Source organism: Bacillus ectoiniformans (genome assembly GCF_016908875.1).
Lineage (GTDB): Bacteria > Bacillota > Bacilli > Bacillales > Domibacillaceae > Bacillus_BX > Bacillus_BX ectoiniformans.
This window is the reverse complement of the sequence record NZ_JAFBES010000020.1, coordinates 1-45,944: the sequence shown is the minus strand read 5'-3', so window position 1 is coordinate 45,944 and position 45,944 is coordinate 1. Positions and strand designations below refer to the sequence as shown.

Annotated in this window: 39 protein-coding genes, 1 rRNA gene and 2 riboswitches; of the genes, 6 read left to right on the top strand and 34 right to left on the bottom strand. The window is 39.2% G+C overall.

All coding sequences use genetic code 11. The features are described from left to right. The 6 genes from JOC78_RS16655 to guaA all read right to left on the bottom strand — a co-directional run. Nucleotides 1-78: ribosomal RNA gene (locus JOC78_RS16655) — 16S ribosomal RNA — on the bottom strand; the annotation flags it as partial. A 453-nt stretch (nt 79-531) separates the two neighbouring features. Then, complete coding sequence (locus tag JOC78_RS17685) at nt 532-2,634, bottom strand: ABC transporter transmembrane domain-containing protein (RefSeq protein ID WP_204558327.1); 2,103 nt, start codon at nt 2,632-2,634, stop codon at nt 532-534. After that, nucleotides 2,631-3,839: a glycosyltransferase gene (locus tag JOC78_RS16645; RefSeq protein WP_204558325.1), complete on the bottom strand. Its 1,209-nt coding sequence runs from the start codon at nt 3,837-3,839 to the stop codon at nt 2,631-2,633. The genes JOC78_RS17685 and JOC78_RS16645 overlap by 4 nt, the downstream gene beginning before the upstream one ends. Nucleotides 3,840-3,940: 101 nt before the next feature. After that, entirely contained in the window at nt 3,941-4,171 is a 231-nt protein-coding gene (locus tag JOC78_RS16640) for a hypothetical protein (protein ID WP_204558323.1), read from the bottom strand. A 345-nt stretch (nt 4,172-4,516) separates the two neighbouring features. Further along, nucleotides 4,517-5,851, bottom strand: coding sequence for an NCS2 family permease (locus tag JOC78_RS16635; RefSeq protein ID WP_204558321.1), 1,335 nt, complete (start codon nt 5,849-5,851; stop codon nt 4,517-4,519). Nucleotides 5,852-5,957: 106 nt separating this feature from the next. Then, nucleotides 5,958-6,059, bottom strand: a riboswitch (purine riboswitch). A gap of 88 nt (nt 6,060-6,147) precedes the next feature. Beyond that, on the bottom strand, nt 6,148-7,668 hold the full coding sequence (gene guaA, locus JOC78_RS16630; protein ID WP_204558345.1) for a glutamine-hydrolyzing GMP synthase: 1,521 nt from the start codon (nt 7,666-7,668) through the stop codon (nt 6,148-6,150). Nucleotides 7,669-7,800: 132 nt separating this feature from the next. Then, nucleotides 7,801-7,902: riboswitch (purine riboswitch) on the bottom strand. A gap of 448 nt (nt 7,903-8,350) precedes the next feature. Here guaA and JOC78_RS16625 point away from each other — a divergent pair. Next, complete coding sequence (locus tag JOC78_RS16625) at nt 8,351-8,782, top strand: PH domain-containing protein (RefSeq protein WP_239587246.1); 432 nt, start codon at nt 8,351-8,353, stop codon at nt 8,780-8,782. 80 nt (nt 8,783-8,862) lie between these two features. Here the strand turns inward: JOC78_RS16625 and JOC78_RS16620 are convergent, their stop codons facing one another. The 4 genes from JOC78_RS16620 to JOC78_RS16605 all read right to left on the bottom strand — a co-directional run bounded on the left by JOC78_RS16620 (nt 8,863) and on the right by JOC78_RS16605 (nt 14,645). After that, the gene (locus JOC78_RS16620) at nt 8,863-10,545 is read right to left on the bottom strand and encodes a M20/M25/M40 family metallo-hydrolase (protein ID WP_204558304.1); all 1,683 of its coding nucleotides are present in this window, start codon (nt 10,543-10,545) and stop codon (nt 8,863-8,865) included. A 109-nt stretch (nt 10,546-10,654) separates the two neighbouring features. Next, nucleotides 10,655-12,043: an alanine/glycine:cation symporter family protein gene (locus JOC78_RS16615; RefSeq protein WP_204558300.1), complete on the bottom strand. Its 1,389-nt coding sequence runs from the start codon at nt 12,041-12,043 to the stop codon at nt 10,655-10,657. A 292-nt stretch (nt 12,044-12,335) separates the two neighbouring features. Beyond that, nucleotides 12,336-13,163 carry an ammonia-dependent NAD(+) synthetase gene (gene nadE, locus JOC78_RS16610; RefSeq protein ID WP_204558339.1) on the bottom strand — a complete coding sequence of 276 codons (828 nt, stop codon included), beginning with the start codon at nt 13,161-13,163 and terminating at the stop codon, nt 12,336-12,338. A gap of 3 nt (nt 13,164-13,166) precedes the next feature. Further along, the gene (locus tag JOC78_RS16605) at nt 13,167-14,645 is read right to left on the bottom strand and encodes a nicotinate phosphoribosyltransferase (protein ID WP_204558296.1); all 1,479 of its coding nucleotides are present in this window, start codon (nt 14,643-14,645) and stop codon (nt 13,167-13,169) included. Between the two features lie 184 nt (nt 14,646-14,829). Between JOC78_RS16605 and JOC78_RS16600 the strand changes: the two genes are divergently transcribed. Next, nucleotides 14,830-15,258, top strand: a complete 429-nt coding sequence (locus tag JOC78_RS16600) for a hypothetical protein (RefSeq protein ID WP_204558292.1) — start codon at nt 14,830-14,832, stop codon at nt 15,256-15,258. A gap of 44 nt (nt 15,259-15,302) precedes the next feature. On the opposite strand, the gene JOC78_RS16595 is transcribed toward JOC78_RS16600, so the two are convergent. From JOC78_RS16595 to JOC78_RS16530, 14 genes are all read right to left on the bottom strand, one after another. Continuing rightward, on the bottom strand, nt 15,303-15,566 hold the full coding sequence (locus tag JOC78_RS16595) for a hypothetical protein (RefSeq protein ID WP_204558289.1): 264 nt from the start codon (nt 15,564-15,566) through the stop codon (nt 15,303-15,305). A gap of 167 nt (nt 15,567-15,733) precedes the next feature. Continuing rightward, nucleotides 15,734-16,609, bottom strand: a complete 876-nt coding sequence (locus JOC78_RS16590; protein ID WP_204558286.1) for an ROK family protein — start codon at nt 16,607-16,609, stop codon at nt 15,734-15,736. 105 nt (nt 16,610-16,714) lie between these two features. Further along, nucleotides 16,715-18,043, bottom strand: a complete 1,329-nt coding sequence (locus tag JOC78_RS16585; protein WP_204558283.1) for a PTS sugar transporter subunit IIC — start codon at nt 18,041-18,043, stop codon at nt 16,715-16,717. A 12-nt stretch (nt 18,044-18,055) separates the two neighbouring features. After that, nucleotides 18,056-19,462, bottom strand: coding sequence for a glycoside hydrolase family 1 protein (locus JOC78_RS16580; protein ID WP_204558279.1), 1,407 nt, complete (start codon nt 19,460-19,462; stop codon nt 18,056-18,058). 14 nt (nt 19,463-19,476) lie between these two features. After that, a complete protein-coding gene (locus JOC78_RS16575; protein WP_204558275.1) occupies nt 19,477-19,782 on the bottom strand; it encodes a PTS sugar transporter subunit IIB in 306 nt (101 codons plus the stop codon). 1 nt (nt 19,783) lies between these two features. Then, nucleotides 19,784-20,128 carry a PTS lactose/cellobiose transporter subunit IIA gene (locus JOC78_RS16570; RefSeq protein WP_204558272.1) on the bottom strand — a complete coding sequence of 115 codons (345 nt, stop codon included), beginning with the start codon at nt 20,126-20,128 and terminating at the stop codon, nt 19,784-19,786. Nucleotides 20,129-20,270: 142 nt separating this feature from the next. After that, the gene (locus JOC78_RS16565; protein WP_204558262.1) at nt 20,271-20,984 is read right to left on the bottom strand and encodes a GntR family transcriptional regulator; all 714 of its coding nucleotides are present in this window, start codon (nt 20,982-20,984) and stop codon (nt 20,271-20,273) included. Nucleotides 20,985-21,111: 127 nt separating this feature from the next. After that, entirely contained in the window at nt 21,112-21,513 is a 402-nt protein-coding gene (locus tag JOC78_RS16560; RefSeq protein WP_204558260.1) for a hypothetical protein, read from the bottom strand. 333 nt (nt 21,514-21,846) lie between these two features. Then, nucleotides 21,847-22,632, bottom strand: a complete 786-nt coding sequence (locus JOC78_RS16555) for a DUF7225 domain-containing protein (RefSeq protein ID WP_204558258.1) — start codon at nt 22,630-22,632, stop codon at nt 21,847-21,849. 305 nt (nt 22,633-22,937) lie between these two features. Beyond that, a complete protein-coding gene (locus JOC78_RS16550; protein WP_204558256.1) occupies nt 22,938-23,144 on the bottom strand; it encodes a twin-arginine translocase TatA/TatE family subunit in 207 nt (68 codons plus the stop codon). A 19-nt stretch (nt 23,145-23,163) separates the two neighbouring features. Next, nucleotides 23,164-25,047 carry an alkaline phosphatase D family protein gene (locus JOC78_RS16545; RefSeq protein ID WP_204558253.1) on the bottom strand — a complete coding sequence of 628 codons (1,884 nt, stop codon included), beginning with the start codon at nt 25,045-25,047 and terminating at the stop codon, nt 23,164-23,166. A 236-nt stretch (nt 25,048-25,283) separates the two neighbouring features. Continuing rightward, entirely contained in the window at nt 25,284-25,598 is a 315-nt protein-coding gene (locus tag JOC78_RS16540) for a DMT family transporter (protein WP_204558251.1), read from the bottom strand. Then, the gene (locus JOC78_RS16535) at nt 25,599-25,940 is read right to left on the bottom strand and encodes a DMT family transporter (protein WP_204558250.1); all 342 of its coding nucleotides are present in this window, start codon (nt 25,938-25,940) and stop codon (nt 25,599-25,601) included. Nucleotides 25,941-25,960: 20 nt separating this feature from the next. After that, entirely contained in the window at nt 25,961-26,542 is a 582-nt protein-coding gene (locus tag JOC78_RS16530) for a TetR/AcrR family transcriptional regulator (RefSeq protein ID WP_204558249.1), read from the bottom strand. A gap of 386 nt (nt 26,543-26,928) precedes the next feature. Here JOC78_RS16530 and JOC78_RS16525 point away from each other — a divergent pair, with 386 nt between their 5' ends. Beyond that, nucleotides 26,929-27,789: a pentapeptide repeat-containing protein gene (locus tag JOC78_RS16525; protein WP_204558248.1), complete on the top strand. Its 861-nt coding sequence runs from the start codon at nt 26,929-26,931 to the stop codon at nt 27,787-27,789. A gap of 75 nt (nt 27,790-27,864) precedes the next feature. On the opposite strand, the gene JOC78_RS16520 is transcribed toward JOC78_RS16525, so the two are convergent. Then, the gene (locus JOC78_RS16520) at nt 27,865-28,362 is read right to left on the bottom strand and encodes a hypothetical protein (protein WP_239587245.1); all 498 of its coding nucleotides are present in this window, start codon (nt 28,360-28,362) and stop codon (nt 27,865-27,867) included. Between the two features lie 473 nt (nt 28,363-28,835). Here JOC78_RS16520 and JOC78_RS16515 point away from each other — a divergent pair, with 473 nt between their 5' ends. Next, entirely contained in the window at nt 28,836-30,593 is a 1,758-nt protein-coding gene (locus JOC78_RS16515; RefSeq protein WP_338023224.1) for a sensor domain-containing diguanylate cyclase, read from the top strand. Between the two features lie 71 nt (nt 30,594-30,664). Here the strand turns inward: JOC78_RS16515 and JOC78_RS16510 are convergent, their stop codons facing one another. The 3 genes from JOC78_RS16510 to JOC78_RS16500 form a co-directional block, all read right to left on the bottom strand. Continuing rightward, complete coding sequence (locus JOC78_RS16510) at nt 30,665-31,393, bottom strand: VCBS repeat-containing protein (protein ID WP_239587244.1); 729 nt, start codon at nt 31,391-31,393, stop codon at nt 30,665-30,667. Nucleotides 31,394-31,541: 148 nt separating this feature from the next. After that, nucleotides 31,542-33,893, bottom strand: a complete 2,352-nt coding sequence (locus JOC78_RS16505) for a TOTE conflict system archaeo-eukaryotic primase domain-containing protein (RefSeq protein ID WP_204558247.1) — start codon at nt 33,891-33,893, stop codon at nt 31,542-31,544. A 273-nt stretch (nt 33,894-34,166) separates the two neighbouring features. After that, the gene (locus JOC78_RS16500; RefSeq protein WP_204558246.1) at nt 34,167-35,138 is read right to left on the bottom strand and encodes a DUF3800 domain-containing protein; all 972 of its coding nucleotides are present in this window, start codon (nt 35,136-35,138) and stop codon (nt 34,167-34,169) included. 266 nt (nt 35,139-35,404) lie between these two features. On the opposite strand from JOC78_RS16500, the gene JOC78_RS16495 reads away from it, so the two are divergent. After that, nucleotides 35,405-35,629: a hypothetical protein gene (locus JOC78_RS16495; protein WP_204558244.1), complete on the top strand. Its 225-nt coding sequence runs from the start codon at nt 35,405-35,407 to the stop codon at nt 35,627-35,629. Between the two features lie 494 nt (nt 35,630-36,123). On the opposite strand, the gene JOC78_RS16490 is transcribed toward JOC78_RS16495, so the two are convergent. The 4 genes from JOC78_RS16490 to JOC78_RS16475 are packed head-to-tail and all read right to left on the bottom strand — an operon-like array spanning nt 36,124 to nt 43,748. Then, complete coding sequence (locus tag JOC78_RS16490; protein ID WP_204558242.1) at nt 36,124-40,515, bottom strand: coiled-coil domain-containing protein; 4,392 nt, start codon at nt 40,513-40,515, stop codon at nt 36,124-36,126. Further along, the gene (locus tag JOC78_RS16485; RefSeq protein WP_204558239.1) at nt 40,502-41,242 is read right to left on the bottom strand and encodes a DUF6063 family protein; all 741 of its coding nucleotides are present in this window, start codon (nt 41,240-41,242) and stop codon (nt 40,502-40,504) included. The genes JOC78_RS16490 and JOC78_RS16485 overlap by 14 nt, the downstream gene beginning before the upstream one ends. Next, nucleotides 41,242-42,741, bottom strand: coding sequence for a replicative DNA helicase (locus JOC78_RS16480; protein WP_204558236.1), 1,500 nt, complete (start codon nt 42,739-42,741; stop codon nt 41,242-41,244). Before JOC78_RS16480 ends, JOC78_RS16485 begins: the two co-directional genes overlap by 1 nt. Continuing rightward, complete coding sequence (locus JOC78_RS16475; protein ID WP_204558233.1) at nt 42,714-43,748, bottom strand: Wadjet anti-phage system protein JetD domain-containing protein; 1,035 nt, start codon at nt 43,746-43,748, stop codon at nt 42,714-42,716. The genes JOC78_RS16480 and JOC78_RS16475 overlap by 28 nt, the downstream gene beginning before the upstream one ends. A 378-nt stretch (nt 43,749-44,126) precedes the next feature. On the opposite strand from JOC78_RS16475, the gene JOC78_RS16470 reads away from it, so the two are divergent. Beyond that, entirely contained in the window at nt 44,127-44,432 is a 306-nt protein-coding gene (locus JOC78_RS16470; RefSeq protein ID WP_239587243.1) for an LSm family protein, read from the top strand. Between the two features lie 439 nt (nt 44,433-44,871). Here JOC78_RS16470 and JOC78_RS16465 read toward each other — a convergent pair whose 3' ends face one another. Then, nucleotides 44,872-45,051, bottom strand: coding sequence for a hypothetical protein (locus JOC78_RS16465; protein ID WP_204558231.1), 180 nt, complete (start codon nt 45,049-45,051; stop codon nt 44,872-44,874). A 105-nt stretch (nt 45,052-45,156) separates the two neighbouring features. Further along, nucleotides 45,157-45,849 (bottom strand): hypothetical protein, encoded by a 693-nt coding sequence (locus JOC78_RS16460; protein WP_204558228.1) that lies wholly within the window; start codon nt 45,847-45,849, stop codon nt 45,157-45,159. Nucleotides 45,850-45,944 lie beyond the last annotated feature (95 nt).

Below are 45,944 nucleotides of genomic sequence, written 5' to 3'. Positions count from 1 at the left end.
CAGTCAAGTCCGCTCGACTTGCATGTATTAGGCACGCCGCCAGCGTTCGTCCTGAGCCAGGATCAAACTCTCCAAAAAGATGTTTGATTGCTCATGTTGACAATTTACATTGTCGGTTGTTTCATTTAAACGTTGACGTTTATTTTGTTCAGTTTTCAAAGATCAATGTCACTCGCTCTTTAACAGCGACTCAACCATCATATCATCTATAAGTCGTTTAAGTCAACTATTATTTTAAGAAAGTTTTTTTGTTCGTTTCAAACGAACTCTGCAACAACTTTTTTTCTTTCTGTTTGCTTAACTTCCGAAGCGACAAGAAATAATATAACATTTTTATTTAACATCCGTCAACCATTTAACAAAAGTTTTTTTAAAACTAAATAAAAACTTGTAACAATCCTTCCCACACACCCTATCAGTTAAGGCAAGCCAACACAAAAAGCGCACGAATATAAAATAAGCACGAAAAAAGCGGACTCAATAAAATTCAAAGTCCGCCTTTCCCATATACATTTTTCTTCTATATTATATTTAATTTTGTTTTAACCTGAAGGAAGTTCGTCCATCTTTCACTTCAGTAAACTCATAACACTTATGAAACAACCTCTCTCCTGCATGATCATGAGAAATATAAACGACTGTTTTATTCATCGCCAATAGCTGACGTAAGATTTCCTCTTTCCCTGCCTGATCGATATTGCTCATAGCTTCATCTAAAATAATGACTTGTTTATCCGTGAGCAGCACCCTTGCAAGATTCAACTTTTGTTTTTGCCCAGCTGAAAAGCGAGCATCCTTTTCATGAATCTTTTCTTGCACACCACCCGGAAGGCCACTAACAAAATCTTTCATCCCGCTAATCGTTAACGCCCAATCAAGACGTTCCACCTCAACTTCAGAGCCCATCAAGAGATTATCTAACAAACTGCCAGTAAAAAAGAAAGGTTCTCCATCCACATAAGCCACAGCAGATCGATAGGCTGTTAAATCCAGATTGGCCGCATCCTTGCCGTTATAAAACAAGCAGCCTTGCTCTACTTCCCAAAGGCCAGCCAGTACTTTAGAGAAAGAGGATTTACCAGAACCATTCCCTCCCTGCAGCCAAACCAACTCTCCTCTTTTCAATATAAAATGAGGACAATAAAATACTGGCTGATTTAAATTCGGCCTCCAAAGCAAGGAATGGACTTCCAGTTGCTTAAACTCTTCTATACTTTCATCTTGCGACTGGCTCTCTTCAGGGTATTCTAAAATATCACGAAACCTCTCTAAAGCTACTCCAGCTTCTTGTATGTCCACTTGCAAGTTGACAAGACTTGAAATCGACGCAACTAAAATCCCCAGAATAGAAAGGAAGAAAATCAAATCCCCTATCGTCATTTGCCCAAAAATGATTTCCCTCGCCCCCATCCAAACGATGAGGATCATAAATCCCGCCATAATAAACTGCTTGATTACCACGCTAATATTTTCTAACGTCCGAAGATGCACAAGAGACTTTTGCTGACTCTTCACTCTGCCCATGATCCTTTTCGCGGCATACTCCCTTTTGCCGAGAGATTTTAACGACCCTTCATTCGACAGGAATTGATAGAGGGATGTCTGTGTGTTCGCTTTTTCCTCCAGGTGCCGCTTGACTCTCTTTTTAATCGGCTGAATAAACATAACCGCTGCACATAAAAACACGAGACAGCCAATGATGGTAACAACGAAAAGAAGCGGACTGACGAAGTACAATACAACCCCTAAAACAAGGGCAACTGTTAAATCGAGCACCCCGCCCACAAAAGAACGGCTGAGCAATTCACGCAAATAGAGCGCATCATTATATCTCGAAATCAGTTCACCGCTGCTTCTATTATGAAAGAAACGAGAAGGCAGGCTCATCAGCTGCTGAAAATAAGAGGAGGCCAGATTGATCTCAACCTTATTAGAGAAGTGGATCACCGCCTGAGCCCGAACATATGAAAAAACCGCTAAAATAAGGCCAAGTCCCGCAAATAATAAAGCAAACGTGTTTAATTGCACGATTTCCCGTTCTGGTATAAAGTAGTCAACCACGGTTTTAAAAAAGAAAGAATTCAAGATGCCTAACGCAACAATTAAATACGAAATGACAAGCAAAAATACCAAAGAAGATCGATTATCTTTAATTATCCCTTTAATAAACTGTTTTGTTTTAAAAGACGATGGAGTCAAATTAGGTAACGGCTTATTCCCGGCAGGCACCGGATGAAGAAAGATCCTAGACATCATTTTTTCGAACTTCGAAAAAGACCATTTGACTGGCTGATCTTCCGCTGGATCACTAATTATTAGACCCTTCTTGTCCACTTTATGTATAACGACGTAGTGGCCTACCCCGTCTTTGTCAATTAAAGCGATTAGAGGACAATCGATATCCTGGTAGGAGGCTGACAAACTGACGGAAGAGTCATATTGATAAGCCTCCACCTCGAAATGAACGCTTTCTAATAAGCGCTTTAAATCGCCAAGTGTGTACTCCCCTTCCAGGTAATGAATATCTCTTAACGCGGCATAGCTATGTTCAACTCCGTAGTGCTGCATGATTGTTGACACACAAGCTACTCCGCAATCAAACTCCTGCTGTTGACGAACATGGGGATATTTCACTCCCTCCCCCTCTTTTCTTTAGGAAGGATATTAAATTGCAGAGGTAAATTTAATAGATCCGCGGTCCGCTGATATAGTTCTTCAATATGCCTCTTATCACTGCTGATCACACTTCGACCACTTTCAGGCCCTGTCGCTTGCGTCCATGTATCGCTCAAGTAACCATGCATTTTCGACCGGAAATCTTCCATAATCAGCATGGTGCGGTAATAGTGGATGTCAACTAACCCTGAGTATTCTTCCTCTATGATTCCTAGCGTCTGTTCAGCTAAAGCAACCTCACCTATCCGCATCAAAACATCCATTTGGAGCAAATAATTGGATAATTTATAGCGTGTATGTCCACTTTCTTCATATAATTGTATCCCTTTTTGCAATTGATCAAGTACCCATGCCATATCAGGGTTTTCATGATAAAGAAGATAATCTCTCGCCAAAAAATAGCGCCACTTCGGATCACTAGACTCGATCTCCGCCATCTTTTTCGTCAGCAGCCAGTTCCGGCGCCTTCTCTCGGATTGATCCTGATTAGCTTCATCGTAGCCGTCATGACTAATATGAACATCCATCTCAAAACCTAAAGGAATCTGCCCACCCGGCAACACCGGCTCTTCATGTACCATTCCTTTAAAACGAATCCCATCTGAACATTTAAAGAAACGACGGTTGTCTTGACTGATCGAACCATTGTGTTCATGGATGACCGGACTCATCACCGCCGTTATTCCCGCAAACTCCATCAACTTAGCGACCCGTTGAAGTTTCCTGCCGTTGCCTTCATTAAATACATTATCTGCATCGATAAAGTACACCCAATCATTCGTCACATGGTCAAGCAGATGATTTCTTTGCAAGGAAAAATCATTCTGCCACACTTTTTGAATCAGCTTCACTTCCGGAAACTCCGACTTAATGATTGGTACGGTACGATCCTTAGAATAAGCATCGAGGACAATAATTTCATCGAACTGATTGCTAATTCCCTTTAAACAACGTGCAATGCGCTCCTCTTCGTTAAGTATGATTAACCCACAAGTAACGGGCGGCAAATGGACAGCCTCATACCTGCTAACCATTTCACCCACATCTAATCTGCCATGCCGTTTCCAAATCGCATCCTGCACTAGCTCTTTTTCTTTAATTAAAAGTAAATCTTTCGTTAAATCTGACTCTATTGATAAAAGTTCTTCTATAAAATTATTCATTTATCCATCATCCTTTTGAATCTTCCGGTTTTTCTTACCTATATTCCTTTTTTATCCTAAATCAAAACAATGGCCAGGAGATTCATCTCCTGGCCAAGCTATTATTTTCGGCAATATTCATTCATGTATTCCGTATAGTGAGTGGCGCTCCCACAACCCCAGTTACCCCATGAGGAAGTACCAACTTGTCCAACCATCCCCCAAACACTGCCTACACATAATAAAGCATCGCCTCCGCTTGACGATCCGCCTCCGCCTGTATGATCCGCTTGATAACCGCCTGCATACTTTTCTAATGCATCAATATCTACTTTTTTAAATTGATTGTTCATATTTACCGCCTCCAAAAGAATGATTTTTAATTGTTTGAACACTTATAATTTACCACCAAAATCCAATTTTCAAAATTACATTAATTTAATAGAAAATGAGTAAAAAAGGTTCATATTTACTATTTTTTATCAACATTCAAATTTAACTAGATCCAGAGAACTAATTCTTTTTCATCACCTAACAAATTATCAAAAGTCCGACAATCTTCTTCATGCCAAGGCTCATTCAAATTTTCAGCATTATATGACAATATTTTACGTCTTATTAATAATTTGTAATATATGATGAAAAAACAATAAAAAAGTAGGAGGCTGTATGGCACAGTCTCCTACTTTCATGTTTATTTATTTTAAAAAGATAAAATAGAGTACAAATATGAAGAAAAGCCCGTACATGATCGGATGAATTTCTTTCCCTCTTCCTTTAATGATCATGGTGATCGGATAGAAAATGAATCCAATCGCGATTCCTGTTGCAATGCTGTAAGTCAAAGGCATAGCTACGATTGTTAAAAATGCTGGTACTGCAATTTCAAATTTTTCCCAGTCGATCTTGTCAAGGGAAGAAACCATCAAGACGCCGACTATGATCAAAGCAGGTGCAGTAACCGGGGCTGTGATGACTTCGAGCAAAGGGAAAAACAATAAGGCTAGCAAGAAAAATCCGGCTGTTACAACGGAAGCAAACCCTGATCTTGCGCCAGCGGCCACCCCTGCTGAAGACTCAATATAGGAAGTCGTCGTTGACGTACCTAATAATGCTCCCACAATTGTGGCACATGAATCTGCGAACAATGCTTTGCCTGCCCGCGGCAGTTTATTCTCTTTCATCAAACCCGCTTGATTCGCTACAGCTACTAATGTACCTGCCGTATCAAAGAAGTCAACGAACAAGAAAGTCAAGACAACAACAAGCATTTGAAGAGTGAAGACATGTTCAGGTGTTTGGAAAATGGATTCTAAAGCTACACCGAACGTCGGTTCCATACTCGGCACTGGGCCAATAATGCTTTTCGGAAACTCGATTAATCCTGCCATCATTCCAACAATCGCTGTAACAAGCATACCAATGAAGATTCCACCGTTTATGCCCTTTGTCATTAAAATCACTGTAATGAAAATCCCAAAGATCGCAAGCAGTGTATTGCCCGCTGTTAAATCTCCAAGTCCAACCAGAACCGCGTCATTATTTACAATTATTCCCGCATTCTGAAATCCGATAAATGTGATAAATAAACCAATACCCGCACCTACTGCAAATTTAAGTTCTGACGGAATAGAGTTAATAATTTTTTCTCGAATACCTGATAGCGTAAGAAGGATAAAAATTAGTCCTGAAAATAATACCCCCGTTAAAGCCGTTTGCCAAGGAACTCCATATGTCAAAATGACAGTATAAGCGAAGAACGCATTCAATCCCATCCCTGGTGCTAAAGCAATCGGATATTTAGCGAGCAAACCCATTAATAAGGAACCGATCGCCGCAGCTAATGCAGTTGCTACAAAGACCGCTCCGTAGTCCATTCTCATTGCATCCGGAAGATCCGGTACCGTTTGTAAGGATAGTGTGATCGGGTTAACGACCAAGATATAGGCCATTGATAAGAACGTGGTTAGACCTCCAATAAACTCCCGGCGATAATTCGTACCCAATTCTTCAAACTGGAAAAACTTCTTCATGATAGGCTCCTCTCCCTCTTTTGATGCCATACGCCTAATAAAAAAAACGCTCCGAATCCGAATTCGAAGCGTGACTATAGGTGAAAGGAAAGATAGAGAAAGATCCCATCTTATCCTGTTACCTCGTAGTCAAGCCATTTACGGTAGCTCGGTAGAAACTTTCGGGCCTTATCCCCGATATTATACGACGTAATATTCAAGATTTGTTTAATTCTCTATCATTGTACCTATCATCGTGTGATCCGTCAATAGAAAACACGAACATTATTTAATTTTATATAATTTTTATTCGTATTTTATTCCCACTCAATCGTTGCCGGCGGCTTAGATGTAATGTCATAAACGACGCGGTTCACGTGAGAGACTTCATTCACGATACGTGTTGAGATCTTCTCAAGAACGTCCCAAGGGATTCTCGCCCAGTCAGATGTCATTCCATCGATAGAGGTAACAGCACGGATACCAATTGTGTAATCGTATGTCCGCGCATCGCCCATTACACCGACGCTGCGGATATCAGGAAGCACCGTAAAGTACTGCCAGATCTCGCGCTCAAGGCCATTTTTGCTTACTTCGTCACGCAAAATCGCATCGGATTCTCTTACGATTTCTAATTTTTCCTCACTGATTTCGCCAAGTACACGAATACCAAGACCAGGACCTGGGAACGGCTGACGCCAAACGATGTGATCAGGAATACCAAGTTCAGAACCTAGCGCACGCACTTCATCTTTAAATAGCGTATTTAACGGTTCAATTAACTGGAATTGCATATCTTCAGGCAGACCACCAACGTTATGGTGAGACTTAATTGTTTGAGCTGTTGCTGTACCACTTTCAATAATATCTGTATAAAGCGTACCTTGCGCTAGATATTCAATGCCTTCAAGTTTCGTCGCCTCGTCATCAAAAACGTAAATGAACTCGTTACCGATAATTTTACGTTTTTGCTCCGGATCAGACACGCCTTTAAGTTTGTCTAAGAAACGGTCTTGTGCATCCACTTTAATGACATTCATGTTGAAGCCTTGTGCAAATGTTTCCATTACGCTGTCCGCTTCTCCTTTACGCAATAGACCATGATCAACAAAAATACATGTTAATTGATCGCCAATTGCTTTATGGATCAACACAGCGACAACAGAAGAATCGACACCGCCGCTAAGTGCACAAAGAACTTTTTTATCTCCAACTAATTGACGGATTTTCTCCATTTCGATTTCAATGAAGTTCTCCATAGACCATTCGCCCTCGCAGCCGCATGCTTCAAAGACAAAGTTCTTTAGCAGTTCATTTCCATACACAGAGTGTTTTACTTCTGGGTGGAATTGTACAGCATAAATATTTTTGTCTTCGTTACTCATTGCCGCGATTGGACATGAAGGGTTTGTTGCATCAGTTGTAAATCCTTCCGGTGCACCTACTACTAAATCTCCATGGCTCATCCAAACAACCTGCTCACTTGGCAGATCTTTAAATAAAGCCGTTTCGTTTTGAATATTGATCGTTGCTTTTCCATATTCACGGTGAGAAGCCTTTTCAACTTTCCCGCCAAAGTGTTTCGTAATCAGCTGCATGCCATAGCAAATACCGAAAATCGGAATGTCTAAATCAAATATGTTTTCATCGCAGTGGAAAGCTTCGTCTGAATACACACTGTTTGGTCCGCCAGAAAAAATAATTCCCTTTGGATTGATCTCTTTAATTTCTTCCGCTGTGATCGTGTGCGGGTGCAATTCACTATATACACCAAGCTCACGGATGCGGCGAGTAATTAATTGATTATACTGGCTCCCAAAATCAAGCACTAGAATCATTTCTTGATTATGTAATTCTGTTTTTCCTGTCACACTTTCCACTCCTCTTGATCGGCAATTTAGTCACGCTCGGTTTTAAATAAAACAAAAACTAGAACTCTTTCGTTGCTGAAAGCAGAATTCTAGTTAATAACAAAAAGAACCTGCCCCCATAGTCCAATCATTTACGGTGATTTGGTAGAAACTTTCGACCCATATTATCGAAAATATATGAAGGAGTTACTGATTATTCGAGCTAAGTTGACATCATTTTATATCTAGAAGCCAAAGCGGTCAACCCGTTGGTGATTTAATTAAATATTCAGAGAAAAGCAAAAAGCGCTGTTTAGGAGTGACGGGCAAATAGGCAGGATCCAAAAAGGCGTTCTTTGCCTTTATGGATTCTAATCTTTTGACCCGAACTCCTAGCGGGATTTGCTGGACACCAGAGAAAAGCAAAAGCCGTTTGTCCAGGTGTGAAGGGCAAATAGGCTTTTACCCTAAAGGCGCTTTTTGCCTTAAGTGTAAACGATCTTTTGACCTAAGCACCTAACGACTTTTGCTGGACACCAGAGAAAAGCAAATCACGCTGTTGAGGGTATTTGTTTTCAATTCATGAAACTTATGAATCGTTGAGAACGTATGAATGGTAATGAAAGGAAAGTGATATTAGGTGTATTTTCCGTCAAAGAAAGACTTATGGATGACAATAATCGTTTGGCTGTTCGCCTTTCTTTTTATTGTTCCACCAATTTTCTTCCCAGACTTTGGAGTGTGGATGATCCCTGATTACTTAGAGAAAAAATGGCTAAAAATTGTATTCTTATTTCCAATTGGTATTTGCTTAATCTGGATTTGGTTTAAAACTGGCTATATAATCAAAGACAATCAGCTCAAAATACAATATGGTCCTTTTAAAAAGAACATCAAGATTGATGAGATTCATAGCATCAGGAAGACAAAAAACCCATTTACAGCCCCTGCTTTGTCTATGGATAAAATAGAAATTAATTATTCAAGACATAGAACAATTGCCATTTCACCTAAAAACAAAACTGAGTTTGTTCATCAATTATTAAAGCAAAGCCCACATATAAAAACTGAATGCAATTTTATAGATAGTCCCAATAATTAACCTTACATGTTCTTATCAACACTGTTCATTAACATAGCCTAATCTAAAAAAGAAGCCCGCAATGGAGCTTCTTTCTGCTTTTAATAAGATCCGGACTTAACAGGAACTTGATTCAGCAAGCTGATCGTTGCTTCTCTGATCAAACCAGGCAATACACCGAATGAATAAGGCTTATATACTCGTTCTGTCCATTTGTGTCCATCTTTGCCGAACACCCCCATGTTAATGGATGGAATGTTCAGTTTGCGAATTTGATCCACTGGAAGGGTATATAAGCTCCCAAGGTTCGGAAGGTTGTTTAAAAGACTTTCCAGCTCCGCATTGGTTTCATGAATAGAAAGGTAGCTGCCGTCTGCCAAGTACGGAAAGAATTTTTTAACTGAATAGGCTTCTCCGCTGACTTTTTCGTCTTTAGCAAGCACTTGTTTAATCGTGTGTAAAATAGCCTGTTCTGCACGGTCATCTTCTCGCAAGAAATTATGCGGCAAGTATGGCGGCGAGAAGAATAGGATCACACGCGGTTTTTTATCCGGGTCAAGTTCATTTAATACTTCCACGATTTTGAATGAAATCATTCGCACATCAAGCATGGAATGTTCTTGTACAACCTCGGCACAAATACGCTCCACATCAAAGCCTTTATTTCGCAATTGCTTACTATATTCCTCTAATGAAATGACTTCAATGTCCCAGTTTAGCTGTTTTCGAGGAAGCCCTGTTCGCTTTATATATTCTTCGTACTGATTGGAAAAATACTGAGAAATTTCACCGCATGCATTCTCAGCTACCCCTTGCAGTTTATTCATGACATCCGACGCAGAATCCCTGTATAAAAAATAATTGAAATATAGATAACTGCTTGTGGCCGTTTGCACATTATACGTGTATTTATTGTCTCGCTGGAAAAGGCAAGTTGGCGGCAACACCATTTCATCTTGAATATTTTCACAAAGGTCTACGTTGTTATGAATTCTCTTCGTTAACTCAGCGGCAATAAAGTTAGGGTCTACTCCTTGCAGCGTATCGCCTACATGAGCCTCTCTGCCATAGATATAGAAACTCGGAAGGATTTTCCCGGCCGCTCCTGTATAGATATATCTCGTTTCATCGCCATCATATTGCGGTGTGATAAAATCATTATTGATCGCTGCTACATATTCTAAACCCCATTCTTGTTTCAAACGCTCAAGCTCAAATACTGCACTTTTAATGCCCGCATGCTGACTTTCTTCATCCGGGTTAAACGTCACTAACAGATTCCCCGGCAATTCTTCAGGATGATCGGAAAAATAAATCAGGTTGGCTAAATGGACAGCCGCCCCGCTTTGCATATCTACAGAACCTCGCCCAAACAGCCAGTCTCCAGACCTTGCATCACGCTGAACATCTTCATCTTGACTGTATTCACTAAAATAGCGCTGAAGATAATCCGGATCAAAAGCGTGTTTACGAAGAGCACCGAAATCTTCAATCCCTACAGTATCAATATGCGCATGATACAAAATTGTTTGCTTCGTCTTTACTCCGCCTTTTACAAAGGCAAAAACATTCTTTCGATTTAATGGATCATCCATCGCTGTCTGTTCCCAGACGAGCGCAGGGTTTTTTTGAAAATAAGGAAAGGAGCGAATGATAGTTGAAATCGCCTCAGCTACATTGTTTTCGCCTTCTTCAGAACCATTGATACTCGGGATAGACACAAGCTTTCTAGTAAGCGCTTCCACTTGTTCTGGCACGCTTAAATGTTTAAGTTGTTCATACATGATGATCTTCCTCTCTTGATGTGAGCATTTTCGTTCAATAAGCAAAGGCGCTTTCAGGACAGGTATTTCCGTCCTTCATGCGCCTCTTTCCTATCCAATCATCTATCTATTACATCGGATGCGTTTGGTCTTTATTAATAGGTGTATCTTTTTTAATATATTTACTGATGTAATCTTTGGTTAGCTCTCTTACTTCACCGCTTAAGAATAGTAAAGCAATAACGTTTGGCAAGATAATCATCGCAAGCATTAAGTCAAGGAATTGCCAGATAAATTGCAATCCTCCAATAGCCCCTACTAAAATAGCAGCTAAGTAAACAAAGCGCATAACCATCGCAAATTTAAGTCCAAATAGGTATTCCGCTTGCTTCTCACCATAAAATACGATCACGACTACAGTAGACAGTACAAAGAAGAATAAGGCGATTGAAATTAAAGTTCCCGCGATACCAGAACCCATTACATCTGACATGGCTGTTACAACCATTGATGATGCTTCATCAGCCGGGACATCTTTCCATGCACCAGAAGTTAACACGACAAGCGCCGTCATTGTACAAACAACCAGCGTATCCACAATGACTTCGAAAATTCCCCATAAACCTTGTTTCGCCGGGTGGTCCGTCTTAGCTGCTGCGTGAGCAATTGGCGCTGTTCCCATTCCCGCTTCATTGGAATAAATGCCTCGGGCTAGTCCCCAGCGAATAGCTGCCGCCACCCCTGCTCCCGCGAATCCTCCAGCTGCGGAAATCGGTGTGAAAGCATGGTAGAAAATAAGTCCAAATGCTGCAGGAATCTCTGCGACATTAACAATTAACACAATGATAGCGCTTACTAAATAGATCCCAACCATTAACGGAATGAACTTTTCAGTTACAGCTCCGATTCGTTTAATCCCGCCTAGTGTAACAAGTGCGACTAATATTAATACGATTACGCCTGTTGCCATCGGTGGAATATCAAATGCCGATTCTACAGTAGTCGACAATGAGTTTGACTGCACCATGGTGCTGGCAATAATCTCAATCATTAAGAAAAATGCGAAGAACGTAGCTACCGGCTTCCAGCCAAGCCCTTTTTCGATATAATGCATCGGGCCGCCTGTCCACTCGCCTGCTTCATTCTTTGTTCTATATTTCACACCAAGTACAACTTCAGCGTACTTAGATCCCATTCCAATCATGGCAACCAGCCACATCCAAAAAATAGCTCCTGGTCCTCCTAAAGCAATGGCTACTGGCACTCCAACGATGTTTGCTGCTCCGATAGTAGACGCAAGAGCGGCAGTCGTCGCCTGAAAGGGTGTAACCGATCCTGGTGCATCATCTTTCGTAAAGATCTTTCCGAAAGTTTCCTTCATGATATGCGGAAAATAACGAAATTGAAAAAATCCAATGCGTACCGTAAGAAATAATCCTCCTCCTAAAAGCAAAAGGATCATCGGCAATCCCCAAACCCAGCCAGTGATAGAACCGATCCATTGTTCAAACTTGTCCATCTGTGTTTCCCCCTTGTTGAATAGTCTGAGCTGCAAATAATATGCAAGAATATCTTTTACTACATATTCTCTCCACTCAATGAATTGGATAACATATCTAATTATTATAAAATTCTAACAAAATAGAGAAAAATCGTCTATATTTTTTTCACATGTTTGTTAGAATTATTTTTTTGCGCAAAATAAATTGGCAGCCTGAAAATCCAATACTATTCACCCATAGCTTTCTTACCTATAAAAAAAGCTTGAAACAGTCTCGTATTGACCATTTCAAGCTTTCTTTCCAGACAACTTATTTCCAAAAGTCATCAAAAACAGTAATTGGCATATGTCGTTTGTGGGCAGATTTTAAGTAATATGAAATAATTCGACTGCTGGCTTCTTCTGAAATTTCTTTTCCTTCTAAAAAGTCATCGATATCATCATAAGAAACACCTAGAGCAACTTCATCCGGTAGCTGCGGGCGGTCATCTTCTAAATCAGCTGTCGGCACTTTCGTGTACAAATGTTCCGGACAGTTCAATTCCTTTAACATTTCACGGCCTTGACGTTTATTTAAACGGAACAAAGGTACAAGATCCGCTCCGCCATCTCCGTATTTTGTGTAAAAACCAGTGACCGCTTCGGCTGCATGATCTGTTCCGAGCACTACACTATTGGTCATCGCCGCAATACTGTACTGAGCCTTCATTCGCTCGCGAGCTTTTTCATTTCCTTTCGCAAAATCAGTTAAGACAATGCCATTTTCTTTTAGTGCTGCTTCACTCGCATCGACAGCCGCTTTAATATTAATAACAAACACCTTATCCGGCTTGATAAATTGCAAGGCGTCCTGACAATCCTCTTCATCGGCCTGCACTCCATTCGGAAGTCTCACCGCATAAAACTTATACCGGTCCGATCCTGTTTCTTCTTTTAATTCATCCACAGCCATTTGAGCTAGTTTACCCGCGAGCGTGGAATCTTGTCCTCCTGAAATCCCAAGTACAAATCCTTCTAAGAAAGAATGTTTCTTTAAGTATTCCTTCATAAAATCAATGCTGACTCGAATCTCTTCTTTTGGGTCAATAGATGGCTTTGCCTTTAATTCTTCAATGATCTGTTTTTGCATATCTAACATCAATTATTCTCCTCCTTTATTTTGTATCATTTGTTCGGTTCTTACTTTCACTTGTTGAATATGTTCCATTTTATTATTCCAGCAAGCTTCGCTCAAGTCCACTGGATACGCTTCCGGGTTGAGCATGCGCTTATATTCATCCCAAAGCAGCTCTAAGCTGCTGGCCACATGGCTCTGAATTTCTGGCAGACTAGGCAGAGTATAGACTAACTTTCCTTCTTCAAATATATCTGCATGTAAGTCTCTTGCTTCGAAATTAGTGACGAATTTGCTGATATACGTATGAATGGGATGAAACATTTTAATTTTTTCTTCTTGTTCAGGCTGTTCCCCTTCAAGAACAATATAATCCCCTTCAGAATTGCCGTTTCCCTTATTAATAATCCGATACACTTTTTTCATCCCTGGCGTTGTCACTTTTTCAGGATTGCCTGATATCTTAATGGTATCTGCCATATTTCCTGCCTCGTCTTCAATAGAGACTAATTTATACACCGCTCCAAGCGCGGGCTGATCATAAGCTGTGATGACTTTCGTGCCGATGCCCCAACTGTCGATCTTTGCCCCTTGTGATTTTAAGTTCATGATCGTGTATTCATCCAAGTCATTAGAGGCAATAATTTTTGTATCAGGAAAACCTGCCTCATCTAGCATTTTTCTCGCTTCTTTAGACAAATAGGCTAAATCTCCGCTATCAAGGCGAATGCCTGCGAATTCTATTTGACCTTCCATTTCTTTAGCCACTCGAATGGCTGTCGGGACACCGGACTTTAGCGTATCGTAAGTATCAACTAGAAAAACGCATTTCTTATGTGCTTCGGCATACTTGCGAAAAGCCGTGTATTCATCTCGATACGCCTGAACCATAGAATGGGCGTGAGTGCCTGAAATGGGCATGCCAAATAACTTTCCTGCACGGACATTGCTTGTTGCATCGAATCCGGCAATATAAGTGGCGCGGGCTCCCCAAACAGCCGCATCCATTTCCTGTGCGCGCCTTGTTCCAAATTCCATTACAGTATCTTCTCCACATACCTGCTTCACTCTAGACGCTTTTGTCGCAATTAATGTTTGGAAGTTAATTATATTTAACAAGGCGGTCTCAAGCAGCTGAGCTTGAATTAATGGGGCCTTCACTCTCACAAGCGGCTCGTTAGCAAACACAATTTCCCCTTCCCGCATCGCTCGAACTTGCCCGCTGAATGTCAGGTTCTTTAAATATTCCAAGAAGTCTTCATCATATTCGCCAACCGATCGAAGATATTCAATATCATTTTCAGTAAACCTTAGATTTTTGATATAGTCGGCTGCTTTTTCCAGCCCTGCGAATACAGCAAAACCATTCTCAAAAGGCAGCTTTCTAAAATATAGATCAAATACAGAATTTTTCTCATGCACCCCATCTTTCCAGTACACATAGGCCATATTCACTTGATACAAATCGGTGTGCAGGGATAAACTATCATCTTCGTAAAGGTACATTAACATCGCTCCTTTATATGATATAATTCCACTATTCAAGTCAGTTCAATCCTTTATCATTAAAAAACATTCACCTATTTCTCAAAAGTATTTTTCACCCTCAAAAAATGCGATTGCCTTAGCTACTTTTTCAAGAAAAAGGGTATACGTATATGACTAACCAGAAAAAGGGAGATATGAAACGATGAATGAAAAACTAGTGATTTTCTGGGAAGGAACCACCCCGGACATAGATGCAGCTGAGGTCATCCAATATCAGAAATCATTTTTTCACGATAAAAAGATTAAACAGCTGATTAAATCAGCGAAAGGCCAATATAAAAATGATTGTGCAGAGCATATAACAAAATCTTGCGCCTTCTATGTGACTCATGTACTTGAAGAAACAGACGATCTTCAAGGAAATCGAGTGAAGGTCTATGAGGGCCAGGGCAATGATTATACCGAATTTATGATTGTCCTTAATACGCTATTGTCGCTAATCAATACCTCTTCCGAAAAATGCACTTTTATTATTAAACTCGCCGCCGAATTAAAATATGTAAACCGAGAAGTCGGCACCCGCTTTATTGATGATTTAGCTAATGAAGTGTACAAATATATGCGTTCATGATGAAGAGCCTTCCTATTGTTACGGGAAGGCTTTTCTTTATAGGCTTAAAGCGTTTTCGCAATATGCGGCTTGCTGTAGTGGCTTGTGCCCCCACCGCCTACAATGATTTCTCCGTTTTTCGGAAAAATCAATAGCTTCGATGTACCATCTGAGAGTAATACGATGACCTCCGCCCGGTCTGCAGTGGCCACATAGATCACATTGCCACTTGGAGAAAGCATCGTCCGCCAGTTTTTATCAAACTCAGACCGTAGCACCCTGCTTGAATACACTTGATTTTCCCGTCTCCCTGAATGAGAATCCTTCATGCCAGTTTGCCTCCTTGAAGTATAGTAAAGCCTCATATAAATGACGCTTTACTTTAACTTATTCGGCTGCTGGCGAATGGAGTGGACAAACAGCTGATAGTGTGAATAAAGGTGCCTGACCCCCGGTGCGTTAATGCGTTAACGCACCGGGGGTCAGGCACCAAGAATTACACTGATTCAAGATGGTGACAGACAGCGCCAATCATGCCGCTTTGGTTTCCAAAGCTAGTCACTTTCATCTCAGCAGAAAAGGCCGGTTCCATTTCTACGATTCTCTCTTTAATTTCGCTTAGAAACGTTTGTCTCGAAGTGATGCCTCCTCCGATATAAAACACAGGAGGAGCAAAAATATAATAGAGATTCAATACGCTCATTGCTACTCCTTTATAGAAGTTACCCACGCAGTGTAAGGCAGCCTCCTCGCTGCTATCATATGCTTCAAAAATTTGTTCTCCCGTTACTTCTTCAAAAGGAACATTGATATATTCAGCATACTTCTCACGCAACACAGCCATTGTAGCTGTTTTGTTAAACTTATGATTTTCGCTTTCTTTACTCGTTACAGGTTCACTGAACATATGTCCAAATTCACCCGATCGGTTATTCACACCTCGGTACAGAGCATCGTTCAAGTAAATAGCACCGCCAATCCCTGTTCCAATGGTCATGCAGAGAAAATCGGTTTCTGCTTTTGCATGTCCTTTCCACTTTTCAGCCAGTGCTACACAATTCGCATCGTTTTCTGCAGTAACTGGTATATGGGGATAACGTTCCTGAAAGTAGTCGACGATATTAAAGCCATTAAAATCAACAATGGCCCCTCCCATTTCAATAAAACCCGTCTTAGGGTCAATAAATCCAGGAATGCTTAGAGCCAGACCTGCTGTATCTTCATCAATATGGCTTTCAATATGAGAAAGAATCGGCTGACCTTGCCGATTGCCTAATGGAATTTTCACCGTTTCCTTGAGTTCGCCATCAAGTGAAAATGTACCGACCTTTAAATCGGTGCCGCCGATATCACAAGCTAATAGATGTTTCATGTGTATCCCTTCTTTCCTATTTAAATGCAGTGAATCATCTTTTTAAATCTAGAATAAAAACCCCTTATCTCAGTGGATTCGGGGCATTTATAATTATGAAATCATTTACACGCTAACACTTTCCGATTCTTGCTGTGCTTTAAGCTCTTCATTATAAGAAACCCGATCTTGCATTCTGACGAAAGGAAGATAGATCAGCACAGACATGACAATTGTTGCCACTTGAAGCAAAGCACCTCTCCAGCCGCCAATTAGGAAGCCAGAGACAATCGGCGGTGTCGTCCAAGGAACCTGAAGTGCGTTGAAAGGCTCAACCCACCCAAAAAGGATAGAGAAGTAAACCATAAATGATGCAACAGCTGGTACCACAACAAAAGGTATAAACATGATTGGGTTAAAGACAATGGGCATACCGAATATGACAGGTTCATTAATGTTGAATAGTCCAGGAACAAGAGATAACCGCCCTAATTGCTTTAAGTGAGCGGACCGCGCCACAATTAAAGCCGCAACGATGAATCCGATCGTAATGCCTGACCCTCCAAGCTTTGTAAATACATCCAGGAACTGAATCGTAACGATCTTGGCATTTTCACCAATAACAAGCTCTTGCCCGGAATCTATAACAGCCTGGTTTTGCAGCGCATTCGCTGTAAGCAGCGGACCCATAACCCCCATGATAATGGCAGCACCATGAATTCCACACCACCAAAGAAGGGACATCAGCACCATGATCAGCACTGCGCCTGTAAATGTATCCGTCAGGTTTTGTACAGGCGTTTGAAGTAAAGTATAGACAATTTCTGTAAATGTTTTATCTGCAACAGCCTGACAAAGAGCAAACACAATCACTGAAACGGTCACAATAGCCAGTCCAGGAATTAACGCAGAGAATGAGTTCGCTACACCTGGCGGAACACCTTCAGGCATTTTAAAGCGAATCCCGCGTTTAATGAATTGCGAATAGACAAACCCGACAAACAGACCGACTACAATCGCTGCCAGTACACCTTGTCCACCCGTCCAAACCTTTGGAATGACACCTGTTACTGTTTCGCCGGCTTTCGATAAAACAGAAGCTTGAGTAATAATGAGAAAAGAGATAATCCCAAGAATCCCAGCAGGCGTGCCATCAATTTTCTCATTTTGCACATAAGAGTAGGCAATACCATACACACCAATAAGCGCGAGAATATCAAATGTAGAACCAACTACTTGAGTCAGCGGAAGACTCCATTGATCGCCAAACCATTTGACCATCGTCTCTTCCCAGCCCGGAATCGGAGCAGCCAGAATTAGAAGGAAAAATGATCCAATAATGGTCATTGGCATGGTTAAGATAAATCCGTCTTTAATGGCAAGTGTGGCTTTCGCATTGGCAAATCGTAAGAAATAGGGAATGAACTTTTCAAAGATCTTTTCTAAGCGACTCATAAGATCGCCTCCTTAGAGTTCTTCTGCACGCGTAGCGATGATTTCTTGGTACCAATAGAATGACTGTTTACGTTTTCTTGCCAAATTATTGTTATGATCGACGTAAATAAATCCATATTGTTTCTTATAGCCATTCAGCCAGCTAAGCAGATCAATGACAGACCAGGCGAAATAGCCGGATACGTTGATTCCTTCTTCAACAGCATGTTTCACCGCTCTTAGATGACTCTCAATATAGTCAATTCGAGGCTGATCTTGAATTTCTTCACCCACAATGGGATCTTCATCGCCTAAGCCATTCTCAGTGATATACATTTTGATATCTCCGTAACGGTCTTTCAGCATACGCATTCCTTCTAAAAACGCATCCGGAGCAATTTCCCAGCCCCATTTTGTATACTCTTTATCATCCATCATGACTGTTTTATAAACTCCGTCAAACGAAGGATTCCCTGGTTTTCCAGTAGAATTCTCACGGCCGCCTGCCAAGACAAGGTCTGAATCATTTTTCATCACTCGCTGTGGGCAGTAATAATTAAGACCGATAAAATCATTCATTGGCGCTGTACGGCGAAGCAAATCAAGATCTTCCTCACTCATATCTGGAAGCAGCCCTTTAGCTTCAAGTTCTTTCGTTACATATTCTGGATATTCACCCTTCAAAATTGGGTCATAGTACCAATGTGTTGAATATTCATTCGCATGTCTTTCTGCGAATTTGTTCTCCTTTGATTCATCAATGCTGAAGGCTGGATTGAACACATGCGTAATGCCGATTTCTCCCTCGTACTTCGCTTGTTTGAAAAGCTCAACTGCGCGGGCGTGAGCCACAAACACATGATGTGTCGCTTGGAAATACGACTTCACATCTCCTTCGATGCCCGGTGGATGAGCGCCAGTCAAATAACCTAGTGAACAGAAAATAACCGTTTCGTTAAAGGTAATCCAGTTGCGAACTCGGTCACCGAAAGCTTTGAAGCAAGTTTCAGCGAACGTCACAAAGGCATCGACTGTTTTAGGGTTTCTCCAGCCGCCTGCTTCTTCAAGCGTTTGCGGAAGATCCCAGTGATACAATGTAACGAATGGAATAATTCCATACTTTAAGCATTCATCAATGACATTATTGTAGAATTCGATGCCTTTTTGATTTACTTTACTCGTGCCATCCGGGTGAATGCGTGTCCAAGCAATAGAGAAACGGTAAGATTCAAGCCCCATCTCTGCCATCAGTGCAATATCTTCTTTATAGCGATGATAGTGATCAATTGCTACATCGCCATTCGTTCCGCCAAATGTTTTACCTGGAATCTTCGAGAATACGTCCCAGTTCGAAACCCCTTTACCGTCTTCATTCCAAGCACCTTCTACTTGATAAGAAGCTGAAGCTGCACCAAATATGAAATCCTTTGGCATTTTCAAGTCAATCACCTCGTTTATTTTGATAGTTTGATTGCGTGATCAAGCACTTTTGAACCGTTCATCATGCCGTAATCCACTGTATTAATAACGTCAATTGCCACACCTTTTGGCTCACAAACCGCTTTTCCTTTATTTAATAAGTACTTCACTTGAGGACCTAATAAGGCGACATCGATATGATCCACATATTTCTCCATCTCAGATTCTGGATAAGCCGCAATTTCAACCTCCATGCCGCGCTCCTTAGCAGCCACTTTCATTTTCTCCACTAGCATACTTGTTGACATACCTGCCGCACAGAATAATCCAACTTTTAACATATTAATTCATTCCTTTCAGTAGGTTAATTTCTTTTTGCATATTCATCATATGATCTAACAGCTCTTTCACTAAAATAGTGTTCATCAGATGGTCTTGTGCATGAACCATAAGGACACCCACTTGTGCTGATTTTCCTTGAGCTTCTAATGTAATAAATTTCGTTTGAATGGCATGTGCTTCATATAACATTGAATGACCTTTGGCAACCTCGGCTTCGGCCTCATCAATTTTATTTTCTCTAAGTAAATATAAGGCTGAATGATAACTCGCCTTCGCATCACCTGACAGGGCAATTAAACCAAAAATGTCCTCTGGGCTAATTTCAACCATTGATTCTTTATCCATATCAATACACCCTTTTCATTAGAATGACTTAAATTCATTGGTACAAATCTTACAACTTGATAATAACTCATTCTTCTGAAAATGTAAACCCTTTCAGTTTTTAGACAAAAAAAAGACAAAAGCTCAAGGCTCTCGTCTACATTTAGCTTCCTTTCATATTTGACACCTTTAACAATTTCACATGCTGGAAGTGATGCACGGATTGTGAATAATCAAAGATCGCTCCATTCGTTAAACAAACCGTATTGTCTACGACTAAAGCGGGGTCATTCTCTTTTAAACCTAGTAATTCCGCTTGCTCTTTAGAAAGAAAGTCTGCGCTGATAATACGATCGGCAAAGCCAATAGCTAGTTTCTGATCATTACGCAAATAATTATAAATCGATTTCTTCACAATATTCTCATCCAGATAGATAACAAGCTCCTTGTTAAAGTATGAGGTTTCAATAGAAAATGGGTTGCCATCGACATACCTCAGTCTCTTCACAAAATAAATGGGCGTTCCCACCTTACATCCCATGTTTTCAGCTAAATTCTCATCAGCGGTTAGCTGTTTAAATTCAAGCAACTTGTTCTCAACGCGGCGGTCGCTGAAATCATTGGTTACTCCTTGCAGCTTCTCTAAGTTTACATATCCCTTATTATGGTGGGTACGAATAAATACTCCACTTCCCTGAACTTGATACACATACCCTTTATTCACAAGAATCTCAATCGCTTTACGCACAGTATTACGACTCACTTGATATTTTTTGGCGTATTCATCTTCCGTCAAAAGTTTATTTGTTTCCTGATACACATGATCAATAATGTCAGACTCTATTTGAGCAGCTACCTGCTGATACTTTGGAACCATTATACTAGCACCTCTCTACAAAAACTAAAACTAGAGAATATTATAGCAGATAATGGAGAGAAGCTAGGTATAAAAATATTAAAAGGTGCCTGACCCCCAGTGCGTTAACGCGTTAACGCACTGGGGGTCAGGCACCAAATATTAAAATATCCTTGATATACACCTCTAATTCATCCTTGACGTCTTCAATGGTTTCATCAAGCAACTCTCCGATAATTTTGCTTCCAAGTATTTTTTTCGAGGTCGGTATTCCCAAGAATGAACGTTCACATTCCCATATTTTAATGAGAAGCAAGTCATCAAGTTCTTTATTTCCTTCAGCGATGCCTATAGAAACAGAAGAGCTGTATATCGGCTCGAAAGGATCACTCCCAACTTGGTCAAATCCCGCTGCAAAATTTACATTCTTCTCAACAAAAGCAGGCTTATACTTAAGGAGCAAATGTTCTATATGATCTTTTAATGCCCTTTCCGTAGATCTGATCGTTTCTAATAATGCTTCTGAAAAATCCTTTTGTTGATAACGCATCTATCTATCACTCCACTTCATCTTAAAACAATGAAATTTGACCGGCTGCATGGAAAAACACAACATCAACATGACATGTATCTAGTTGGTCTTCTTAATACAAGAATAAAGCGGTGCAAGCTAAAATCTCTTCTGTGCATTTAAACGTTCTTATTAACCGTACTTTGACATCAAAAAGCACTATTTAAATTAAATTGCTCAAACATCTGCTTGATGACCTCTCTCACTGAAACAAAACTTAAATGATCATCCCTCTGAATGTATTACCCAATTTCAGTCAAATTTTTGGCATACTGTTGTAACGTTCCTTTCCGATAGATTGACATGCTATACTTATGATTGCTCTTTCCTTATTTTTTTCAAAGCGCTGATATTCACTTCATATTTATTACCATATACCCGAGAAAGCGGCACTTGTTCTTTTGGACCGTAAAATAATACTTTGAAGTCATCATCTATGTATTGCACGACAAAAAAGTCATCAAATTGATCAAATGTATTTTGATTTATAGAGATAAAGCTTTTATCTTGAGCTGTCGTTTTCACACTAATTCTTCTTCCATTATTTAAGACATCAAAGCCATGCTGATTGGTTTGTCTAGCCAGTTCTCCCCCTGTTTGAAGCACACAAAAAAACTCACCGAGTCTTCCAATTAAATGCCTTAACTCTGTAGCCTTACAATTCAGAGTCGTCATTTCAAATTTAAGGATGTCGAAGTATTCCTCATAGAGCTTCGCTACTTGCTTCTTGCTTATGTATGCAGGATCTCCTTCGTTACTCGATTCTATTATTTGATCATTCTCATAAAAAGCAAAGAGGCCATTGGTCCATTCCCCAACAATTTGATCCGCTTCCGCTCCCTTTGGCCTTTGAAAAACTAGACCGGTATACAGAGCATTTTCCCCTATGTATTTGTAGGTGCTTCGATTCATATAAACAAAGAGATGCTTATTGAACGCAATCCCATGATTGTAACGATTATAGCAATAATCAGATAGAATAATACTGCTAGGGTTAGTTCCGTATGTCTTTAAAAGGACTTCTTTCACTTCCTTTGAAGTAATAACTTCTCCTATTCTGTCATTTAAAATATGTTTGATTTGCTCATATATTGTCATGATTCTCTCCCCATTCAAAAAGGCATTCTATGATTTTTACCTGCATTTTCCTAATTTTATCTTAATTAGAAGGTTACATGCCACATGATTATTTTAATTTATTTGTTCTTCTGCCTCTTTTTGAGAAGTTTCTCGCATACGTTGGCAAATAATATTGAATTACCCATAAACAGCGATGCCTCTTTTAATCCGTTGCCGCAATTCCACTAAATGATTCTGGATAAATTCCCGTTATGTCATGTTCACCCCTCCAACATAAAAAAGGGACCTGCCGCACAACCAGCCAAGTCCCTTCTATTCTACTCTTAAGATTCCTTATGCACAGTAGCTATCTCTTCTGTCACAGCTTTCTTTGGCTCCTCATCTGCCATCATTTCTTTGGTACCCTTCTTGAATTCACGCAGGGTTACCCCGAAAGAACGTCCGATTTCTGGAAGTTTTGAAGGCCCAAATACAATCAAAGCAATGACAAGAATTAAGATTAACCCTGGAACACCAATACTTTGGATCATTTTTGCTTCCTCCTACTTTTTATAGCAAACTTCCTTGTAAAACATTAATTTTCACTTCACCGTTTGGCACTTCACATTGCCATAACAGCTTTTTCGTTGCTTGCGGTTTTTCGATATTATCTACCGCATAGGCAGTCCATTTTGCTTTTGTCTTGGATAGCTGCAGCATTGCATATCCGTGTGTTGTACTGTCAAATAAGTCAATCCAACGATTCTCCACTTTGACGATATTTTGAAGCTCTTTAAACAGCAACTCTGCCGTAATTGTTGTTCCTGCACTAAATTTCCCCTTCAGAATCTTTACAAGCTCATCAGCTGCGTCCATTGGTATTGGACTAGAAACATCCGGTACTGCATTTAGGGAGTTGCGAAGTGTTTCTCTTAAGTTACTAGATGTAACGGAACCAACCATTAGCTCCACCCCGTATTTTTCACCGTTAAGCACATACTCATTTTGCATATAAGACGCTTCGAATGTGTGGAAGTCTCCAGTCAATGCAAGAAAATTTTTAATTCCGTTGTTTAACACCGTTTGGGCAATCTGCTTTCTTTCATAAGCATAGCCATCCCATGCATCAAGGTTTAAATAATTTCCCAGCACCTTCAATTGTGTGACTTGCACTTCATTGCCCCAAATTTTCCAAGTTCCGTTGGCATTTTTCAGCTCATTTAAGAACCACTCTTTTTGCGTTTCTCCAAGCATTGTTCGACTAGAAAGGTTAATTTCCTCACACCCGGTCGCTAAGTAACGATCTAGCGTTTCTTGTCCGCAAGGGTGCGCACTTCGGTAAAGTCGTTCATCCGTCAAAATGATGGAAGCAAGATTCCCTACCGTAATGGAACGATAAATTTTTACGGAATCCTCAAACGTCCCATTTGGATTATACGGGACACGCGCCGGTATATACTCAAACCAGACCTGATTCGCAATGAGGCGGCGAGCCGGATCGGATTCCGGATTATCATCAGGTGCGACCGCTGGATAATACGTGTCGTTGGCAAATTCATGGTCATCCCAAATCCCAATCATCGCATGGTTTTCATGAAGTTTTTGCAGGTCCTTGTCCGAACGATACGTCTGGTATAGCTTACGATAGTCTTCAATGGTAAACGCTTTACCTTGTCCACTTGGGAGCTTTATTTGGCGGTCTTCAAGGTTCCCTTGGTAGGCAGCGTCGCCAACGGACTCATATATGTAGTCTCCAAGGTGCAGGAAAAAGTCCATTTCTTCATCTGCCATATAGCCTAATGCGTTAAAATAACCATTGGTGTAATCCTGACAGGAAACATAACCGATGGATGCAGACTGAACATCTGCTCCTTCTGCTGGCAAGGTCTTGAAACGGCCTGTCTTACTAACGAGTCCACTTTTCGTAATGAATCGGTAATAGTATGTCTGTTGAGAAGCAAGCTGACCATCCAAGTCCACACGCACTACATTGTCATGGTCCTTCCAGATTGGAGAGAAGCCTCGCATTTCCATCTCAGAGAAATCTGCCTTTTTACTTATCTCAAACATAATGAATTTACCTTGAGTAATTCCCTCTTCTAAAGAAGCATCGTTTGTATTATTTTCAAGCCAATAAATAACTTCACTGGTGAATTCTTTGTTCGTTAAACCAGTCTCCAAAGAAGGCTCGACCCTTGTCCAAAGCATCGCACCAGTCGGCGTAGGATCTCCTGACACAATAGACTGCGGGAATCCTTTCCCAATAGTTTGTGTTGCAGAATAAGGTTCAACAGCTGTTGCCGCTACCGCAGGGGAAACCATTGTCGTCAAACGAGAAATTCCGGTCGTCTCTAATGCCATTACCGCAGATCCTGCCAAAAAATACTTCAAAAAAGTTCTGCGTGACTTATCATAGTTGTTACTTGTTTGTTGCAACTCATGCTTCTTATCCAAGGTGATTCCTCCTTCAAGATGTAATCACCAATAATCTTACTCTCAGAATTTTAAGCCAATAATAAGAACTCATTACAAAGTGTTATAGAAAAGTAAAAGGAAGGCAAAAACCGGTGATTTTTCTGTATATTTATGAAGGATTATACAACTGAGGAATTATGTAGAATAAATTCACAGGTACCTGACCCCCGGTGCGTTAACGCATTAACCCACCGGGGGTCAGGCACCAAATATTCTTATGAAGTTAATTTCAAGCCTGCCACTGCTGCTACAATCATTACTATAAATAAGATCCGCTTCCAATCCTTTGCTTCTCCATAAAACAGCATGCCAATAATCGTTCCCCCCACAGTTCCAATTCCTGTCCATACTGCATAAGAGAGTCCCAGAGGAAGAGTTTTCATAGCTAAATTTAAAAAACCAAAACTCAGCATAAACCCCAAAAACAAGATCATATAAGACCGTATGTCTTTATCTTTGACTACTTTATTCATCCCTGTCACTCCAACGACTTCAAAAGCCCCTGCCAACAACAGATACACCCATGCCAATTATGATGCACCCTCTTTCTTGCTTGATTCATTTGTCACAAGCTTTAAACCTATCACACCAGAGAGAAGCAATAAAATAAACAGCATCTTCGTCCAGCGAAAGGCTTCTCCAAAAACTGCTATCTCGGCTATAACCGTCCCTGCAGTTCCTATTCCTGTGAAGATCGCATAAACGGTCGCAACGGGCAGACTTTTCGTCGCCTTAATCAGCAAAACAAATGATAAATATATAAGTAGTGCTGTACCACTCCAATCAAGCCAGTGATCGGAATACTTCAGCCCTATTGCCCATAAAACCTCTACGAGACCAGCCAAAATAACGTATGTCCATTCTTTATTCATAGTCATCTCCTCAATTTCAGTTAAACATTCGACAGTCCACGCCAATATAGATACCAAGAGGCATCCAGTCTTTTCTGCAAGCGTTCGGGACCCCCATATAACATTTCAACAAATATTCCATCTAAAACGCCTAAAAATGCAGCGGTTGCTCGCTGCTCACCGATCAAGGAGCTAATTTCTCCCTCTTCCATCGCTTTTTTAATAATGGGAAGCAAAAGTTTTTCTAGCTTATCCAAGTACTCATACACATTCCTCATAATCTCTTCATTGAGATGGGCGGGCGGAAAGAATGCCGTGCGCACCCAAAATTGATTAGAGTCATCCTTCTCATATCGTTCTTTGCATTGAGAAAGAAACCGAAAAAGAAACTCCTCTATTGGTCGTGCCGTGTTGCATTCTATGAAATGGTTAACCCATTTTAATTCGATCTCATACGCATCCCTGCATAACTGAAGAAAAAGTTCATCTTTGCCTTTGAAGTGAGTGTAAATTGATTGCTTTTTAATCCCTACATCCTCTGCGATGCGGGCCAATGATGTTCCTTCGTACCCATTTTTGGCAAATTGCTTTAATGCCGCTTCCTTAATTTGATCTGAGGTCATATAATCACCCTTCCGAACGGTCGTAAGGTAAATTTAACATTTGTCTTAGGTGGAGTCAATTAAAATAACTGCTTGTCCAAGCCTCCCTTCCAGTTTCATCTCTTAATGATGCGACTTCCGCTGAGAAATTTTAAGTCAGCAAAGCCTTGTCTATTGGAAAAATCATGGTAATATTTTCTTTAGATAATTAGCTGATATTACATTTATCCTTTAAGCTTTTAGATTTACCTCTGTTTCCATGGCAAGGATTATTGTATGAATAAAAAATGACTGGAAATAAAAAATGACAGCCCCAAGAATGCGCGTTTATTTTATTCTAACGTGTTGAAATAAGGAAAGAGATGCTTTGTTTATCAGCTTTGTTATGAGGGGAAAGGGAGAAAATAATGACTGCACTAAAAGTTAAAAAAGTGGCAGCTGAACAAATCAGAAAGGGATTACAGGCAGATTGCACAAACTGTTTTGGTTTATGCTGTACGGCGCTTACTATCATAGCATCAAGTGATTTTCCGATTAATAAGCCCGCCGGAAAGCCTTGCTTGAATTTACAGTCTGATTATAGCTGCCAGATTCATAGCCAGTTAAGAGAAAAAGGGTATAAAGGGTGCACCGTATTTGATTGTTTAGGCGCCGGGCAGGTCGTTTCTCAAGTTACTTTTAATGGCCAAAGCTGGCGGGATCACCCTAATACGGCAGAGAAAATGTTTCAAGTGTTTCCGATTATGGAGCAAATCCATGAAATGATTGCATATGCTGCTGAAGCTTTGTCATATGATATTCCAGATGCTTTGGTTGATGAATTGAGTAAGCAATTAAAGGAATTGCAGGGTTTAACGAAATTGGATGCTGTCAGATTATTATCTCTTGATCTGGTGATGCACCGATTTACATTGAGCGAATTACTGATACAAGCCAGTGATTCAATTAGATCAAGTATGATTGCGCAGCTGCCAAGCGCTGCAAAGAATCAGGTATTTGATCGTTCACGAGTTAATTGGATGGGCAAAAAGCTGAAGGGCAAGGATTTAAGAGGAACTGATTTTAGAGGTGCTTATTTGATTGCTGCGGATATGCGGAATACTGATTTAAGATCAGTTAATTTCATTGGTGCTGATGTCCGCGATGCTGATTTCAGTGGCGCGAACCTTTCAACAAGTATGTTTTTGACCCAAATGCAAATCAATTCAGCAATGGGCAATGAGGAGACACGATTGCCCTTTTATTTGGAAAGACCAACTCATTGGTAAGGGCAGCTTATTGCTGCTTTTTTTATTTGGCTGTTTGATTGCCTGCTAACTATGCAGCACCACAATAGCGCCCGGTTATTTTACTTTTATAGCAAACACGTAGGAAGCATCACCATGGGATAATTTTTCATCTTCTTCATCCATCCACCAAACACTGTACGCATAAATATAAGTGCCCTTTTCACCGGGAGCTGTAAACTGATGATCATTTACTTCAACTTCTGTTTCATCATCAGTCTTTACCTGTGAAAGATGAATATTAGTAGGTTTAGGTGTGTAATCCATATGAATTTTAATCGGCTCACCAGCCTGTACTTGTATAGGCTCTTTGCCTTCTAATAACTCTAATGAACCAGCAGCATCCACACATTCTGCTGCTTTCTCATTAGAGTCAGGTCCCCAACAATAAGAGCCCAGTTTGGTTTCAAGCATTTTACCATCAACTTCTATATTCACATCGGGAGGTGCGTCTCCTGATAAACCTCCTCCATCTGTATTTCTTTGTAATCCATTACAGCCACTTACTATAAAAGCCATGGCCAGAACAAAAGCTGCTGCTGCAAACTTTTTCATTGCCTTTCCCCCCTTTTCACAAAAGAATATTCTTCCGGAATCTGTCCAGTGATTATTCTTTTTTAAAAGCCTTCATATGTTTAGGAAGCGTAGTAATTAATTTTTCACAGGTCGAAAATTGAGGATTATTAGAAAGGACAGCTATACTTGCTCCATCATAACCAATCCAAAAAACACTCGAGCCTTCTTCTTTTGCTGTGAATAAGCTATTTTGTATAAAGTCTGATTTGTTCTGGATCAAAACGCGATCAATTTCATTAATTATTCAGTAGTGGATAGCAAAGCGTCAATTTTCTATATTGCACATGTAAGGGTAAGTTTAGCGTAGCTTAATTCTTCATAGTGCTAACTTTTTGATTTATTGAACACTCCAAATGTATCAGGATTTTCTTCTCGGATTTCTAAGCGCCTTATTTAAAAAATAGTATAATACTAATTGGAAGAAAATAAAAATCTAGGAAGGAGGTCCAGCTGTGCTTCAGACAAAGCTGCCATCTCAAACGCACTGGTTTGTTATATTCTTATTCTTCTTACTGTTCTTGACTCCTCTTTCCGTCAAAGGAGCTTCAGAAGAAAGCCGCATCATACTTGGACCTCACTACGATGTATTTCAGGATTCCTCTAATCAAGTAACGGTGGATGAATTAATTGATGGAGCTTATGATGAATACTTTACGCCAAGCACTCAAGATTATCCTTTCTTTTGGCATACTGATGATACGGTCTGGCTTCGTCTGCCTCTTAGTGATTTGATCAAAGGAAACCCGAGTGGCTACGTGATAGAAGGCATTGACAAACAAGATCATGTAGATGTGTATTTTGTCAAAAAAGATGGATCTTACACGGTTAAAAAGGGTGGCATAGCTGGACTTGATAATCAATCGATCCGATACTTTTCTAGCTTATTTACAGTTGAAGAACCAGACGTGACAGAAGTGTACATTGCTCTTTACGGGCAAGTGCCGCTCATGTTCAGCTCTTTTTTATATACAGAGAACGGTTTTATTGAAAGCGTCATTACTTATAAGTTTTCAACTGGTTTATTTTACGGCTTTATTCTTGCGCTCATGCTATATAACCTGTTCTTGTTTTTTTCACTTAAAGAAAAATCGTATATTTACTATGTATTATATATGTTCAGCTTTATGGCTTACCAAGCCACAATGAATGCATTTGACCTTGAACTTACGGGCCACCTTTTACCTCCTTGGATACTATTTCGAACATTGCCCATCAGCTGCACGCTACTAGTTTGTTTTATGATTTTGTTTGGCAAAGAATTTCTAGAACTAAAAACCCATTTGCCAAAACATAACCGGATTCTAAACATTTTTTTATGTTTCACTATGTTGGCTTTGTTATCAATCTTTACTGTGCCAAACCTTGCAGTCATCAATGATGCGATTACCCTTCTTACCGTGGTTGTCTTAGCCTTTCTTTGGAGCTCAGGTTTAACGATGCTGCTGAAGGGCTTTAAAATGGCTCGTTTCTACATGATCGGCTGGACGGTCTTGCTTGGATCGATGCTAATTCAAGGCTTCGGCTTTCTAGGCTGGATCCCTATTAACCCAGGCCTCTATGAGAAAGTTCCGGCAACTGCTGCCTGCTTTGAAGCTATTTTTCTCTCATTAGCACTTGGCGATAAGATTAACATCATGAAAAAAGAGATGAACGACCAACTAGAAGAAAAAGTAAAAGAGCGAACAAAGCAACTTGAAGAAGCAAAACAAACGCTTGAACACCTCGCCAATACAGACCGCCTCACTATGATTCCAAACCGAATGAGGCTGGATGCTGAGTTAAATAAACAGCTCCAGGAAGTTAAAACAAACGGCACTTCGTTATCACTTGTTATGCTAGACGTAGATCATTTCAAAGCCGTAAATGACAAGTTTGGCCATCCTGTCGGTGATATCGTACTTAAGGAAACAGCACACCTTCTAAAAGAAAATGTTCGCATAAATGACCTGGCTGGACGCTGGGGCGGTGAGGAATTTTTAGTCATTTCCCCTCACACAGAACCTGTTGAAGCACTGGAGCTTGCCGAAAAGCTGAGGCAGCGCCTTGAAAAGCATTCATTTACCACTGTCGGCCAAACAACTGCCAGCTTCGGGGTAGCGACATACGTGGAAGGAGATACCCATAGTTCCTTACTTTCCCGCTGTGATGACGCGTTGTATGCTGCAAAAGAAAATGGGCGAAATCAGGTTGCTTTCGGGGAACCTGTGTAATTAAATAAAATAAAGGTGCCTGACCCCCAGTGCGTTAATGCGTTAACGCACCGGGGGTCAGGCACCAAAAATCAGCTGTCATAAGATCCATAAATAGCTAAATCCTGATAGTCCAGTACAAACATATAACCATTCCATTTTAGCCTATTCTGAATTGTGCCGACCGTATCAGCATGGTAGGTTCCAGCAATCTGTTGGTACGCAATTAAATCATACAAACCGTCAAATGCAAAATCAATTGGATATAAGCCGCTTATCGGATCAACCCACCCGCTGATAGGCGTCTTCAATTTGCCGTTTGCATCATATAGATTGTTTAAATAATCAGGACCTCTCAGTGATAAATCGATTAGATATCGCGCATTATTTCTTTTGCTAAACACTTCAACCTTGTAATTGTCCTTGTAGGTTACCTCATATTGATACGCTTGGTTAAAATCATCAGAGTCGAACAGCAACCGCGGTTCATTGTTAACAAAAGAATAAACATAGTTGTATGTCGTTCCCCCGCTGCCGCCAGTAGGGATGTTAATCAAAATATCATTGATCCCGTCTCCGGTAAAATCCCCTAAAAATATCATGGGATCATACCCCATATTTTTCTTAAGTGGAATACTAACCGTGATACCTGTCGCTCCATCGCGAATTCCGAGTGCCATGTTTTGAATAATCGACACCTCTGATTCTCGGTAGCCAGTCACGAAGACAATGTCAGGAATCAAGTCTCCATTTACATCGCCAGTTGCTGAAGCCACCACACCCGAAATCCTCATGTTTGAATAATAATTATATCTATTCATATTCGTCTCCCTGCATAAAGGTAATTGTTACAACTAACCTATGCATGGAGCGGTACACATGTTCATTCCGCAAAATTTATACAGGCACCTCTATCTCTATGGGTTATACACTAGAGAATTGTTACACCACTTATTTTTTTACAATCGACTAGAACAGTTGAATTTGTTGGCTTTTCTCTTTGTTTTCACCGTACAGACTATAACCAATATTTTTATATCCCTTTAATCGCTTTTCGAACATCTTTTGTAAAACATCCACGTTCGAGTCTACATAGTCAAACACCTTTACTTCTTCTTTATCACGATGCTGCCGGTGAAGCCTTCCTACATACTGTTGTAATGTTCCTTTCCAAGAGATTGGCATAGTTAGAAAAAGTGTATCTAATCTAGAATCGTCAAATCCTTCTCCAACATATTTTCCTGTAGCAATCAACAATCTCTCTTCACTATCCGGTAAATTAATTAATTTTTCAATCCTATGTTGCCGCTCTTTCTTCTTAATAGATCCTGATAAAATAATAATATTTTTAGCGAATCCTTTAAAAAGCTCATAAAGCTCATCTACATGTTCTAGTCGTTCGGTTAACACTATAGGAGATCTTTTTTCCTCTAGCGCTTGTAAAACATCATTAAAAATCATATCGTTTCGTTCTTTATTAGTAGATATCAAAGAATATATTGATTGTATATCTGTTTCATCCGTTTTCATTAACGTTTCTCTTTTAACAAGGGTTTGTTTAAACGGTCGAATATTGGCTTGTTGTTTATTATTCGTTTTATACCTTATAGGTCCACATTGCATAAAAATTATTGGTTGTAACCCATCTTTCCTAACTGGTGTTGCTGTTAAACCATATACTTTTTTTGCTCGGACAGTTTTCAATACCTTTTCAAAGCTAACGGCAGATATATGATGACATTCATCGACGATAATTTGCCCATAATGTTGTAATTCAGGTTTTATTAAACCATTATGATTAAGTGATTGAATGGTAGATATGTCTATGTTATAGCTTGGCTTGTTTTTCCCACCGCCAATTTGGCCAATTTTTTTTACTGGGATGTTTAAAAAAGTTGATAACCTTTCTTTCCACTGTTCAACTAATTGTGTCCTATGTACAATTATGAGGGTATTGGTTTTATTTCGACTAATTAATGCTGCAGCTGTCACGGTTTTTCCAAAGCCAGTATCTGCTGCTAATACTCCATTATCATATTTAACCATTGAAGTAACGGCGTCCTCTTGTTGAGTAGTAAGTTGGCCATAAAATTTAGCATCTATAGAATTCCCGGTGAATTGATTGTTTATTATATTCATTTCTATATGATATTTGAGAAAAATTTCTTTCACTTTTTCAAGCAGGCCTCTGGGTAATAGGAGTGAATGATCATTTATCTGTGTACAATCGATTATTTTAGGAATTCGATGAGTGGAAAAACGCTTTGCTTGCGCTTTGAAAAACTCAGGATTTCCAAACGTTCCTAGTTTTTGTAATTCATTTAGTATCTTGCTAGGTAATGAACTTTTAGGAATTTGAATACCATGTTTTAATTCGATAGTAATTTGTCTTGGTAAGGTACTACTACCTACCTTCTCATTTGGCTTGGTATAGCTTTCTTCCTCTGAGATGTCTGCTACTATTTGTAGAATGTTTTTTTCAGATATCTTTTTTATCGATGAGAGGTATTGCCATTGATCAGCAATTTCCTGAAATGAGTCATTTACAAAAACACTATTCCCTTTCATTTTTGCTTGTTTCTGTAACGGAAGAGCAATTAGATTACCAAAACCACCTTTAGGCAAAAGATCTTGGTTAGGAAACATTCTATCAAAAGAATCCATGCCAATTTCAAAGCGTTTTTCTCTTGTTTTTGATAATAGGACATCTCCAAGCTTTCTTGCTAATGAAGCTCTAATTGGTGTTTCAAAAAAGAACCAAACATGAGCCCCTTCTCCAGAGCGTGAACGTTCGATGTGATATGATAACCCGAAACTTTTGCACGTTTCAATAAATGCTCGCACATCATCTTTCCATTGTTTTTTATCAAAGTCCACAGCCAAAAAATTACACGTATTATCTTCCAATAGCGGATATATTCCTATAGTTCTTTTGCCGCTTAAATGTTCATAAATAACTTGGGGAGTCAAAGTATGAAACGATCGATGAGAGCAATCTTGGCATTTGATTTTAGGTTTTCGGCAAAGCTCTTTATCCCACTCGTTTTCACATGCAGGTGAATAACCAGACTTCCCCGTTGTACTTGATTCCCACCTTTGAGCAAAAACATCAGATCTACCTCGAAAAAGGTTCAGAAATAGAGAAATTGCAGCTTTTTCTTTTGGAGTAAAGTCATTCGCTGTTTTCTTTTTGTTAGGTGGGCGAGTAAAGGAGGTATTACGGCCTTGCGCTTTATAGAGGTCCTTTTTTAATTGTGTATTTTCTTTTTTTAGTCTATCAATCTCTTTTAAAGCTTGATTGAGCTGTTCATGAATATTCATAAGTCTACTCCAATCATTGAAACGTTTTACTTCTTTAGAGAACGGTAATCTTTTCGTTTTTTTATAGTACAAATATTGATCTAATTTTAACCTTAAACATTAGAGGTAAACCCTTAATATAAATCTCCCGACTTTCTCTGACATAGGGCTTAATGCTATTTTAAAACCTGCATCAAGCCATAAACTAGATACTTTGATCTGGTGTAATTTTGCTTTCTTGTACATATAATGTTCAACTAATTATGAATTAATAATAGCTAACTAAATATCTCTTTAAACCTTAAAGATCTTATAATAATTTTGCATAATAAACGTGTTTCTTCCTTTATTGTTTAATTGGTCCAAATATCCAAGCAGCATTCTTAATTGATTATTGGTATAGCCCATTTTTAATCTTAATTCCTTTGTAGTATCTTTAGACTCTCTAAGGTTAGATATTTTCGTCATTTCGTTAACATCAAACTGTGTTTTAAAGACAATAAATTGCGAAAGGTATTCTGCAATACTAACCTCATGTATTTTATCCTTTTGTCCGTCCCATTTAAAAATATGTATTTGCTTTTGGAATAAATCTATATTATTCCCTTCCATCAAAAAACGATAAATTAGATCACTTTTAATTATTGGTTTATCATCTTGAATATTCAGATAGGACTTTTCCATCAAAAACACAACAATACCCATAATAAGATCAACAATCTGGAGAGGAATAGATGTATGAGAATCTGCATGCCATGCCTTATTGACATAATATTTCATACCACGGTAAATGGCATGTGCATTCATTTGCTGTTTCAACTTGGAATATACCCTCATCTTTCCATATTCAGGACTGTGATCAACGATGATCTCAACTGTTCTATAATCATCTGAAAGACCCCTAGTTAAACCATAAAAAAGTCTTTCTGGAATCTTAACATAAAATAAATTACGTAGATCTGTTATTGTGATACCAGCGTTATTAGCAAACTTAAATGCCATATCATTATCCACAACAAAAATATTAATTTGAAAGTTTGTTTTTATAAAATGATGTAAACAATATAGATATGGAGCAAGATCTTTGTCATTGTTGTACTCGGTAAAATGAAATTCACTCTTTTTACCCGTTATGTCTAAAATTTGTTTAATGTCATCGGTTAGATTCTCACACTTTACTTGATCTACACCGTACGCACCGTAATAAGAATATTTTTTCGTAGAATCCAATTTATTTGATTCATCAAAAAAGATTGAGTACTTCAAATGCCATCACCTTCTTGACTATTAATGAATATTTGTCTATAATTTACATATAGTATATCATGTATTACTTCCAATCACCGTTTTGATAGGGAGTTATTTTAAGAAAGACCACCCAGTCACCGATTTGACAGGAGTGGTCTTTTTTGTTTTTCAATTGGTTTAAAGTTGTACTATGCACAGAGCGGCACGCATGTTCATTCTGCAAAATTTATACAGGCACTCAATATCTCTATGGATTATACACTAGAGAGAAAGGAGTGTCAGCTATGCCTTGGCAACAGAAAATCCCCTACTTCATTAATCAGCCTATTGGTGTCTCGTTCGCAGATGGAACAGGCGCATCAGGAGTCTTATGCGGAGTTTCAGATGGAAAGCTCCTAGTCATGACCTACCTATACCATTCACAATTCGCGTTGATGCAATATGATATGTATACGATCCAGGATATACATGGATACCCGCGTTGTCCCGATCAGCAGTTACCGTATTAATGAGAGCCATGCGATTTTATCTTGTAATACGTTTATTTCTTTATGAACATAAAAAAGCGTCAAACCCTGATAAATCAAGGTTTGACGCTTTTTAGGGGAATGATGTTACATCATTCCGCCCGTATGGTGAGAGTGTGTAATATCTTTCATTCTCAGTGGTGGTGTAAGTACGGTACATCAAAATTAAAGGCATTTCTTATTGAAACTAATGAGAGTCCTCTTCTCATTAGTTAGTAAATGATACCACCTATATGTCAAAGGTTGGAGGATGCATAATGTCTAGCTACAGTTGCAACCCCAGCGGGTCTATCAACCCCGCCCTTGTGGCAGGAGCGTTTCATGGTTTGTCCGCCTTATACTTGAAGCCCACACGACGTAAGTCTTGCAGTCATTGCCCCCGATGAGGTGCTCATTTATTGAAATTGTTCGAATTACTCCTTAATATAAAACGGACCTTTATCCTCTATATAGTATAATCTAAAGTTAACTACCTACTAAAAAGGCAACCTCATCTGCTCAGTCTCACCTAAACGTTCGATTGATTTGGGTTCGTGATCTCGGAAGTAGGCGTGATGCAGCCTTTTTTCCTTCGTCATGATTTTTTTCGATGCATCTGCAGATTCGCGCAGTCGACAGCTATATATAACTGGGAAGTAGTCTTGCAGAAATTTCCCTTCTGCATGCGCCGTTAAGGTAATGATCTGAAACCCAAGCTGTTCCGCTACGAAAAACACTGGACTAAGAACATGGTCACTTGATGCTTTTCCGAATGGATTGTCTAGAATAACCGCACGATGCCGTTTCATATTTGCTTGGATGTGCTGTTGCTTCTCAGCCACGTAATTTAAAATTCCTAAAAAAAGTGTCATGTTTTTACTCCACTTTTCACCGCCAGACCAGGCGTTACTTTGCTCCCAAGTGTACGATCGATTCGTGACTTTATTGTCGTTTGTAACTTTGCGGCAGCTTACCTTCATACCTTCATGTTGCATAACAATTTGTAGAAGTTGCTTCGACTGTAGCCACATCTCAATATCTTTACGAGCTTTGCCATCATCGCTTGTATAGCGATCTGTTTCCAGTTGTTGTAGTATCCACTCGATATGATTCCGAATACGGTTTTTGCCATCTTCTTCAGTCCAATCCGGCACGGTAAATGAAAATATTTGTTTCCAATCATTGTCTACTTTAACTTTTGTCTTCTTCGGAATGTGCCGCAGTTCCTCAACGATTGTCTTCAAATGAGCGTGAATTTGATTAATAAACGCCTGTAGCTCAACATCTTTTTGGCGTATATGCTCGTTGGCATAATTTGATGCCCGTTCAACACTTGAGAGCATATTATTCTTAAAATCTATCAACTCTCCGAATGTTTCCTTTAAATCAATGCCTGTTTCCGCCATTCTCTGCATTTTTATATCCGTAATCGTTTGGCAAAACTGACGGAAACCTTGCTTTGCACGTTGCACTTTATCTGTCTCTTGGTCCACTAACTTGCTTTGCGCTTCTAAGTTATGAATAATACTATCCACGTATTTTTTTCGATTATATACAAATTGCAGTTTGTCGTCTTCGTTAAGTGCGCTAGCCATGATATTGGGCGCGTTAAAGTGATGCTTTTCAATATAGCGGTCAAGCGAGCGCTCTCCATCTTCTATTATACTTGTAATCTCTTTGTCAATACGCTTTTTTTCTTGCTCTAGAAAAACCTTATTGTTTTCCAACTCTTTTTCCTCACGAGCAAGTTCCTCTCGCACATCTACAAGCGGGGCCGTAAATGTGACGGTACTCTCTGCATAATTGTCCTCAAACTGCTCTAATTTTGTTTTCCATTTACTTTCCTGCTGATCCTTCGCTGTTCGCTTTGCATCAACGTCCTTAGCAGTTTCCTTCCCCACCTGCCTAGCTTTTTCTATCCGTTTCCATAACTGCATAAGCCTTTGTTTGCCATCAACAGGGAACAACCGATCCACGTCAAGCTTATGATGCTCCATTTTCAACCGATCCAATTCTTCTTGTATTCGGTTTATATTTGTTTTTGTATTAGTTAATTTTTCTTGCCATTCTCCATATGTGACACGAATACTTCTCATCTCGTATTCAAGGTGTTTCATTTTATCCAGAATGGCAAGTTTACTTTCTTCTGTAAAAATAGGCGTGAGACCGCGAATTGCTTTGTATTCCTCGCTATTTCTTAGGATTTTGTATGTTGCTTGCAAACTTGCTTTCTGCTCTTTAAGCACTTCTTGTTCTTCTATTAATCTTGTGCGCTGCTGTTCAAGACGACTTATGTCTTGATTTAAGCGAGTTAATTCCAAGTCAATTTGGTGCAGATTTTTTCGATAGCGGTTCACTTCACGACCGTGTATCATATACGTATTCGCCTTTTCAAGCATACTTTCTAGCCCTTGCTTCTCGTCCTCACTCTGTTTAATTGCTTTACGATGTTTATTTATACGCTCACGCATATCTGTTAGTTTTTCCTCTTCACTTTTCACCGCTATCGTCAGTTGGGTAATGGCTTTCTCTAGTTCCGACCGTTCTTCCTGAAGCTGTACAACCTTATCATACGGATAGTTTTTAATGAACTGACCAAACGCTGTTTGCGCCTGTTCCCACGCTTTCACTTCATACTCTTTGTCCTGCCGTGTTAGTTTAGTATGGAGAGCAGTTTTCGCAATATTTTCTTTCCAATAAAGGAATGCATCTTGATTGGCTCCAATATGCCAATGTTCTGGTGCTACCCAAGTTAATAGCGCTTCTGTTTGATGAATAGTCGCCGCTTCCTCGGTTGTCACGACTTGTATAGGAAATTGTAATCGCGCAGCGTTTTTCGAAAGCTTATCTAACAATGCAGGTTTTGATTTATTCGTGGTCACTAACGTTAACGCCCATAACGGATAAATTTTGCTCATTTCATAGTCCTGCTCTTGCAACGATTGTAAAAATTCAATACCTGTTCGCACGAACTCAAATTGATTTTTCCATGAATTTAACTGGGCTTCTAGAAACGCATCGGCAAAAAAGATGTCTTGGTTTTCATAATCGTCGACAAATCGATACGCTAACCGCTCTTTTAAAAGAAGATGTTCCCGTTCTGCCTGCATATGCTCTAAGGTTTCAAATAATCTAGAAGAAATGGAGCTTTCGTTATCGTATACACTATGTATCCTCAACCATTGCGGGCGAACAGATGCGAGTTTAGACAGTATCTCTTTCTCTTCTTGTTCTATTATTATAAGGCGATCAATTACTTTACCAAGCATTTTGTCTTTTTCAACCTTGCTACGATCAAGCCCTTGTATACTTGCTTCGCTTTCTTTAATAGAGAGTTGCAATTGCTTATCTTCTTGTACCATGTTGACAATCTCTCGGTCTAATTCATTGTATCGCACTTCCCATTTTTTCATCTCTTCTTCTACCGTTTGTTGAGATGGATTTGCTAGCAATTGCTTTTCAAACTTTTTCATATCAGCTTCACGAATCTGCAACCTACTTTTTACAGTTGCTAATTCATCTCGACGCTCTCTTTCTGCTTTCTTCCATTGCTGTAGCTGTTCCCTGATTTGTCGAAGCTGCTCATCGAGTGGATTTAACTCATAAGATACTGACTCTATTTGCTTTATAACTTGCTCGACTTCACCTAGTAAATATCCCAGCAATGCTTGCTTTGCCTCTATTAATCTATCATCAAGTTCTTGCAAGTTCTCGCTGTTATCATATGTTGCCAATTCTTTTTCAATGATGACGAGCTGGTCAGTATGTTCCTTTTCTTCACCTCTTAATTCAGCAAATCTTAGAGAGTAATAGTCATATTCATCGGTCGCCAACTTTTCTTGCGTCTCGAGAAACTGTGCATACGCTTGATCATATAAATTTTTGAATTCAACAAACTTATCATATTCAACAACAATATCAAACGACGCGAGCTTCACTTTATAATTGTCCTGCTTTTGCTGCCATTCATGAAACTTGTTTACAAGAATATCATGCTCCGATCTCATTTTGTTTTTTTGTATATGTATTTCATTCCACATACCTTTTGCGATTTGTTTAGATTTTTCGTACGCTTGCTTTTGCTCGTGAAACTTCTCAAATACACCTACGTATGCTTCAAGCTGTGTTTGAATCTTTTTATTTTCTTCAATTGTTTCTTTTAGTTTTTTATATTGCTTAAAGCTTTCATGTTGCTTTTCAAACATATTCGCAAACAAGTGACGGTCGTGCCCCGCAATCGAGTTTTCAACTGTAGGAATGAGCAAGCGGTCAAGCAATTGATTCGTTTGCTTACATTCTTCGAAAAATGCTTCCACGCCACCTTCGGAGCTATTTATTTTCACAATGCTATCCCATTCGTCACCTACGATATGATATTGCTCCTCAAGATGAGCACGATAGTCCTTGATTGTTTGAAATGTCTGCCCCCAGCGCTCACGCATACTACTATAATAATCCTGCAATTCGCCTTTTTCTGCAGGGCGCTTACCACTATTACCATCGCATACAAACGGGATCCTCTCTATACCATGTGAATCGTTTGCATTATACTCATAAACATAGCGAAGTGAATCTATACCATTTTTCGTTAAAAATAAACTAACAGCCGTTACAACGTAGCGCCGTGGTTGATCGTTTGTAACCCATTCAATCGCAATATGCGCGGGTGCTTGCTCTAACTGTAAGGTACTTTTAATTTTTCGGTTTGCTAAGTCCGTATGAGGGATGATTGCCTGCAGTGCTGTTTGGATAAGGACGGTCTTTCCTCCCCCATTTTCTAGTAAAATCGCACCATTATGACCATCAAAGCGAAATAGCTCGTCATTATAGCGCTTATTTCCTTCCTCATACACAACGTTTGTGAGTCGAATTTTGCTAATTGCCGGCATACCCATCCTCCTTCTCATAGCCATATAAAAATTCAAAAATTCCTTTGTTATAGGTAATCTCCATAAAATAGCGTTGAATAATGGTTTTCGCTTTTTCTGTTAATGTAATTTCATCATTACCTAGTTCTATCACTATATTTTGATCCACTAAAAATCGCTTGACTGTATTAATGAAGCTAAAGCGACTAATAGTATTCCCACTTTGTCGTTTAGCGGTTTCCTTAATATCGTCCATGTCTTCCCATTTTTCAAGAATCAGCGTCCAGTTGTACGACAGTTCTTTTTCCAACTCCTTTAAGTCCGTATCCTCATGCGACTTCAACTGATCAACGCGTTCTTGCACAAGACGCAACCAATCTTCTAGTCGCAAAAACTGTCGAGTCGGTTCCGGACTTTGATATGAATCATAAAAACCCCCAAATAAAATCAAAATCGAAAAATACATTAAATATATATCACCGTTTGTAGCGCCCGTGCGTAAATAATGACGCTTTAACCAATCATTACTCACATGAAACGGTGACAGCTTAGTTTCCGGCACTAAAAACAACTGCTCGCTTGTGCGAATAACCACACAGTCTACTTCTGTTGCAAACGAATCTAATAACCCACGAATATCATCATCCGCATTATATTGCTGCACACCTTCAAGACCAATCATTCCATCGCGTGCGAGACGAGTATATAATTTAAAAGCAAGGAGTACTTTTTCTTCGGGATATTGCATTAATAATCCTCCCATTGTATCGTTAAATCTTGAATAGAATAGCGATCCACTTTTTTGATAATATTCTGGCGTTCTGTAATAATCATGGTTCGATTTTTTATTAAAGACAGTGCCTCACTTAATAACGAAATACTTTCTTGTTCCTCAACACGACCGTTTGTAACTGGCGAGCGTTGATGTAAGATAATCCAAAAGTCATAAAAATATCGTTTCGCTAGCATATCACCTAGGCCATTTTCTTCAAGATACGCCACAAATATCGATAGTGTATCGCCACGTCCTTTTTCACTAGCTCGTAAAAATAAAGCCATTATTTCCCTATATCTTTGTGTTAGCCACTCTCTATATTGATGGTCTTCATGATTTTTACCTACCTCCAAAAATTGATGTGTATCTTTTGCTTCACGTTCTTCGGTAATGTTCTGTTCAGCTAGTACGGTCAGAGGTGACCACAATTCAGTTTCTTCTACTTTTAAAAATGGATGGAGAATACCGTTCATCGCTTCTATTGGCAACGGTGCCGAGACAATGCGTGAGACAATATCTTGGTCAAAATTAAATGAGTGCAAGCCTGTGTAATACAACGATTCCTGTGCAGTGATAAGGGTTGTGTTTTTCAATAATAATGCTTCATCTAGTAATCGCGAATGTTCATAATGGACGGCTTCCAACTCACGGGTTATTTTCAAAATATAGCGGTACGTCTTTTGCTCTTTCAGGTGAATATCCTTAGAATATAAACGCTCTCTTGTCTCTTTGACAAACTGACGCAGTTCTTTAAATTCATCGTCCTCACGCTCTAGACGACCGTAAATGTCATCCACAAGCTGTTTATAGCGCTCAAACGTGCCCTCTGAGACAATACTTCGTTGAATTTCATGTTTAAGCTTGACAATCCGTTCTAGCAGTGTTTCGACGTCAATATGCATCTCGTTAATTTGTCGCAATGCTGCTCGAAACTCACCTTTATCAAGCTGTTTACGTAATATTAATTGATTAATAGAAAGTTGAAATTCACTGTAAAATTCTTTTGTTGCAAACAAAAGCTCCAAACCATCTTCATCTAATGTATAAAATTGAGTGTTTGTTTTCGTATCAAAGTTATTTGCTTTTAAGATTGAGTATTCAATCTCATTATCACAGCGAGTTTCCCAGTCAAAAAAGGGATAATCTCGCTTTTTTCCGTGCGTAGGACGAAATATATGAATGACCGTGCGCGCTAAGTCTGTGTATTTTTCCTCTGGTAAAACGTAGCTTTTCTCTGTCATTTCTTTTAGAAATAAAGCAAGCTGTTTCACGCCTGTTTTCGTTTCACGCATTAGTTTTTTCTCAAAGAAGAAAAGCAGCGTCAGCAAGCCAAGTCCTTTCAAATCAAGTGGCACACCATTTAAATCATGCTCTCGCTTGCGGTCTAATTCATAAAGGGGATCGAACAGCGCTAGGCGCCGTATCCGCTCTTTATAACCGCTCGTTAAATCTTGGATATTAACGCCTTCCAATCGGCTTCCCTCCCAATTCGTTGCAACTCTGTTGTTTTTAATATTTCCTGTGGATAGTACTGGCCATTTGATAATAGTGTTGAAATTATGTCTTGATCACTAGGCGAGAAGCTAGTTAGAAATTGCTCAAGTGCAAGTTTATTTTCACGTTGGTACTCTTTTCCACCTGCAGGCTGCTTTTGTAAACACGCATGATAAAACGGCATAGCCAATTGTGTAAGTTGCCGCTTAGTTAAGGAATGCCAGATCGTGATACCTTCGAGGTCTAGGTCGCCGAAATAAAAGAAATGGTGTGTGGCTTGAACGGAATATTGTAGCGAAAACTGGTCAATGCTTTTAATAACGGCTTTCCCCCCACCATATATAAGAGTGGCAAATTCCATATCTTCTAATGCTAGCAGCAACCCTTGGTACGTTGTCTTATTTTCTACAATTAGATGAAGCTGCGTTTCACTGCTTAATTGCTTCGGATTAATGGCAAACATAAGTGGCTCCGATACAGGCACGATTTGAAGTTTCTCAAACAATTGGAGCCTTTCTAACAACTCCTTACCTCCTTTTTCAACAATCCACTTTTCATCTCCCACTAGCGCAAAGCTTCGTTCAGGCGCAGGTACAGATTCGACTGGAAATCCATAGTGTTTTAAATACTTGTCTAATTTTAAAATATAAGGTAAATCTTGTTGAAAAATTGAGGCATCATGACGGTAATATTCATCTATATTCATAGATGGATGAAGAATAAGGCGGTAGCGCTGTAGTTCAGTATGATGAGAAGAGGCAAGTACACCTTTATTAATTCGATATTGCAGCGCAAGTGACGGTGTTCGCGACGTTCTACCTTTTGACTTGACCATGTGTAACACTTGTTCGTTTTCTAGTTGTTGAATAAATTGTACAAACTTTTCATAAGAGTCTACATCATTTCTTAATAGCTCTTCTAACTCTATTAATGATATTGTTTTTTTCGAATGTAAAAACAGAAGCTTTTTTACGTATTCTATCATCTAATACAACTCCAAATTTTGTCATCTTTCTTATTTTTTATTGTACAAAAGTATAGCACTCGAAGGAAATAGAAAAATATAAGCGTCTGTCCCCCGCTATGATAAAAGTAAGGTTGATTTTAACATTCTTTCATGCTGATGCAATATGATATGTATACGATTCAGGATATTCATGCATATCCGCGTTGTCCTGATCAGCAGCTGCTGTATTAATGAAAATATCCCCATTTATTTTATATGAAAGCAAAAAGCGGTGAATCCTGATAACTCAAGGTTCATCGCTTTTCCGCGGGATGATAAATAAAAGAGTCATAGGACAAATAGTTGAAGGAATAAATTAAAGCGGAATAATACAAACCAAATGAGGAGGGGTTAACATTGAATTATCAATGCCATGGCACACCACAATCGCAAGTTCTGTATCAAGCAGATTGCCATTTCATTCAACAGTTGAGACCACTTCGCGAACATCTTCATAATATATGCAGGCGATTTATTAACCAGAGAGTCCGAGTCCAAACGATTGATGGATTGGTTTATGAAGGCACCATTGTTAACTGTGATAGAGGACTTTTATACCTTCGTGTTGAAAATCCTGAACAGTATGGACAGCGATCCAATGATTTTATTATATATCTTGTTCTTTATGAATTACTTATTATTACTTTATTGCTGCTTTATTGAGATCATCCAATACTCTTCATTTTTATAATGAAACTGAATTCTTCTCTCCAAGCCACTCATTCGGGGATATTTTCAGCAACTCCTTATTTAAATACTTTTTAATAGATTATCAAGCAATTAAAAAGCGTCAAACCCTGGTATATCAAGGTTTGATGCTTTTTCAGGGAGATATAAGATATATCCCTTGATCATGATGCTATTTCTTTAACGTAAAGAAAGCCTCTCCTCCATCTTTAAAAAAAGTAACTGCTGAACAACCAGCTAAGTCCCTTCCCTGTTCTAGTTCCCCATAAAATCGGGTAACTAAGCTGCATACTCAGACAACTGCCGTTTCGTTAGGATGGACAAATTTGTATATTGTATCAATGAAAAGAAAGGATGTTTTAAATTAATGAATAACTGTCCAAATCCAGGCCCTCAGCAACATTGGATTCATCAGTTATTTTTCTTCAATTACTTTAATTATTTCTTTTTCTTGTCCTATTTCAATCGATAATCGTTTTGCTATTTCTTGCGACTCAATCCCTTTTAAATGAAGAGCTACAGTTTGAGCTGCTTTATCCTGAATAGTAATCAAGTTTTCCTCAAGACCTGTTTTACTTCTATTGCTTTTATGCATAACTCAATTACACTTCTTCAACCAATTAAACATTAATTTATAAGAACACAAAGAATTTAACCTTTAGAGCCTCTTATAACGAATATTTTTCGATACACAACGGTGTTAATGATTTGCTTCACATTCGCGGCAATAAGCTCCATGCATAGTTTCTCTTTCAAATACCACCCCACAATCAGGACATGTATCATTGCTCGACATACAGGACTCACAAACTAACCCTCCTGTATGGTAATTATACTCGCCCGGCCGCTGATCACAAAGAACACAAAATTCCACTTCACACTCTTCATCATCTTCGATATTTACGGAAGTTAGTTCTAGATTTGTAACTTCAAAATCAAAGTCATCATGGTTTATAAAATCTTGTGTTTCTATAGAATCTTCATCATAGTTAAAAGAAAAATTCAGTTCAAAATTCATATCGATTTCTAAATTAGCATCATTATTTACAGAGTAATACTTGGAATACATTTTTTGAATGCTTGTATCAACTCTTAGTTTTATTCTCCCTTCAACAGTAACCTTATCACCCTCAACATCCATTGAAAGTGAATCTAGTTTAATATCGAATTCATTAATATCTACGTCACCTACAGAACCCCCACTTAAATAGCCATCTAACTCCCTTGAGTTTATTAAGAAATCAAGAGTGACATTCTCAAGATATTCATAAGATCCATCTTCTTCGATAACATCCATACAGACTTCTTCTATATTCATTTCAATCCAAGCTCTTGAAGGGTTAGTTCCAGTAACTAAGGATATATAAGTGTTAAATTCAGATAATGTAAACATATTGTTAATGACGCCTGATAATGACCAGAAATTGACAGCTCATTTTGTCCTGAACCTGACGGGTTTTTTGCCATTTAAAGATAGGGAGGCTTTAA

Coding starts and splice junctions, on each gene's coding strand:
- JOC78_RS16615 (WP_204558300.1), bottom strand. CDS start 12,043: ATGGACAAGTTTGAACAATGGATCGGTTCTATCACTGGCTGGGTTTGG.
- JOC78_RS16535 (WP_204558250.1), bottom strand. CDS start 25,940: ATGAATAAAGAATGGACATACGTTATTTTGGCTGGTCTCGTAGAGGTT.
- guaA (WP_204558345.1), bottom strand. CDS start 7,668: ATGATTCTAGTGCTTGATTTTGGGAGCCAGTATAATCAATTAATTACT.
- JOC78_RS16645 (WP_204558325.1), bottom strand. CDS start 3,839: ATGAATAATTTTATAGAAGAACTTTTATCAATAGAGTCAGATTTAACG.
- JOC78_RS16560 (WP_204558260.1), bottom strand. CDS start 21,513: ATGCGTTATCAACAAAAGGATTTTTCAGAAGCATTATTAGAAACGATC.
- JOC78_RS16475 (WP_204558233.1), bottom strand. CDS start 43,748: ATGATAGAATACGTAAAAAAGCTTCTGTTTTTACATTCGAAAAAAACA.
- JOC78_RS16570 (WP_204558272.1), bottom strand. CDS start 20,128: ATGGATAAAGAATCAATGGTTGAAATTAGCCCAGAGGACATTTTTGGT.
- JOC78_RS16550 (WP_204558256.1), bottom strand. CDS start 23,144: ATGATCCAAAGTATTGGTGTTCCAGGGTTAATCTTAATTCTTGTCATT.
- JOC78_RS16600 (WP_204558292.1), top strand. CDS start 14,830: ATGAATGAAAAACTAGTGATTTTCTGGGAAGGAACCACCCCGGACATA.
- JOC78_RS16555 (WP_204558258.1), bottom strand. CDS start 22,632: ATGACAATATATGAGCAAATCAAACATATTTTAAATGACAGAATAGGA.
- JOC78_RS16585 (WP_204558283.1), bottom strand. CDS start 18,043: ATGAGTCGCTTAGAAAAGATCTTTGAAAAGTTCATTCCCTATTTCTTA.
- JOC78_RS16490 (WP_204558242.1), bottom strand. CDS start 40,515: ATGCCGGCAATTAGCAAAATTCGACTCACAAACGTTGTGTATGAGGAA.
- JOC78_RS16640 (WP_204558323.1), bottom strand. CDS start 4,171: ATGAACAATCAATTTAAAAAAGTAGATATTGATGCATTAGAAAAGTAT.
- JOC78_RS16525 (WP_204558248.1), top strand. CDS start 26,929: ATGACTGCACTAAAAGTTAAAAAAGTGGCAGCTGAACAAATCAGAAAG.
- JOC78_RS16595 (WP_204558289.1), bottom strand. CDS start 15,566: ATGAAGGATTCTCATTCAGGGAGACGGGAAAATCAAGTGTATTCAAGC.
- JOC78_RS16460 (WP_204558228.1), bottom strand. CDS start 45,849: ATGTTTACATTATCTGAATTTAACACTTATATATCCTTAGTTACTGGA.
- JOC78_RS16565 (WP_204558262.1), bottom strand. CDS start 20,984: ATGGTTCCAAAGTATCAGCAGGTAGCTGCTCAAATAGAGTCTGACATT.
- nadE (WP_204558339.1), bottom strand. CDS start 13,163: ATGTTAGATATGCAAAAACAGATCATTGAAGAATTAAAGGCAAAGCCA.
- JOC78_RS16485 (WP_204558239.1), bottom strand. CDS start 41,242: ATGCAATATCCCGAAGAAAAAGTACTCCTTGCTTTTAAATTATATACT.
- JOC78_RS16495 (WP_204558244.1), top strand. CDS start 35,405: ATGCCTTGGCAACAGAAAATCCCCTACTTCATTAATCAGCCTATTGGT.
- JOC78_RS16625 (WP_239587246.1), top strand. CDS start 8,351: ATGACAATAATCGTTTGGCTGTTCGCCTTTCTTTTTATTGTTCCACCA.
- JOC78_RS16635 (WP_204558321.1), bottom strand. CDS start 5,851: ATGAAGAAGTTTTTCCAGTTTGAAGAATTGGGTACGAATTATCGCCGG.
- JOC78_RS16620 (WP_204558304.1), bottom strand. CDS start 10,545: ATGTATGAACAACTTAAACATTTAAGCGTGCCAGAACAAGTGGAAGCG.
- JOC78_RS16590 (WP_204558286.1), bottom strand. CDS start 16,609: ATGAAACATCTATTAGCTTGTGATATCGGCGGCACCGATTTAAAGGTC.
- JOC78_RS16505 (WP_204558247.1), bottom strand. CDS start 33,893: ATGAATATTCATGAACAGCTCAATCAAGCTTTAAAAGAGATTGATAGA.
- JOC78_RS16530 (WP_204558249.1), bottom strand. CDS start 26,542: ATGACCTCAGATCAAATTAAGGAAGCGGCATTAAAGCAATTTGCCAAA.
- JOC78_RS16510 (WP_239587244.1), bottom strand. CDS start 31,393: ATGAATAGATATAATTATTATTCAAACATGAGGATTTCGGGTGTGGTG.
- JOC78_RS16575 (WP_204558275.1), bottom strand. CDS start 19,782: ATGTTAAAAGTTGGATTATTCTGTGCGGCAGGTATGTCAACAAGTATG.
- JOC78_RS16465 (WP_204558231.1), bottom strand. CDS start 45,051: ATGCATAAAAGCAATAGAAGTAAAACAGGTCTTGAGGAAAACTTGATT.
- JOC78_RS16605 (WP_204558296.1), bottom strand. CDS start 14,645: ATGTACCTTTACGAAGATGATAGTTTATCCCTGCACACCGATTTGTAT.
- JOC78_RS16520 (WP_239587245.1), bottom strand. CDS start 28,362: ATGAAAAAGTTTGCAGCAGCAGCTTTTGTTCTGGCCATGGCTTTTATA.